Source organism: uncultured Streptococcus sp., from assembly GCF_905372115.1.
In the GTDB taxonomy this organism is placed as follows: domain Bacteria; phylum Bacillota; class Bacilli; order Lactobacillales; family Streptococcaceae; genus Streptococcus.
In genome coordinates this window covers 1-57671 of the sequence record NZ_CAJPNR010000004.1, presented here as the reverse complement: position 1 = coordinate 57671, position 57671 = coordinate 1, and the positions used below count along the sequence as shown (strand labels likewise).

Sequence of the window (57671 nt, the reverse complement as noted above, 5' to 3'; positions counted from 1 at the left end):
GTTCTCATTCAAAATTGTCACTGAGCCGCTAAAACCTTGAAGTCCACGAGCCTGCACATAGTCTGCATCCTGCTCCAGTGACTCATTGAGCGACTTCTGCGCTTCCTCCAGCCCCATCTGCTTGATGGCTTCTTTCATCTCATCATCAGTCGCAGTCAGCCTTTCAATAACCAAGCGTTTAAAATGCTCTCCCTGATAAGTTACTGTCTGACTCTGCTGGTTTCCTCGTTCATCCTTTGGAAAAACAAGCGTCCGAGTAATCACTTCCTGCTGCTTGGCATTATCAATGATAGGCAGATTATTGCTGATTTCTTTCTTGTCAGCCGCATTCGAATTCGTCTCTGTCTTTTTATGTCCACAGCCTGCTAACAGTGCCACACTCAATCCCAGTCCTACTAAAATTTTCTTCATCTTCCATCCTCCTCAGAGATATTGTATCACAGTTCTGCTCCTTGTCAATCCATCCAGTCGCCAAAGACTGCTATCAACCTGAACAAAAAGAAGAGCCGAGATTCTCTTCCCGACTCTTTCAGTTATATTCAAAGTTTAAAGAGCTGCTCGCAGACGAGCTTCTGCATTTTCAACATTGCGAACAGAACGTGGCAGAAAAGCACGGATATCATCTTCTTTGTAACCAACTTGGAGACGTTTATCATCCACTAAAATGGGACTTTTCAAAATACGTGGGGTCTCCATGATGATGTCAAGAACTTCGTTGACACTTAATTCCTCAATGTCAACACCCAAACCTTTAGCATAGCGGTTTTTTGATGAAACAATGCTCGCGATACCATTTTCTGTTTTGGTTAAAATATCCAGAAGTTCCTCTTTGGTGATGCCTTCTTTGCCTAAATTTTGTTCTTTATAAGTTAATTGATGAGCGTTTAGCCAGGTTTTTGCTTTTTTACAACTAGTACAACTTGAGACAGTATAGATTGTGATCATGTAAGTACTCCTTTCGCTACACGATACTAATATCGTAGTCTATTATATCACAAAAACCATCGGTCTTGCGACCTATTTTGCAAAATTACTCTTCAATTTCGATGGCATCGTCCAAATCCAGAGTCACTTCTTCCATCGTTTCCACAGGGCTGTCAGCCTTGTTGCCAACCGCTTCTGCCAAGTCATCGCCTTCAATCAAACCATAACGTACACGAACCTGGCGGTCAATTTCGTCAAAGACTTCTGGATGATCAGCCAAGTACTTCTTAGCATTTTCAGTTCCTTGACCAATCTTTTCATCATTGTAGGAGTACCAAGCACCAGCTTTTTTGATGATATCCAAATCAGTCGCAATCTTAATCAACTCACCTGTCTTAGAAATACCTTCCCCGTACATGATTTCTACAAAGGCTTCCTTGAATGGCGGAGCAACCTTATTTTTAACAACCTTGATCTTGGTTTCTTTACCAACATTGGTATCCTTCTCATCACCAGTTCCCTTGATTTGAGTATTACCACGGACATCTAAACGGACAGAAGCATAGAACTTCAGTGCACGGCCACCTGGTGTTGTTTCAGGATTACCAAACATTACGCCAACTTTTTCGCGCAGCTGGTTAATGAAAATTGCAATCGTCTTCGTTTTGTTGATAGAAGCAGACAGCTTGCGCATAGCCTGACTCATCATCCGAGCCTGCAAACCGACATGGCTGTCACCGATATCGCCATCGATTTCTGCACGCGGTACAAGGGCTGCAACTGAGTCCACAACCACCAAGTCCACCGCACCTGAGTCAATCAGCTTACCAGCAATTTCCAGTCCCTGTTCTCCAGAATCAGGTTGAGACAGCAGTAACTCATCAATATTGACACCCAGAGCAGCCGCGTATGACGGGTCTAAAGCATGCTCAGCATCGATAAAGGCTGCGATACCACCTTCTTTTTGCGCTTGAGCAACTGCGTGAAGAGCAACGGTTGTCTTACCAGAAGACTCTGGACCATAGATTTCAATAATCCGTCCCTTAGGATAACCCCCAGCGCCAAGGGCAATATCCAAGGCCAAAGAGCCAGAACTCATAACTTGAACCTTTTGCTCTGCCCGCTCGCCAAGACGCATAATAGCTCCCTTACCAAAGTCCTTTTCAATGTTTTTAAGAGCATTATCCAAGGCTTTTTGGCGCTCATCGCCGAATTTCTTTGAGATTTCGTCTAATTTTTTTTGTTTCTTTGCCATTTATTTCTCCTGTTTTTTCTAAAATGTCTTTTGGCCATCTTCGTCATTATACCAAAAATCAGCTATTTAATAAAGTTTTTCGTACTAGGTTGAAGGCGTGCAGAACAGCAATTTTCCGCACATCACGCCGACTGCGTCCAGCAATATTGACCTTAATAGTTTCTGTTCCAGCAGCACTAGCTAAGCCGATAAAAACGGTCCCTGCTGGATGGCCTTCCAGTGACTCTGGACCAGCCACACCTGTCAGACTGACAGCTAGGTCACTTTCGGTCAGCTTTCTAGCCTGCTCTGCCATTTTCCCTGCCGTAAAAGCTGAAACAACTCCATGCTTCTCCAAGTCTCCCAACGGAATATCCAGCATCCGGCTCTTTTCCTCCATGCTGTAGGTGACAAAGCCACCTGAAAAAATGGAAGAGGCTCCAGCAAAATCAGCCAAGGTCGCTTGAAAGAGGCCAGCTGTCAGACTCTCCGCCGCCGAAATCGTCTTCCCTTGACTCTTCAGCAACTCAAAAGCCACCTGTGCCAAGGAATTGTCATCCCCATAACCATAGAAAATCTCTGACAGCGACTGTCCGTCAAAAGTCTTGTGTCCCAAAATTTCCTTTTCCACAGCCTCAAACTTGGTATCGGCTTCTGCCTGACTCAGAGCCTTGGTGGACAGTCGCAGGGTAACTTCCCCTGTCTTTGCATAAGGAGCAATGGTGGGGTCACTCTGCTGCTCAATCATCTCTGACAAAATAGTCACTAGCTGACTCTCGCCGATACCAAAGAAGCGCAGCACCTGTGAATACAATTTCTGACCTGTGTATAAGAGGGGAACCAGCTCGTTATTGACCATGGGCTTGAGCTCACTAGGCGGGCCAGGCAGGACTACATAGGTCACTCCGTCTGCTTCTAACAATCCTCCGACAGCTAAGCCGGTCGCATTTGGTAACGGAGTTGAGCCTTCGACCAGCTGGGCCTGACGCTCATTATTGGGAGTTCGAGCATAATCTGGTCGACTAGCAAAAAAGCGATCCAGCTTTTCCACAGTCTGTGAGTCAAAAATGAGCTCACGTCCTAAGAACTTAGCCAAGGTCTGCTTGGTCAAATCATCCTCTGTTGGCCCCAAGCCTCCTGTTAGGATAATCAGATTACTACGCCCTTGAGCAATTTCCAAAACAGAGAGGAGACGATTTTCATTGTCCCCCACTGCTGTTTGAAAATAAACATCAATCCCTAGACTCGCCAGTTTTTCAGATAAAAATTGGGCATTGGTATTGACAATCTGACCTGTCAGAATCTCGGTGCCCACAGCAATAATTTCTGCTTTCATAAAACCTCCTATCTTACTATTCGGAATTGGCTTTATTTTATCACAAAAAATCTTAAAAAAGTTGATTTTCATTTCAAGAAATAAAAAGAGCTGTCAAGCTCCTTGACAAACTTGTCAACATGCTGTGAAAAACTTTTAAAAAGGACTGGTGTTATGCAGAATAACTAGATTGTTAGGGAAATGCTATTGGCAAATGGTTTCATTATTTTTATAATAAAGATGAAAAAATAAAATCATCTAAATAATTTTATTTGAAGAAAGGAGATCATCATGAAAATTTCACAAGTTCTCAAAGATATTCGTCAACAAAATCAACTCACTCAGGAGGCTTTGGCGGAAAGACTCAAGGTTTCCCGCTCCGCCATTGCCCGCTGGGAAAGCGAAAAAGGTATCCCTGATATTGGAAATCTCATCGCTATCAGTCGGGAGTTCGATATCAGTCTGGACACACTCATCAAGGAGGATGAGCGCTTGGAGAAAAAGGTCATCGAAGATAGTAAGGCTAAGAAATGGCATTATTTAGTCATTTTCTATCTCTTCTCCGTTTTGGTTGAGATTGCTATTTTTGCCTATTTGCATCATATCTTTATGGCTGGCTTCCTCATCTCCACCCTCTTTATGCTTTTCTATGAATTACGCATCTTTATCAAGGAAAAGATTTGGATGCAGAAAGGAGAGTAAGGATATAAAGAGAATAACAAAAAAACCTAGAGGTCTGGAACTTCTAGGTTTTCATTTAATTATGGTCAATAAGGAAATGAAGCAGATAATTCAGCCATTTTTGACCAATAAGCTGCAACCCTCTGCCTATAAATAGAATTGAATAGAGAGAAATAAAAATAAGCTGAAATTTTCTGGTTTTCATCATTCTACTTCCAGTCACAACCCTTTTCATGGTCATTGATAAGTCCAGCTGCTTCTAGGAATGAATAGACACAAACTGGACCGACAAACTTGAAGCCTTGCTTTTTCAGCGCCTTGGACATAGTTTCTGACAGCTCTGTCTTAGTAGGTGCTTCCTTGTAGTTCGTAATTTGATTGTCAATCGTTTTGAAACCGACAAAGGACCAGATATAGTCATTAAAAGAGCCAAACTGCTTTTGAACAGCCAAAAAAGCTTGGGCATTAGCCCTAGTTGCATAAATCTTCATCTTGTTACGGATGATGTCAGGATTGTCCAACAAACCATCCAGATCTGCATCCGTCATCTGAGCAATTTTCTGGGCATCATAGAAATGAAAAGCTTCCTGAAAAGCCTGACGTTTATTCAGAATGGTTTCCCAAGAAAGTCCAGCCTGATAGGTCTCCATGCAGAGCAATTCAAATAACTTCTGATCATCATGGAGGGGTTTGCCCCACTCCTCATCATGATAGGCCACATATAAAGGAGTGTTCATCTTTACCCAACCGCAGCGTTTAGTCATAACTTTCTCCTATTTCACCAACATCTTAAGAGCAGACTTGATATAGTTTTCTGCTGTATCCGTCGTTCCTTCAAAGAATTTCTTGATTTTCTTGAGTTCAGCAGCTTTGTAGCCCAGAGCCAGCATGGCTTCCATGGCTTCTTCCAGCTCCTGATTATCCGCAGTCTGGACGGGCGCCTTGCTTTCTGCTGGACCATCTGCCGCCACTACTTTGCCTTCCAAGTCCAGCACCATCTGCTGGGCTGTCTTCTTACCAATCTTAGGAAACTTAGTCAGGTAGGTGATGTTTTTCTGCTCAATGGCTTGTACTAAGCCAGCATTATCATCCGCCGCAATAATAGCCAGAGCAGACACTGGGCCAATACCTGAGACTGAAATCAAGCTGAGAAAGAGTTGCTTCTCCTCCTCAGTCGCAAAGCCGTAAAGGAGCTCCGCGTCTTCTCTCACCACCTGGTGTACATAGACCTTGGCTTCCTGATGAAGATGCCCTGAGTAAGCATAAGGATTGGCCACATGAAGAATATAGCCGATAGAGTTGACTTCCAACACAATGTATTTGGCTGTAATCTTGCTGATGATTCCTTTAAAATATTCGTACATAATCTTCCTTCTTTTTGTATCATTTTGCCTATCTAGTATATCATATTTTCTGTCTGGAAACTGCAAATAGAAGTGCAACCAGCGGTTGACAAAATGTACAGGAAGCTGTATTCTCAAGATAAATAAAAGCTGTTAGGATAGAGTTAGCAAAGAAAAGGAGGCTGCAATCATGAAACTCGCCGATAAATTATTTGAACTAAGAAAAGAAAAAGGCTGGTCACAAGAAAAACTGGCTGAACAAATCAATGTCTCTCGCCAAAGCATTTCCAAGTGGGAGTCTGGCCAAGCGCTGCCAGAACTCGAAAAAGTTGTAGAGCTGAGCAAGATTTTCCAGGTGACGACAGATTATCTGCTTTTAGAAGACAGTGACAAGCCTGAAATAAAACCCGTCCTCTCAGAAGACGAAAAAAATCGCTACTACAAGGAAGTAAAATCTTATGGCTTCTGGCAGGTTCTATATATTTTTGTATCAGCCCTGGCTATCTTTCTCTTTTTCGCAGGTTCTAGCTTTCCAGCAAAATTCACTGCCCTGGTCTGGCTATCCTTCTTCCTCTTAGTCGCATCCGCAATGGCTATTAGCAAGGCGCTAAAGATTAAGAAAAAGTATCTGGACAAGGTTATCGGCCTTGATGATTTTAAGAAAGAAGGTGCTAAAGATGAAACTAAAAACTGACAATCCCATACCTGTCAAAACTCGTCTGAAAGAGCTGCTTGGAGACTGGCTCTTCATCTCATTCTATCTCATTGCTCTTTTTTTACTAGCTATGGGCTGTTACAATCTGGTTCTAGGAGGCATTCCTGCATTCACTGAAGTCCAGAGCCAGCTTCTGGCTTTTTCTACCTCCGTTCTTCCTCTAACTATCATCTTTGCTTGGCTAGACTATAGAAAAGGCAGTTTTGGCAAGCGTTGGGCAGGTTTACAGTTAGTTTACAAACATAGGAGCCTTGCCCACAGCCTTTTGCGCTCTGCTATCAAGTTTTTCCCTTGGCAGTTGGGACATATGGGAGCTATTCGTAGTGCTTATCAAGCAGATGCCCTGTCAATTTTCTTGTCAACTTCAGCAGGTATTCTCTTCTTGATCTTTCTGATGATGGGACTGCTTCGCAAGGACAAACGCCATCCAGCTGATTTGCTTGCTGGAACACAAGTTCAGCTCAAACATCAAAAACAGCTCTAGTTCTATGACTAGGGCTGTTTTATCTTCTATAAAGTTTAGTATTTCCCCAACTCCCGCAGGCTAGTATGATTTTCCTGAATGCGACGGAACATTTTTTCCATATCTGACTTGGTAAAGTTGACCAAGACCGGCCGACCGTGTGGGCAATTATAGGGATTGTCACACTGGGACAGCTGAAAGAGCAAGTCACGCGCAGAGTAGTCATCCAGACTGTGATTGGCCTTGATGGAGCGTTTGCAGCTCATCATAATGGCTAGCTCTGCTCGATATTTCTTGATGGAAACTTCCTTGGTCAGGAGAAGCATATCACACATCTCATAGATGCCGGCCTCAATCTCCTCTTCCTTGAACCAAATGGGATGCTCACGGAGGATAAACTGGTTGGCTCCGTACTCTTCTAAAAAGATGCCAGCGTCTTCTAACAGCTCCATCCGCTGCTTGATTCTCAGCATATCGTCCGCTGGAAATTCAAAGATATAAGGCACCAAGAGCTGCTGCTGGCTATTGTCCACATCCCCAATCTTCTCCCGATAATACTCATACTTGACCCGCTCTTGAGCAGCATGCTGGTCAATAATGTAAAGACCGCCCTTGCCCTGAGCAAATAGATAAGTGCCATGCATCTGGCCGAAATATTCTAACTCTGGGAAGCTTGACTTCTCTTCCTGTTCCAACTTATCCACAGCCCGCTCCAGACTGGCTTGATCTAGCTCTGGATGGTCTAGTTGGTCATAGCTGGCCAGCTTTCTCTCTGCAAATTTGACTGAAGTCGGTTGCGACTCTGCTTTTTCATCGGTCGCTTCATGAATAGGCTCCGCTGATTCTTCAAAGGATAGTTGTTGCTCGGCCACCTGCGGCTTGAGGAAGAAGTCATTCTGCTCCTTATCGTAGTAGAGGCGATTTTCTTTAAGGGGAAGACTGGTCTGTTCGGGCTTAGTCGCACGCTTAACAGTTGATTTGGCTAGATTTTCCAAAGCATCAGGGATAAGGTCCTGCTCCTTGAGACTAGTCGCAATGGCTTGCGAAATCAAGGCCATGAGTTCCCGCTCTTTAGAAATCCGCACCTCTTGCTTAGTCGGATGGACATTGACATCGGCCAGATAAGGATCAATCTGAATATTGATGACCGCGAGTGGAAAGCGTCCTACCATCAGCTTGCTGCCGTAGCCGTCCAAAATAGCACGATTGAGCAGGAAATTCTTAATATAGCGACCGTTGATAAGGATCGTAATATAATTACGATTTGCACGAGTCAGCTCGGGCAGACTGACATAGCCGCTCACCTCAAAGTCCAGATCTGAAGCAGAGATTTCCACCATTTTCTTAGCTGTTGCCAGACCATAGATTCCCGCAATAGCCTGACGTAGATTGCCACTACCGGCAGTCCTTGTCATTTCGCGGCCGTCGCTGACAAGGGTGAAAGCCACCTCCGGATGGGCCAGACTGAGCCGATTAATCACATCAACGATATGGGACAGCTCAGCCTGCTGGCTCTTCATATACTTGAGCCGGGCTGGAGTATTGAAGAAGAGATCTTCTATCTTGATTTTCGTTCCCACCGGGCTGCTAGTAGGCACATGCTCTTCAATCTCACCACCTTGGGCAACCAGCAGAGTCCCGTGCTGGCCGGCTTCCGTCGCTGTCTCAATAGTAAAACGCGAGACAGAAGCAATAGAAGGAATGGCCTCGCCACGAAAACCCAGTGTCCGAATCCGAAAGAGATCCGCCTGCTTCTTGATTTTACTGGTAGCATGGCGGCGAAGGGCCAGAGGGACATCTTCGTGGTCTATTCCCTCGCCATTATCCGTCACCTGAATGCTCTTGAGTCCAGCCTCTTCGATTTCGATGGTAATCTGGCTGGCACCCGCATCAATTGAATTTTCCACTAGCTCCTTGACCACGCTGCTAGGCCGCTCAATGACTTCACCGGCCGCAATCTGATTGGCTAGAATTTCTGGAAGTTCGATAATTTTTGACATCATTTTCTCCGTATTTGTTCTGCTATCTATTATAACACATTGGGCTCTTTCTATCAGAAGGCAGCCTTTTCTTGACCATTCTGCCCGCCAGCCAAACCATATAGACACAAATAGCTGCCACATAGACAAAAGGGCTTGTTTTCGCTGCTAAGTTGCGGTTTAATAAAGGTGAAAGGAGGAAGTTATGAAAGTTAAGCTAAGAATCGATTCTCAAGTTACCGAAGACTCCGTTAGCATTGAGGCTCGCCTCATGACAGAAAGTATTCAGGAATTGGTCCACTTTGCTCAACATCTAGGCAAAGAAGACAAGATTCATGTCAAAAAAGAAGATGAAATCTATCTGCTGGATGCTAAGGAAATCCACCGAATCTATACAGAAAATCGCCAGGTTCAGGTTCGAACAGCAAAAGACGGCTATCGAGCTCAACAAGCTCTTTATCAGTTGCTGCAGGTCCTGCCGGAGTATTTCCTGCAGATTTCTCAGTCGGAGATTATCAACAGCCGACAAATCAGCCACCTCAAGCTGACTCCAAATGGTCTGATTCAAATATTTCTGAAAAACGGCGACCAGACATACTCGTCCCGCCGTTATCTCAAATCTATCAAAGAAAGGTTGCAATTATGAAAACTCGTCTTAAAGAACTCTTTTTCGGAGGGATTGGAGGGATTTTCATCGGTCTCTTCTTCTCCATGATTGTTTCTTATTTTTACAATCCAGCTTATCTACCGCTGCACCCTCGCTCCCCTATCGGTCACTTCTTTTTGAGCCAACATGTCCATGTTTCCCTCATCATGCTCTACTGCATGCTTGTCTGGTTTATCATGGGAGCTGTTTTCAGATGGAGTGGAAGCTTCTTCCAAAGAGACTGGAGCATCGTGCGCTCCATCGTCAGTCACTATAGTGTGATGATTCTGACCTTTGCACTTTTAGCTAATCTAGCTGGATTTTTCCCAAGAGAAAAAATACTCAGCCTGACACTGACTGCCGTCGGGGAATTCACCCTTATCTATCTAATCATTTCAGGCGCTATCTACTACCACACCTACCGCAACATTCAAAAGATCAATAGCGGCTTGTCTAGCAAATCGTGAGAAATAAAAAGAGCAGACTTGAGGCATTAACAAGTCTGCTCTTTGTTTTTAGAGCTTTTTCTTGAGCTCGGCTACCGCCGCCATGACTTCCAGGGGAGTCATATTGTAGATGTCCAAGTCTCGTAGTTCAGTCAGGACTGGATTTTCCGTTCCTTCTGCGAAAAGAGACATCTGCTCTGCTACTTGCGACCATGTTTGTCTGGATTCGGTAGGAAGATCTGATCCTAGTTCTGTATCCTGACTCTCCAAATGACTCAAAATGCTATCCGCCCGCTCCAGTAATTTCTCAGGAAGTCCGGCAATCTTCGCCACATGGATTCCGTAAGATTTGTCTGCCGGACCCGGCTCAATCTTATGCAGGAAAGTCACCTGTCCATCCTTCTCCAAGGTTGCCACATGGACATTTTCCAAATGCTCCAAGCTATCCTCTAAGGCTGTCAGCTCGTGATAGTGGGTGGCAAAGAGGGTTTTGGCCCCAGTATAATGATGAATATGTTCGATAATAGCCTGAGCCAGCGCCATCCCATCATAAGTAGCCGTTCCACGCCCCAGCTCATCAAAGAGAATGAGCGAACGCTCGCTGGCCTGCCGAATGGCCCGATTGGCCTCCATCATCTCCACCATAAAAGTGGACTGGCCGGACACCAGATCATCCGCTGCACCGATACGAGTGAAAATCGCATCGAATAAAGGCAGACTGGCAGACTGAGCAGGCACATAAGAACCCATCTGTGCCATAATGACAATGATAGCCAGTTGGCGCATATAAGTCGATTTCCCGCTCATATTAGGCCCGGTAATCAGCTGGATGTCCGTTTCCTGGTCCAGCAGAATACTATTTGGAATGTAGCTTTGGGCTCCCATGACCTTTTCCACAACAGCATGCCGACCTTTTTCAATCTGCAGACGGCGCTCCGAAGTAAAGACAGGGCGCACCAAATGCAGTTGTTCTGCCACCGCAGCAAAGCTCTGCAGGACATCTACAGCTGCCAGCGTTTGTGCCAAGGCCTGCAAGCGCTGGATGTATTTGCCAGCTTCCTCGCGAATCCGCATGAAAATCTCGTATTCCAAATTAGCAGATTTTTCACGCGCCTCCAACATCTCTCCCTCAATCCGGGCCAGCTCCTCCGTTCCGAAACGTTCAGAATTTTTCAGGGTCGCCTTGCGGAAGAAATGACTAGGCACATGAGCCAACTGAGAATTGGTCACATGGAAATAGTAACCATCTTTTTTATTATAATCAATCTTCAGATTGCTGATGCCGCTGTTAGCACGTTCTTTGACTTCCAGCTCCGCAATCCATCCGGTCCCATCCCTCAGCACAAGCCGATACTGATCCAAGGTTTCATCAAAACCGGTCCGAATAATATTGCCCTCAGTGATGATATGGGGTGCATCCGGCGAAATGGCCGAGCTAATCAAGCCCGCCAACTCTGGAATAGGATCCAGGCCCTCAATCAAACGAGCCAGATGCGGGCTGCCGATTCCTTGCAAGATAGCCTTAATCTGAGGCACATTGCCTAGGGTAGCTGCCAGCTGCAGCAAATCCTTGGGATTGGTCTTGCCAAAAGACACTCGACTAGCCAGCCGCTCAATATCATAGACTCCCTTGAGGCTCTCCGTCAAATCACTTCGCTCAAAGAAATGATCCAGAAAAACCTCGACGACATTCTGCCGCTGGCTAATTCGCGCTTCATCAATCAGCGGACGCTGGATCCAAGAGCGCAGCATGCGGCCTCCCATGGCCGTCTTGGTCTCGTCCATCAACCAATAAAGACTGCCGTGCTTCTTGCCCGAGCGAGCATTTTCTGTCAAATCCAGACTCGCCTTGGTGGCATAGTCCATTTGCAGGAAGTCCTTGATTTCATAATGCTGAGCCTTCTTTAAATGGCTGAGCTCCCTCATCTGGGTCCGGTGCACATACTCCAGCAATTTCCCCGCAGCCTGACGTTCCATAGGAGACAGCTCCTCGCCCAGCAGCTGAACATCATCCAAGGCTGTCTGTACATAGGACAGCAAAAGGTTCATCTGCCCAGCCAAGACCTGCTCCTCAGCTTCTGGCAAGGCATAGCCCAGCACCACTTCCCTAGCCTTCAAATTGCGGATTTCCCCGCAGACCAAGCTAAAGTCCTCTAAACTAGTCACCTGAAACTCACCGGTCACCAAGTCCATATAAGCCAGACCATAGAGGCTATCCGAGTAATCCAGAGCCACCAGAAAGTTATTAGCAGAGTCCGGCTTACTGGAGTCTACCACCGTCCCCGGTGTGATAACCTGAACGACCTCCCGCTTAACAACGCCCTTGGCTTCCTTGGGATCTTCCATCTGCTCCGCAATCGCTACCTTATAGCCTGACTCGACCAAAACATCAATATACTGCTGTGCCGAATGATAGGGAACTCCAGCCATGGGAATGGGGTTTTCAGCATTTTTATTGCGGCTGGTGAGAGAAATCTCTAAAATCTGGGCGGCATTGACCGCATCATCATAAAACAACTCATAGAAATCCCCCATCCGAAAGAGCAAGAAAGCATCTGGATAGTCCTTTTTGATATCCAAATACTGCTGCATGCCTGGCGATAACTTTTCTACTGCCATCTCTATCCTTTCTAAAAACAAACGAGGTCAGGACTTCCGTCTCAAACCTCTCCATTTTTCCTGAAAAAACTGTGACTCCTACATCACTTCCTGTATTTGCTCTTCAATCTCCTGAGCAGCTGCCTGATCCCGGCAAACCACTAAAAGAGTATTGGCACCCGCAACGGTTCCCAGAATACGGCTATCGAACGAGTTATCCACGACATTGGCTAGCACTGTTGCCTCTCCCAGGCCCGTACGAAGAACCAGACTAAACTCTGCCCTAGCTACACTCTCCACATGCTTGGCTAAAAACTCTATAAAATTAATCTCTTCAGTCTCATGCGCCAAAACATAATAAGTCAGCCCCTTCTTCTTAACTTTAGTCAGGCCGATTTCACGGAGGTCACGCGACAGGGTAGTCTGCGTCACATAAATCCCTTGCGCTTCCAGACGATCCTGAATCTCCTTTTGCGTTCCTAGCTTTTCCTCCTTAATCATCGTTTTGACTAACTGATGACGGTCATTCTTTCTCATTTTTACCTCATTATTGAATATTTAGAAGCTGCATTCATGAAGGGCACTCCATCCGATCAAAGACTGCTTCTCCATCAATCTAGGCAAAGATTTGCAGGAATACTGAGAATAAACAAAAAAACTTTAACCAAGAGTGTCAGAGAAGGAAGCATTTAGATGGAAAACTCATCTATAAATACAGGTTCTTATCTCTCTTATTATATCAGAAAAATTCCTATTAGCCCAAAAATTATTCCCAAAAAAATTGAAGATTCCTTGAAAAATGTGATAAAATAATAACAAAAGACACAAAGGAGCAAATATGGATAACAAACAGTTGATTGCCGGCGAATTGGCCAAGGTTATTGACAGCCTTGATCAAGACGCTATTTTAAATTTATTGGAGCAGCCAAAGAGCTCTGAACTTGGCGATATCGCCTTCCCAGCCTTTTCTCTGGCAAAGACTGAGCGCAAAGCTCCTCAAATCATCGCTGCTGATATCGCTGAAAAGATTGATACAGCGCATTTTGACAAAGTCGTTGCGACTGGTCCTTATGTCAACTTTTTCCTCAGCAAGGCTGAAATTTCTGGCCAAGTTATCAAAGAAGTCATCAAAGACGGAGCTGACTACGGCCAGCAGAACGAAGGAAATGGAAAAAATGTTACCATTGACCTATCCAGCCCAAACATTGCCAAGCCTTTCTCAGTCGGCCACTTGCGCTCTACTGTTATCGGTGACGCTCTTTCCAACATCTTCCGCAAGATTGGCTACAACACCATTAAAGTCAACCACTTGGGAGACTGGGGCAAACAGTTCGGCCTCCTTATGGTAGCTTATAAGAAGTGGGGAAGCCAGGAAGCTGTTGAAGCTAACCCTATTGACGAGCTCCTCAAACTCTACGTGCGTATCAATGCCGAGATTGAAAACGACCCATCTCTGGATGAAGAAGGCCGCCTTTGGTTCAAGAAGCTGGAAGACGGTGACCCAGAAGCAACTGAGCTCTGGCAATGGTTCCGCGATGAAAGTCTGACAGAATTCAACCGTATCTACGAACTCCTAGGTGTCGAATTTGACAGTCTAAACGGCGAAGCCTTCTACAACGACAAGATGGACGAAGGGATTCAAATCCTTGAAGACAAGGGTCTCCTGCAGGAATCCAAAGGAGCTAGCATTGTAGACTTGGAAGACTTCAACCTTCCGCCTGCTATGATTAAAAAATCAGACGGTGCTACCCTCTACATTACACGTGATATCGCAACAGCCATCTACCGGGCTCGCACTTACAACTTTGTCAAAAATGTCTATGTTGTAGGTCAAGAGCAGGCCAACCACTTCAGACAGCTCAAGGCCGTTCTGAAAAAGATGGGCTTTGACTGGAGCGATGACATGATTCACGTTGACTTCGGACTGGTGACTAAGAACCGTCAAAAATTGTCTACACGTAAAGGAAATATCATCCTTCTCGAACCAACTCTGCTGGAAGCTATCAGCCGGGCTAAGAGTCAGATCGAAGCTAAAAACCCAGATTTGGAAAACAAGGAAGCTGTTGCTCGCGCAGTTGGAGTCGGAGCGGTTAAGTTCTACGACCTCAAAACTGACCGCCGCAATGGTTACGACTTTGATCTGGAAGCTATGGTTTCCTTCGAGGGAGAAACAGGCCCTTACATCCAGTATGCCTATGCTCGTATCCAGTCTATCCTGCGCAAGGCGAACTTCCAGCCAGATGCAGAGGCTACATACAGCCTGAACGATCCAGAAAGCTGGGAAATTATCAAGCTGCTCCAAGACTTCGGTCGTGTTGTCAAGCGTGCTGCTGATAACTATGAGCCATCACTGATTGCCAAATATGCTATCAGCCTGGCCCAAGCCTTTAACAAATACTATGCGCACACACGGATTCTGGATGAAAGCCCTGAGCGCGACAGCCGTCTGGCTCTCAGCTACTCAACAGCTGTTGTCCTCAAAGAAGCTCTGCGTCTGCTGGGAGTAGAAGCACCAGAAAAGATGTAAGCTTGATTTAGAACATCAAAAAACGAAAATCTCACTGGTTTTCGTTTTTTTCAATATGATAGAGCTCCTCAATAATTCCTGCAACCTTCTTAATGTCTCCCAACATGCCGCGCATTTCAAAATCGGCCAAAACCGGAAATCCGAAGCGCTCTGAATATTGCTTGGCTGTCAGACAGTATTGGTTGTTAAAGTTACGATTGCCACTGCCAATGACGCCCAGGCACTTGCTGGCATTCTGACCATAGGCAATAAAGTCCCCCACATCGGTTGTCAGAATTTCTACATCGCCATTGTCCACACCATTGCCGCCCTCCAAATAAGTCGGCAGAAAAGCTACGAAAGGATTGTCCATTTCAAAAAAGGGCTGCCCTTCCTTTACCATGTCTTTGATATGAATCTTCTCCACTTCTAGGCTTGGATGCTGCTCCAGCAAATAGTCTGTCAGCCGACGGACGAAACTCTCTGTATTGCCGCTCAGGCTGATGTAAACCAAGGAAACCTTTGTCATTTTACTCTCCATTCTAAAAAATAACAGATATTGCTTCTTAAAATTGTAAGCACTTATCTGTTATTTGTCAAATCTTATTCGTTCGCAGCTAGTTCCACTTTTTCAGCCTCTTTCTGCTGCTGGACTAGCTTAAAGATGACGATGGAAAGGAAGATTAGGCTAATGACTACTGAAAGGAGGATGGAGAAATTCAACCCCGTCATCTGTGCCGAAAGAAGAGTTGAGTCCGAGAAAGAAGAAGCTATAATTCCCTTTGATACCACATAAGCATAGGCTGTCGAAATCAAACCCACAAGAACATCGGCAATGTAGATAAGATTGGCCTTAAATATATCTTTCCTAAAAAGGAAGAAAAGAGCTACTATTAAGAGAACGATGTGCCCGTAAAAAAAGAAATTATTGGCTAGCGAATTCGCCACTTCTGCACTCTTGCTAAAATAAGTGGCATACTGGGATTTTGCTGGTTCTTCTATCTGCTTAAGAATGCTTTTCACTCCAGCATCCGAAGAAGTGAACTTGCCAAAAAGTCCCCACAAGGTTCCCACGGTTGACAATCCCAGCAAAATATAAAGATAAATTGGTTTCTTTTTCATGAACGCCTCCTGTAAAGAAATATTTTCACTTATTATACACCGAAAAGAAAAAGCTGACAAGACCAAGAGGCTTTCACCTTTTCAGAACCACACACAATAACTAAATCCTTATTCATATCTTCGATTAAAAAATCAAAGCCGAAACACTGCTGTCTCGGCTTTTTTGATTCAAAGAATATTAGCTGTTCAAGTGCCATACTTCTTCTTCATATTGAGCGATAGTACGGTCAGATGAGAAGAAGCCAGCTTTGGCGATATTGACGATGACTTTGTCCATCCAAGCATCGCGGTCTTCGTAGTCAGCCAGCATGCGCTCTTTGACTTGGATATAGTCTTCCAGATCCAGCAAGGTCATGAACCAGTCCTTGCTAATCAGTTCATTGTAAAGACGTTCCAAGCGTTCAGCTTTACCGACTGCCAATACTTCATCGCTGACGATAAAGTCAACCAATGGCTTGATAGCTTCACGTGCATAGTACTCACTAGACTTATAAGCAGATTTTGCGTAGAGGTCAATAACAGTCTCAGAATCTTCACCGAAGATGTAGATGTTGTCTTCGCCGACCAGCTCTGCAATCTCAACGTTCGCTCCATCCATAGTACCAAGAGTCAAAGCACCGTTAAGCATGAACTTCATGTTACCAGTACCAGATGCTTCTTTAGAAGCTAGGGAAATCTGCTCAGAAATGTCACCAGCTGCAATCAAGAAGCTAGACGCTGTAACATTGTAGTTTTCTACCATAACTACTTGCAGGTGTGGAGCCACTTTAGGGTCATTAGCAATCACTTCTGACAAGCAAAGGATGAGGTGGATGATGTCCTGTGCAATCGTGTAAGCAGGAGCAGCCTTACCACCGAAGAAGACAGTGATTGGACGAGCAGGAATGTTGCCAGCCTTGATGTCCAGATACTTGTGGATAACGTACAGAGCGTTCATTTGTTGGCGCTTGTACTCATGAAGACGCTTGATTTGGATATCAAAGATAGATTCTGGATTGATTTCCACACCTTGGGCTTCCTTCAAGTGACGAGCCAATTTACGCTTGTTATGAGCCTTGATGCCTTCCAATTTTTCTTTAACATTTTCAGCGCCAGTGAATTCCAACAAGCCTTCGAGCTTAGTTGCGTCATGGTGCCAGTCGCGGCCCAGCAACTCATCCAGATAATGAGACAGACGTGGGTTCGCATGCATGAGCCAGCGGCGGAAAGTAATACCGTTGGTCTTGTTATTGAATTTTTCAGGGTAGATATCGTAGAAGGCCTTGAGCTCAGAGTTTTTCAGGATTTCTGTATGCAGAGCGGCAACCCCATTGACACTGTATCCGTAGTGGATATCCATGTGAGCCATGTGCACACGGTCGTCCTCATCAATGATTTGCACTGCTGGATCTGCGTATTTAGCTTTCACGCGCTTGTCAAGCTCTTTGATGATTGGCACCAGATGCGGCACTACTTCTTTCAAGAATTCCAAAGGCCATTTTTCAAGAGCTTCTGCCAAAATTGTGTGGTTCGTATAAGCAGTCATCTTCTGTACGATGGCAATTGCTTCATCCAGATCCAAACCACGCTCAGTCAAGAGACGAATCATTTCTGGGATAACCAGAGATGGGTGAGTATCATTGATTTGGATGACAGCGTAGTCTGCCAAGTCGTGCAGGTTGCTGCCTTTTTCAATCGCTTCGTCAATAATCAGCTGAGCACCATTTGAAACCATGAAGTATTGCTGGAAGATACGGAGCAGCTCACCTTGCTTGTCACTATCATCTGGATAGAGGAAGAGGGTCAAGTTGCGAGCGATATCTGTCTTATCAAAGTCAATACCGTCTGTAATGATATCTGCATCCACTGAGTCCAAATCAAAGAGACGAAGACGGTTCTTAGTTTCTGTCTTGTAACCTGGCACATCAATATCATAAAGAGTAGATGTCAGAGTGAAGTGAGCAAATGGCACTTGGTAGCTGCGGCTAGAGCGAACCAACCAGTTTTGCTCAGTCAGCCAGAAGTTAGGAATAGTCGTCTGTTCGTTGTTTTTCAAAACCTGTTGGAAAAGACCAAAGTGGTAGTTCAGTCCTACACCATCACCATTGAGACCAAGTGTCGCAATAGAGTCCAGGAAGCAGGCAGCCAAACGGCCCAAGCCTCCGTTACCCAGAGACGGCTCCAACTCAACTTCTTCTACCTCGATCAAGTCCTTGCCAGCATCTGCCAGTTCTTGCTTCACATCATCGTAAAGTCCAAGGTTGATCAAGTTGTTAGACAAAAGTTTACCAATCAGGAACTCTGCTGAAATATAGTAGAGTTTTTTCTTACCAGTATTAACTGGCTTTTGAGCGCTGGCTAATTTAGTGTAGTTCAAAAGAGCCAGATAAAGTTCTTCGTTGCTGCAATCAGCAAGATTTTTTGAATAAGTATTTTTGATATAAGTTTGTAAGTTTGACATGATTACTCCCTTCAAGTCTAATTAGCTATTCTTTATTTGTTAATTAAATCGGTATTCATACGACGGTAAGTCTTAGTCAAGCTGTAAAGCTCACCTTCGACGATTGGATTCAGCTCTTCAGCTGTCATCCGCCAAGTCCAGTTGCCACCAATTGTGGATGGATAGTTCATCCGTGCTGCACTGTCTAATTCCAGCAGGTCTTGCATGGTCGCAATGGCCATAAAGCTGACTGAAGCAAAGATTGTGCGCAGCATTGCATGAGGTACTGTTTCGTACTCCTTGCGGTTAGTGTACTGTGCCATGTACTGGCGAGTAGCGTCGTCAATCTCATCCTTGTACCAGCCCAAAACAGTATTGTTATCATGGGTTCCTGTATACATGACTGAGTTATTTGGTGCCAGATGCGGACTGTCGATGCTTTCATCATCAGGATTGAAGGCGAATTGCAAAATCTTCATTCCTGGGAAACCAGTGCGCTCGCGCAGCTCGATCACTTCATCCGTCATAAAGCCTAGGTCTTCTGCGATGATATTCAAATCACCCAAGGCTTCCTTAACTGCTGCAAAGAGTTTGTAGTCTGGACCTTTGACCCACTTACCAGTAGCAGATGTTTCTGAGTCAGCAGGAACTTCCCAGTAAGACTCAAAGCCACGGAAGTGGTCGATACGGACAATGTCGTAAATCTTGAAGCTTTCACGCAGACGCTCAATCCACCAAGCATAACCATCCTTATCCATCGCTTCCCAGTCATAGATAGGATTGCCCCAAAGCTGGCCAGTTTCTGAAAATTCATCTGGCGGACAGCCTGCCACACAGGTCGGCTTGCCAACAGCATCTGTCTTAAAGAAGTGAGGCTGTGCCCACACATCAGCACTGTCAGCTGCCACATAGATTGGCATATCACCGACAATCTCGATGTGATGTTCATTAGCATAGGCTTTTAATCTTAACCACTGCTTAAAGAAGAGATACTGGGTCACACGATGATAGGTCAGCTTGTCAGTCAGCTTCTCACGATAAGAAGCGAGGCTAGCAGCCTCACGGCGGCGGATCGCTTCATCCGGCCACTCAGTCCAAGCTAGATTACCAAAATGCTCTTTGATAGCCATGTACTCAGCGAAAACTTCCAACCAAGCTGCATTTTGCTCCACAAAGCTCTCATAGTCAGACAGATCTTCTGCTTTCAAGAAGCGAGCTACTGCTTTTTCCATGATTGGACGGCGAGCATCGAAAATCTTTGCATAATCCACTTTTCTAGGATCATCTCCAAAATCAGCTCCCTTGACATCTGCCTCGTTCAGCAAACCTTCTTCTATCAGAATATCAAAATCGATAAAGTAGGTATTTCCCGCGAAAGCAGAGAAAGACTGATAAGGAGAATCACCATAACTGGTCGTTCCCAGTGGCAAAATCTGCCAATAGCGCTGCTTGGTGCGAACCAAGAAGTCTACAAAATCATAAGCACTTTGGCCAAAAGATCCGATACCGTACTTGCCCGGAAGGGATGAAATGTGCATGAGCACGCCGCTTTGACGTTTTTTCATTTTGTCACCTCGTTATTTTTCCTCTACGCCTTTTCATTTTTACTTAATGCAAACGTTTGCGTCGACTTGATTATAACCTATTTTTTTTTTAAGTGCAAGGGGTTTTTGATATTTTTTTCAATTTACTGGTTAAAGGATATAATGCTCTTTTAGGACTCTCCTACTGCCCCAATTGTTTACCGTTTTTCTCTTCTTGCAAGCGTTCTCTTTTTGTGTTAAAATGTTCTTACAAACAGAAAACGTTTGCGTTTGCGGAGAAACTGCTTCATACTTGCTTTTTTGACCACAATAGTTAAGCAAAATCACTGGCTACGATGGCTATTTTTGGCACAGGTTTGCATGACTCTTAGAAAGCAAGTGCTTCTACTAGTAGATTTAAAATAGTTCATGTTATCGTAAGGATTTCCAGCAAATGCAGGCCTTTAGGAGGTTTTTATGCGAGTTACTATCAAAGAAGTCGCAAAACTAGCAGGCGTATCACCCTCTACCGTGACCCGCGTCGTGCAAAATAAATCAACCATCAGTGAAGAAACTAAAAAACGGGTCCGTGCTGCTATGAAGGAGCTGGACTATCATCCCAACCTCAATGCCAGAAGTCTGGTCAGCCAGTCCAGCCAGGTCATCGGCTTGGTCCTGCCGGACGACTCAGATGTCTTCTATCAAAACCCTTTTTTCCCAACTGTGTTGCGGGGGATTTCTCAGATTGCTTCTGACTATGACTATGCCATCCAGATCAGCACCGGGCAAGATGAAGAGCACCGCTTGGAAAATATGAAGCAGATGATTTTAGGAAAGCGAGTAGACGGACTGATCTTCCTTTATTCTAAGCAGGACGATCCTTTGGTCGACTTTGCAGTCAGAAACAACTTCCCCTTCCTTATCCTTGGGAAAGCTGTCTCACCTTTCATCTCTCTGGTGGACAATGACAATATCAAGGCTGGCTACGACGCGACCAGATACTTCCTTGACAAGGGCTATCGAAAAATCGCCTTTCTGGCCGGGAATAAGGAGTTGGTCGTTTCTCAAGATCGTTACACAGGCTACAAGCAAGCTCTGAATGAAGAAGACCGGCCTTTGGATGAACGTATTATCAAATTTGCCTTCGGTTTCCTTCTGGAAGACAACAGTTACAAGATTATGGAGGAGCTGCCGCTGAATGAGATTGAAGCTATCGTAACCTCTGATACCTTGGTAGCAGAAGGAGCCCTGCACTATCTCAAAGATCAGGACTACCAGATTCCCATTATCACCTTTGATTCTATCAAACCGCGCATTGATGTGGATGCCTATATCGATATCAATGCCCTCGAGCTTGGGAAAGAGTCCTTCCGGACCCTCTTCCAAATCATCAAGGACAATAAAGAAGACAAGCAAATCTGCTATCGCCAGCTGATTCCGCATAGCATCAGCACTCGCTAATCCGAGTGTTTTTGCTCATTCATCAACGATTCACATATCGGCCTTGTCCCAACCAGGGCAGAGCCCTAAACTCAAAACAATTACACGAAGAGAAACTGACAAAGAAAGAGGAAAAACATGGCCTTTCGTATTTTTCAAGCCTATTTAGATGACGAAAATATCATCACCATCGAACTGGAAAAGAGCTTTGAAGCCTACTCCATCCACTTTACACTGGAAGACAAGCACAGCTCCAGCCCTTTAACCATCAAAAACATCAACAATCAGGAAGAACGGATTATCTACACCGTGTCGGCTAATGAGCCCATTGACCTGACGCAGTCCTACAAGGTCTATGACCAAGACCGCAACCATACCGACCTGCAGTACCGCCATATCGTGAAAAAGCCTATTTTCGATGAGATTTTTGACTATGCAGGCGACGATTTAGGAGCTCAGTACAGTCCCCAAGCCACCGACTTCAGACTCTGGGCACCTATTTCTGAAAAAGTCCTCCTGCATCTGAAAGACCAGGTTCACCATCTCAAACGTCTGGATAAGGGCGTCTGGCATACACGTATTGAGGGAGATATAGGGGGAGCCTCTTATTCTTATCTCCATAAGATCAATGGCAAGTGGGTGGAAGTCCATGATCCCTACGCCCTATCCTCAGATGTCAATTCGGGAAACAGCTATGTCATCGATCTAGACAAGATTAAAAAGCCTATCAAACGAGCAAAAACACAGCTGAATCCGACAGAAGCCGTCATTTATGAAATGAGCGTCCGCGATTTTTCTATGCAGAAAGAAGCTGGTTTCTCCTATCCTGGGAAGTTTGCCTCGCTGAGCGAATCTCCAGTCGTTCACGGTCAGAAGTTTGGTCTGGACTATCTGAAAGAGCTAGGTATCAGCCACGTGCAGCTTCTGCCTGTCTACGACTTTGGCAGCGTTGATGAAAAGCATCCAGAGCTCGTCTACAACTGGGGCTACGACCCTGTCCAGTACAATGTCCCAGACGGCAGTTTTGCCAGCGACCCACGAGACCCCTATGCCCGTATCTTAGAGCTGCAGGCAGCCATTACTGCCTACCACAATGCTGATATCAGCGTCATCATGGATGTGGTCTACAATCATGTCTATGATGCCAATAGCTATGCTTTTGAAAAAATAGTGCCCGGCTATTTTTTCCGACTCAATGACATGGGCTACCGGACCAACGGAACCTTCTGTGGTAATGATGTAGCCAGTGAGAAAATCATGGTCCGCCGTTATATCAAGCAATCGGTCAAGCAATGGGTCAGTCTCTATGGCTTTGACGGTTTCCGCTTTGATCTAATGGGGATTTTAGATATCCAAACCATGCAGCAGATAGTCGACGAGCTCAAGGCACTCTATCCTAACATCTATCTCTACGGTGAAGGCTGGCAGATGGATACTGGACTGGCAAGTGAGCGGTTGGCTCATCAGTACAATGCTGCCCAGCTTCCGGATTATGGATTTTTCAGTGACCATTTCCGTGACAGTCTCAAGCAGACCATCGCCCAAGGCCGGCAAATCGAGAGCAAGACTCCTGCCAGTCAGCTTGAAAACGTCCTGACAGCCAATATCGGTCTAAAAGGCGAGCCCCACTTCACAGCGCCCCAGCAGGCCATTAATTATGTCGAGTGCCATGATAATGCAACAGTTTTTGATTACTTTGATATCGTCAATCCTGCTATCACCCTGCGGGATCGGCTGGCCAATTCGCGGCTGGCCCTCCACCTCGTACTACTGGCCCAAGGTGTGCCCTTTATCCATAGCGGTCAGGAATTTTTCCGGACTAAAAATCTGATTGACAACACCTACAATATGCCTGACGAAATCAATAAACTAGACTGGCTGCGCTCCCTACATTACACAGAGGATATTGCTTTTGTTAAACAGCTGATTGCCTTTCGCAGGGCACACCCGCTGCTGCATCTAAAGACCAGCACCGCCATCAAGCAAGCCTGTCAGGTCAACTGGCTGACAGACAGTTTATTGGAGTACAAGATTCAAGACAGCAAAGAAAGTATGACAATCGTCATCAACTTTGGCAACCAAGAGGCTGTCTACGAAAACAAAAACAAGCAGAAGCTACACCTCCAATACCCAGCCATTGATGCCCAAAAACCAATCGCACCGCTAGCTGACAGTTACAACCTAGCTGGCAAGCAGTTGATTGTGTTGAAATAGATTATAAAACATCAGCCAATGAATAAGCTGATGTTTTTGTTTTTTACAACCCCAAATAATCCTCAACCGCTGCCTGCATTTGACCTGCAGCGACCGTCGTTTTATGACGCACTGGGGCTGTTTCTAAACCATCCACAGCTGGTGGAAGGGCTACGCCAGAAAGTTCGTGCAGTTGAGTCAAAGCCTCGAAGTCACTGAGTCCTGTTTGGCCAGTCACAGCCTCAACAGCCACGACTGGGAATTTATATGGACTAGCGGTAGATGCGATAACCGTCTTGCGCTGATCGCCAGTCTCTGCAAGATATTTTTGATAGACAGCAGACGCAACGGCAGTATGAGGGTCTTCGATGTAGTCAGATGCTTGATAGACCCGCTTGATTTCAGCTGCTGTTTCTTGCTCTGTCGCATACTCAGCTGCAAATAGTTCCAAAATCTCAGCATCAAAGTCCGTCAGTTCATACTGTCCATGCTCATTCAGAGCCGCCATCAGGGCAGCTGTTTTCTCAGAGCTGTTACCAGACAGATGGAAAATCAAACGCTCCAAGTTAGAGGAGACCAAAATATCCATGGACGGACTAGACGTCACCTTGAAGCTCCGCTTCTTATCATAAACCTGAGTCTTGAAGAAGTCAGTCAGGACATTGTTTTCATTCGATGCGCAGATCAGCTTGCCAACTGGCAGACCGATTTGCTTGGCATAATAGGCCGCCAAGATATTACCAAAGTTCCCTGTCGGAACAGTAAAGTTGACCTTGTCTCCTGCTGTGATTTCTCCTGTCTTCACTAGCTGAGCATAAGCATAGACATAGTAAACAATCTGCGGCACCAAACGGCCGATATTCATAGAATTAGCTGATGAAAACTGGAGTTTGTGCTCCAAGAGACGAGCTCGTAGATCTGTGTCATTGAACATGTGCTTGACATTGGTCTGAGCATCGTCAAAGTTGCCATCAATGGCCACCACATGCGTATTGGCACCTGTCTGGGTCGTCATTTGCAGCTCTTGGACCTTGCTGACACCATCTTTCGGATAAAAGACGATAATCTCAGTCCCAGGAACATCCGCAAAGCCTGCCATAGCCGCCTTGCCTGTGTCACCAGAAGTTGCCGTCAAAATGACAATTTTGTTTTCCAAGCCATGCTTTTTGGCTGCGGTTGTCATCAAGTGAGGCAGGATGGACAAAGCCATATCCTTGAAGGCAATGGTCGCTCCGTGGAAAAGCTCTAGATTGTACTGACCATCCAGTTTGACCAAGGGAGCAATCACTGCATCATCAAACTTGCTGTCGTAGGCATGGTTGATACAGCGGTCCAGCTCCGCTTCAGAAAAATCATCCAAAAAAGCAGACAAAACCAGCTTGGCTACTTCCTGATAGGAAGCGTCTTTGAGCTTAGCAAAGTCCAAATCGACCTGCGGATAGGTAATGGGCGTAAAGAGACCGCCGTCTGTCGCCAAACCTTGCAGAATCGCCTGACTAGCTGTTACTCTATTCTTTTCGTCGCGTGTTGATTGATAAACTAAGGTCATTCTCTCTCATCCTTTATCTGTAGTTCGCTTTATTATATCAAAATTTATCAGAAAATTCTCGCTTTTTCACAGAGAATATCAGAAAAAGCCCATTTCTGGGCTTGTTTTCATCTTATTCATTCATAGATACGTGAACATGGTCGTAGTGGTTTTCAGTTACGCTGCCACGGTCTGGCATTTGGTTCCAAGTATTAGCTGGTCCATAAATGCTTTCAAATGGTGCATAGAACTGTTGCTGCCAGATAACGTAAGAGATTCCTCTTTCAGTCATGTTAGAAGTAACATCGGCTGCAACCTGGTTTCCTAATTCAGTATTCTCACCAACGATAAAGTCAGCTGCCAAGCCTTTACCATGGTCACCACTATCACCTGGGCGGTAAAGACTAAATTCTGTAATTCCATATTTAGCTGCTATCTCTTCTTTCAGAGCTGCAGTTTGTGGCTGAAGACCCTCATTAGCAGGATTGTTAGTTGTCACGCTAGCAGCGTCTGTTACAGCTGGAGCATTGTAAGTTGTTGGCTCAACAGCGGCAGTTGCTTGACTAACTTGGTCTTGGCCTAATTCAGTCACTTCTGGAGCTGCCTCTGCTGGTGCTTCTGGACTTGCAGCAACTACTGGTTGTGGAGCTGCCTCTACTGGAGCTGCTGCATTTTCTTCCGCAGCTGGCGCTGCTTCACTTGCAACTTCTGCTACTGGGGCAGGAGCTTCTTCAACAGGTGCTGGTGCTTGGTCTGCTGGAGCTGCAACAGCTTCCTCAACAGCCGGAGCTGGAGTTTCTGCTGCTTGAGCCGGTGCCGCTGGAGCGGCTTGTTCAGTACCAAAAATCTCGCTAGCCGTATAATCTTCCGTTACCAATCCTGCATTATTTCCTGCTTGGTAGCTTTGGATTTCTACAGAGGTAATTTCGTTATGTCCATTTGTTGTAATAGTCAAAACAGTACCTGGGAAAATCAAGTCAGCATTGGCAATTTGGTTGATTTTAGCCAAGTCAACAAGATCAATGTTCATCGCTTGAGCGATATTTCCCAAAGTGTCTCCATATTGAACAGTGTAAGTTTGTTGGTTTTCATTACTCGTAATATCCGCTTTAATTTGCTCAACTGTTCTGGCAGTCCAGTTTTGTGGCTGCTCCTCAGCTTTTGTTGTAAACAAAGGCAATGCTGACAAAGCAACAGTTGAAGCCAAAAGTAATTTCTTATTCATTTTCATATGCAAAATGCACCTTCCTAATCATTCATGATACGAAAACCATCTTACCATAAATCTTCTAAGAAAAAAGCCTTTTTCGACCTATTTAACAGAACTGTCTGCCCCCTGTAATATGGAGATTTGTTTGTAACATATAAATATTTGTAAAAAGAAAAAGAACCCCATTTAGAGAGGTTCTGTTTTTTCTTTTGGACTTATTTGAATTTTTTCTACTCTGGTGAACTGAACCCGACCTAAGCTCTTGGCAAAAAGATAAAATCTCCTAGAAGCCATCGCTTCTTTGTCTATTTTTGCTGTGAATATATCTATTCCGTCTAGGTTAGCCTAGCTAAATCGAGCTACGGCTAAAAACTCGGAAAAAAGAGAACTGGCTCAGATTCATCGAATCCTTCGTCCAGTTCCTATTTTTTATCAGTTTTCTTTGATTTTTTTATATTCTGCTAAATTGAACCCGACCTAAGCTCTGGACAAAAAAGATAAAATCTCCTAGAGGCTAACGCCTCTTCGTCTATTTTCCTATTTTTGCTGTGAACTCTTAACGGTCTTGGTATCTTATTTCACCTTCATCATTCGGACGAGGCTGGCCCGTTCGGCTTCTTCCAGCTTCATCTCGATGTAGTAGATGGTTTCTTTGAGGTCAGGGATGGTAGCATACTCTAGTCCATTGACCCGACGGCGTGTTTTCTCGATTTCATCCGCCATGAGCTGGCAACTTTTCTCAATTTCAGCCAGTCGCAGCAGGTCAGGAAGCAGATCGCTCATACTTTCAATGGTTTCATCCATTTGGCTGTTAGATGCCACATAGCTATACACCACGTCTCCCTCGTCATCACCGTAGGGATTGTCAATATGGGCGTGCATCTTGGGCACGCGCACACTCATGATATTCTCTGTTTCCACATGCAGATTGACTTCCCGCATGGGCACAGCAAAGATTTCCTCGACCATGAAGTCGCTCTCCAGCGCCTTGGCCATGACAAAATCCTGCAGGTGACCGACCAGAGCGGATTCGACCTTTTGGCGAAGCTGATTATTCTCACGAACAGACTCAATGAAGCGCCGCATCAGCTCATCCCGCTTGTCCTTGAGCAATTTATGCCCACGGACAGCCGTTTTGAGACGGGCTTTTAAGTTATTCAGCTCCATCCGAGTCGGCTTGACATTGAGTCGCGTCATCTTTCTTCCTCCTTGGTCTGCGGCAGGTATTGGTCAATCATATCGTCCTTGATCCGCTTAAGCTCTGTTCTTGGTAGGATGGAAAGGAGTTCCCAACCCAGATCCAAGCTTTCCTCAATGGTTCGGTTGGTCTGGAAACCTTGATTGATGTACTCCTGCTCGAAGCGGTCAGTAAAGCGAACATAGAGCTTGTCCGTCTCGGACAGGGCGGATTCTCCCAGAACGACTGCCAATTCCTTAGCCTGCTTGCCTTGGGCATAGGCGGCAAATAGCTGGTTCATGGTTGCAGCATGGTCACCTCTGGTCTTGCCCTCACCTGAACCCTTGTCCTTGAGACGAGACAGAGATGGCAGGACATTGATGGGCGGACGATAGCCACTATTGTAAAGGTCGCGTGAAAGGATAATCTGACCTTCCGTAATATAGCCCGTCAAATCCGGAATCGGATGGGTAATATCATCCTCTGGCATGGACAGGATTGGAATCTGAGTCACTGAGCCTTTCTTGCCGACCAGACGTCCAGCCCGCTCATAGAGGGTGGACAGGTTAGTATAGAGGTAACCCGGATACCCACGACGGCCCGGCACCTCACGACGAGCTGCGGAAACTTCCCGCAGGGCTTCACAGTAATTGGTCATGTCAGTCATGATAACCAGAACGTGCATATCCTTTTCATAAGCCAGGTACTCAGCTGCTGTCAGGGCAATCCGCGGCGTCGCAATCCGCTCGATAGCTGGATCATTAGCCAGATTGATAAAGAGCACCGAGCGGTCAATTGCTCCTGTCTCCCGGAGGTCATTCATGAAGAACTCGGCTTCTTCAAAGGTAATCCCCATGGCCGCAAAGACTACGGCGAAGTTTTCATCAGAGTTGAGCACCGTTGCCTGACGGGCGATTTGAGCGGCTAATTCCTTGTGGGGCAGACCAGAGCCAGAAAATACTGGCAGTTTCTGTCCCCGAACCAAGGTATTAAGGTGGTCGATGGCCGAAATTCCAGTCTGAATAAACTCATCCGGATAGTCGCGAGCTACTGGATTGATGGCTTGACCGTCAATATCCAGATATTTTTCTGGCAAGATAGCTGGGCCGCCATCAATTGGCTTGCCCATGCCATTGAAAATCCGTCCCACCATGTCTTCTGACACTGGCAGCTCTAGCGGACGGCCGGTAAAGCGGACCTTGGCTTTTTCCAGATTGATACCGCTAGATCCCTCAAAAAGCTGGACCATAGCCTTGTCTTCTTGGACTTCCAAGACCTGCCCTTGACGCTTGCTGCCGTCATGCAGCTGGATTTCTACCAATTCATTGAAATGCACGCCAGCAACTTGGTCGACAATCATCAGAGGGCCGACAACTTCACTGACGGTGCGGTATTCTTTAATGACGCTCATTGTCTAGTCCTCCTTGGGCAAGAATCTGGTGCAGAGTTTCCTCGATAGTCTGACTGAGGGCCTGGATTTTTTCCAACTGGTCTTCGTGGATAAACTTACTGCGGGCAATTCGGTCACACAGCTCCACCGTTCCTTCCATGATTTCCCGGAAATAAGCCCCCAGCTCCAAGGCACGATTGGCCTCCGCATCAAAGGTTAGGATATTGCTCAATAAAGCTACCTGTTTTTTGAAAGAAGTATAGGTGTCCACATCATCAAAGGCATTCTGCTGCAGATAGTCCTCGCGGATCATCTTGGCTGCATTCATGGTCAGCCTATCCTTTTCAGACAAGGAATCCAAGCCCACCAAACGCACGATTTCCTGCAACTCACTTTCCTTTTGCAGAATATTCATGGCCTTGGTCACCTTTTCCGCCCAAGCAATCTTCTCATGCTGGTCGATATATGCTCCCACTTCGTCTAGGTAGAGTGAGTAAGAGCTCAACCAGTTGATAGCTGGGAAATGCCGACGTTGAGCCAACTGGGCATCCAAGCCCCAGAAGACCTTGACAATCCGCAGGGTATTTTGCGTCACTGGCTCAGAAATATCTCCACCCGGAGGTGATACGGCCCCTATAGCAGTTATAGAGCCTTCGCGCGCAGTTGAACCGAGCGTCTTGACCCGGCCAGCCCGCTCGTAATACTCAGCAATCCGGCTGCCAAGATAGGCAGGATAGCCTTCGTCGCCTGGCATTTCTTCCAGACGGCCGGACATTTCCCGCAGAGCTTCTGCCCAGCGAGAGGTGGAGTCCGCCATGATGGCAACGGAATAACCCATGTCACGGAAGTATTCTGCTATCGTAATCCCTGTGTAAATCGATGCTTCCCGAGCCGCCACCGGCATATTGGAGGTGTTGGCAATCAGCACCGTCCGCTGCATGATGGACTGGCCAGTTGCTGGGTCAATTAGTTCTGGAAATTCATTAAGCACGTCGGTCATCTCATTGCCACGCTCACCGCAGCCGACATAGATAACGATGTCAACATTGGCAAACTTGGCCACCTGGTGCTGGACGACAGTCTTACCAGCCCCGAATGGTCCTGGTACGGCTGCTGCTCCGCCCTTGGTTACTGGGAAGAAGGTATCGATGACCCGCTGACCAGTCACCAAAGGCTCAACTGGAATCAGCTTCTGAGCAAAAGGACGCCCACGACGGACCGGCCATTTTTGCATGAGAGTCCCTTTAAAGACAGAACCGTCCGCCTGCTCAATCTCGTAAACAGTCTCTTCAACAGTGAAACTGCCAGCTGAAATATTGACCAAGCGTCCACTGACGCCGACCGGCACCATGATGCGGTGCTCCACCAGATTGGTCTCCTGCACCGTTCCCAGAATATCGCCAGCCTCAACTGTATCTCCGACAGACAGACCTGGAACGAAATCCCACTTAGCCTCTCGGTCTAGATTTGGCAGTTGGACACCACGGACGAGGAAGTCGCTCTCCGTGATGGTCTGGAAACGCTCCAAAGGCCGCTGAATCCCGTCAAACATCTGAGAAATCAGACCTGGACCCAGTTCAACGGACAGAGGGCTTCCAGTTGTGATGACCGGCTCTCCCGGACCCAAGCCAGAAGTTTCTTCATAAACCTGAATAGAGGCTTGGTCCCGCCGCATTTCGATAATTTCACCGATTAGCCCCAAATCGCCAACTCGGCAGATATCCTGAATATTCGCTTCCTGCATCCCTGATGCCAGCACCAGAGGACCAGAAACTTTGATAATCTTTCCTTGACTCACAATCTTCCTCCATTCTTGGGAGATTTTTGTTCCTTCTCAATGAAAATCAAAGAGCAAACTAAGTAACAGTTTGAATTCCATTTCCAAAGAGTGTTTTTTGATCCTTGCCGCGAGCTTGAAATCCTTCTTAGCTAACTCTAGGGCAAGGATTGTTTCTTTTTATTTTAAAAATCAGATAAGGCTTTTATTTGCTGACCATTTTCGTCGAAATTGTCTGGGCTTAGCCATTTTTCTAGACGGCTCTTGACGGCCGGCCAATCCTTGTCAATCATAGACAGCCAGTCCGTGTCTCGGTTGCGCCCCTTATAGACTACCGCCTGACGAAACCTGCCTTCATAGGTGAAACCAAGCCGCTCTGCTGCCCGTCTTGAAGGCTGATTGAGGGCATCGCATTTCCATTCGTAGCGGCGATACTCCAGCTCTTCAAAGACATAGCGTGCCAGCAAGTACTGAGCTTCAGTAGCCAGTCTGGTGCGTTTCAGCTTGGGCGAATAGGTCACAGCACCCACTTCGATAACGCGGTTATTTCGGTCAATCCTCATCAAGGCAAAAGTTCCCAGAGCCTTACCGCTCTCCTTGTCCAAAATGGCATAGTGGAAACGATCCTGTGCTGCCAGCATCTGTTCTAGCAACTTGGACCATTCTTCCTGACTTTGGACAGGATTTTGAAAGAGATAGGTCCACATATCTGCAGGAGAATCCGGGCCATACACTTCGTATAAATCGGCCCCATGCTCGTCCTTGGACAAACGCTCGATAATAACATACTGGCCTTCGATTCGCTCCAGTTTGGGCAAGTCCCCCGGCTGAAAATCCGGCAGAGCATCCCCAATGGATTGGCCTAGTTCATTGATTCGCATAAAAACCTCACAATATATCTTGTCCGACAGCCTTTTCGACATTTTCATGAATCCGCGAAAGAGCCAGTCCCGTGCTCCCCTTATGGGTAGGAATGAGCACAAGAGCAGGAACCTCCAGCTGGTCATAGTAGGCCAGGGTTTCTGGAATATCCGCAGCCATATCCTCCGTCAGATAGATAATGCCGAAATCTTCGCGGGCTAGCCGACGCAGGGTATTGACCGTCTCCTGAGCTTCCTTCACTGGAAAGGTCTGAAAACCAATCAGCTTAAATGGAAGAATGGTATCGCGATTCCCCACGACAGCAATCTTGTAGCTAGTCTTGTCCATAAATCGGTCGCATCCTTTCTCTGATAAGCTCTACTGGCAGCTGATTGTCCATGCCGGTCAAAATCAACCGCAGATTCTTGACTTCCAGCTCCTTGCCCAGCAGATAGCGGGCCAGAGGGAGCGGTCCATCTGTCTCAAACTGACCAGCCGCCAGCAACTTAGCCTGCAAGAGGTCCGCTAGATATTCTAACTCTACTGTCGTCAAGGTCTGGTTCCGCATTTTTTCCTCATTGGAGCGCAGTTCCAAATCGTAACCACAGGGATTGATCTGGCTAAACCAAGTCAAGAAATCCCCCTGCTCTGCCATGGCAATCCAGTTGGCAGCAGAAAGACTTCCCTCATCAGACAAGAGCTGCCTCATAAAGCTGCGCGGTTTGTCCAAGACAACAGCCCGCTTGACGGTGATGGCATTGTAAAAATCAATAGTCAGATTCACCAGCTGCAGCAGGCTCTCATCTTCCAACTCCTGTGTCAGGCGCTTGAGATGCTGGAAATAAGCCATATCCATGCCAATCTCCAGCACGCGCACATCCTGATAATCCTGATATTCCTGCCAGGTCGCAAGCACCTCGTCCAGCATGAAATCTGGACAATACTCAGCCGAAAAGGCCATGACCAAGTGCTCCAAAACCTCCAGCGAATAGGTCCCCACCGGCATCAGCAAATGCTCCAAGGACTGACCTGTCGCCCGACCCTTGAGAAAGACTTTGAGATTGTGGTAGGTATAGCGGAGCGTGAAAATCTCCACCAGCTCTTTACTAGGACTAATCTCAAGCGCCCAATTATAAACGGAATACAAATGCTTCATCAGTACTTGCTCAATGGCATTGAGATCCTTGATTGCTTCAGCATCCATGGCGTAAACCGTCCCCTGCAGAAGAGCCGAACGACTGGCAGGATCGTCAGCCTGCAGCAACTGATCATATTGCTGGGGCGTCAAAAAGGAAGCCTCCTGCACACTAATGGCTGTATTGACTTGAGAGAAGCTTGTTTCACTCATGGTCCGCCTCCTATTCTGCCTGGTCTTTGAAAATATCCTGAGCCAGACGGTAGCTTTCCTCCTGCCAGACAGAGTCCAGCAAGTCACGATAGAGATAGCTGTCATCCACCCGTCCCTGGCTTAGTACAAAACCTGCCTGGCCGACTATGGACTGGTCTGAAAAAGACACTTTTGGAAAGGCTTTTTTCAAGCCTTCTAACTGGCTGAAGCTGAATTTCTCAGCAGACAGAGCACCGAAAACCAGCGTCAACTCTTCCTCTGGATATTTAGCCAGGACACTCTTTAGAAAATGTTCCTCTTCATCTGATGACCAAGCCGCCATCTGAGCATAAGCCTCTTCAAAAAGTTCTCTGAGAACCCGCTGCTTGATAACCAAAGTAGACTGGCGCTTTTGATTTTCCAACTGCTGAATATCGCGCTGACTGCGCCGGCTGATTTCTTTCAGCTGCTGCTCCCGCTGTCCAAGCTTTTGCCGAACCAGCTTGGCCTCACGTTCCTTGGCTTCCTGCTCTATTTTCTCAGTAGCCTCAGCCAAAAGCAGACGCCCCTTCTCGTGAGCCTGCTCCAAGACAGAAGCTTTGAGATCTGATATGTCAGACATAAAAGCCTCCTTACTTCACATTCAGAACCATGATGAAGGATACAACGAAGGCCAAGATGGCGTAGGTTTCAACCATGGCCGCTAGGATAACCCCTTTCATGACCTCTTCCGGACGCTTGGCCAAAATCTGAATACCAGCTGTCGCCACTCGTCCTTGATGCTTGGCTGAAAAGTATCCTACGATGGCAACTGGCAGAGCTGCTAGGAAATAAGCTACGCCTGATTGCAGAGCCAATTCTGGCTTGATATTAAAGAAGACGGTAATCCCGATAACAAAGCCATAGAGACCTTGAGTACCTGGCAAAAGCTGCAAGATTAGAGCTTGAGCGAATTTTTCCGGTTGCTCTTTCAAGAGGGCTGCCGCTGCCTGACCGGTACTTCCAACACCTAGAGCAGAGCCCATTCCGCTGAGAAAGACCGCCAAAGCTACTCCCAGACCTGCAAAAAAGGCGCCACCGTAAGTTCCAAAATATGATGCTAAATGTTCCATGATTTACTCCTATGAAAATGCTGTAATCGTCGTAAAACCAACAGCTAGTTGAATGAATGTTGCTTGTTTTGATGTTGTAGAAACTGTATTTCTTAAGATGGGCTTCTCATCTCTTACCATAGTTTCTAATCTTTATTTCTTGCTTTGCTGAACGTATTTCTGACTAGGCTTGAGCGGAGTGAAAGGCTTGCCGCCACCATCGTAAAATTTCCCGAAGAATTCCACGAAAATCAAACGCGCTCCGTGCACATAACCGGACAGAAAAGATAGAAACATATTGACCAAATGCAGGGCAATAAAGAGCAGAATGCCAATGCTAAAGCGAGCGACAGGTGGAAAGAGGCTGACAATCAAGTTAAAAGCCGAGCCAATGCTGGCTCCCGAAAGCCCCAGAGCCATCAGCCGCGTAAAGCTGACAAGGTCTCCTACATAGCTGCTGACATTGTAGAGATTAAAGAGACCTGACCCTAATCCTGCCAAGCTCTTAGCACTGACAATGGATACTGCCAGTATACCCAGAGCATTGATGATGGCCAGCCACTGACCAATCGTTGCCGCAAAAGCCAAGGATGGGAAGAAATTCCCCAAGGCCAAGAGCAGCAGTCCTAGCAAAATCAACACCCAAGCAAAGCCTGCATTGTATGCTTCTGCATAATCCTTGAGGCGGATATTTTTCAAACCACTGAGGAAGAGGCCAGCCAGCACTGTAACAAAGCCAAAGACGACCGAAATAACCAGAATCGTCATGGCGTCGGAACTGGTGCTAATGAGAGCGAAAGGCAGTTCAAAGCCAAAGAAAGAACCATAAACCAGTCCCCAGATGATGACTGCCACACCCAGCAGGCGGAAGAATCGCAGATTCTTAGCCAGTCCCGGCTTGACATGCAAGAAGTGCAGCGCCAGGCTAGTGCCCACAAAGAGTAAGAGGCCGTAGCCAATGTCGGCAACCATCATGCCAAAGAATACAAAATAAAATAGGGAAACGACGGGGGTTGGATCCTTATCACCATACTTAGGCAAGGAATACATCTCCGTCACTAGCTCGAAGGGCTCCACCAAGACATTGTTTTTAAGTTTGGTCGGAACCTTATCTTCCTCGTCCTGTCGAATTTCTCTGGTCTGGATGAGAATGCTCTGACCAAACTGCTCCTTCAAGCAAGCCTCAAGAGCTTGAACCTGATTGCTTTCGATCCAGCCTTCCAAGGCTGCCAGATTTTGCGTGCTGGCTAACTGATTTTTACTTTCTTGGCGAGAGGAGAGATTGCAGAGATAGTCCAGCTGAACCTTGAGTTGATCCAGTTCATTCTTGGAAGCTGCCAGACTCTTGGTCATAACATCTGCCACCGCCTCCTGCTGTCGAATATTGGCCTTGAGCTGGGCTACCCGCTCAGCAGGTAGCTCCTCACGGTCATACTCAAAAGGCTTAAAGCCATACTCTTTCAAGATTTTGCGTACTTCTTCCAGAGAGCCTGTCTTGTAAAAAATAAGAACCCCATGCTCCGTATCATCGGTAAAGACTTCCTGAAACTTCAGGTCAGGATGTGCTCCCAGAGCCAAGCGCAGAGCATCGTCGTCGGTATTAGGAATCGTCCCAATCAAAGCTCCCAGATGGCTGAAAGTCGCAGCTGCTTGCGGTGTTAGCTCCAGTGGCTCCCACTTCTCCAGCGCAGCCACTTCTAAGCGATCAGCTTCTATCTGACCCTTGGCCTCTTGCAAGACCTTGAGCTGCTTGCTGATTCCTTCCAGCAGTGCCTCCTCATCTCGGGCCTTCCCTGCCTGCTCCAAAGCAGCAAAGGACAGCTCCAAAGGCTCTTCTTTTAAGGATTCCAGCAGTTTCTTTTTGGGCATAAAAGACTCTAGCTCTGCAATTAGCCTCTCGAGCTTTTCCTGACGACTGAGCAAATCCTGCTGAGATAGCTGCTGATCCGGTCGGCCGACTAAAGTCTGCTCAAAGGCTGCCTGCCAGTCCTCTTCCTGCCGCAAGTCATGAATCTGAACCGACTCTAAACCCTGTAGGTAAAAGAGAAGCTGATCCAGCAGTTCCTTGGGCAGAAGCAGAGACAACTGCCGCATTTGACTAATGGCCATAGGCTTCTACCACCTTCTCTACAATGACTCGCGCCAAGTCTGCTTTCTTATCTGTCAGCGCAGCCGCAACCTTGTCCTCATTCTGCTGGGTTGTCTGCTCCAAGTCTTGCTGCAGGTGCACCAACTTTTGCTGAGAAGTCGCGGTTAATTCCTCAGCCAGCTTCTGCGTTTCATCGTCATAAGTCAGACCTAGCTGTCTGAGATTTTCATCTACCTGCTGTCGCAGCTCCTGAGCCTGTGTCCTGTAGCCCATCAAAACTTCTTCTGCAGCAGTTTCAATTTCCTGCATTTTTTCAAGTGTTTCATTGGCCATCTATTCACCCCCTCGTTTTCAAAAACCTTCGAAAACGGATTTTAAAATCTGCATTCCTGGCTGACTGTCCAACCATCTGGCAAACTCATCTTCTGGAATACAGCTTCGTACTTGCATAAATTATAACATATTTTCAGAAAAACAGTCAGAGATTGCTAAACATCTATCTCAAACTGATAGGAAAAGCCCATATAGATTTGATTCATTTCAATACTTACAAATCAGTCTCAGCTGTACACTCTTGATAAGTTTCAGTCTTGCAAACGGTTTATTTGTCTATAACTATGTTATAATATAAACAAATTCTAAGACAAATATAGAATGGCAGAATAGTAAAAGTGGCTTCAAATGTACCTTCCAGCCAGAACAGCCCTAAACTTTTAATAAACATTATCCCATGAAGAAAGTGATTTTATGAGTCAGCAAAATATCTTGGCTATCATTGAGAGCCATCTTGACAAGATGACCGACTTGGAACAGAGGATTGGTCACTATTTTTTGAATCCAAATAGTATTCAAGAGGATTTACCCTCTTTGCAAGTCGCTCAAACCTTGCACATTTCTCAAGCAGCCTTGACCCGTTTCGCCAAAAAATGTGGCTTTAAAGGTTATCGGGAATTTAGCTTTCAATATTTACAGGACCTACAAAAGTCGCAAATCGAGGCGGATAATATGCAAAGCAGCTTATCCCGTCATGTCTTGTACAACTACAATCAAATCCACCAGCAGACAAAAGAACTGATAGATGAGGAAAAGCTGAAGCGAGTGGCTCAAATCATAGAAGAGGCCGACCGTGTTTATTTCTTTGGAACAGGGAGCTCAGGCTTAGTAGCACGTGATATGAAGCTGCGCTTCATGAGACTGGGAGTCGTTTGTGAAGCCCTAACCGACCAAGATGGCTTCGCTTGGACAACTAGTATTCTGGACAAGAACTGCCTCGTTATCGGATTTTCTCTATCCGGACAGACCCAGTCCATCATTGACAGCTTGATTGACGCTAAAAATATGGGAGCAAAAACCATCTTGGTGACTGGACAACCTGAAAAGATTCAAGAAGACTTCACTGAAGTCGTTCCTGTTGCCCTTCAAAGCAAGCCTGAGTTTATCCTACGGATTTCCGCACAATTCCCCATGCTTCTCATGATTGACCTCATCTATGCCTTTTTCCTCGAGATTAACCGCGAGAAGAAAGAAAGAATCTTTAACAGCTTTTGGGAGAATCAGAAATTGAATGGTTATTATCGGAGAAGATAACAAGAAAATAAATATTGAAATAATTTTACAAATTATATTATTGTCCTACTTGTTATGTTATACTCTAACTAAAAGGTTAAAAGGAGCTTATTATGAAAAAATTAGGAATTTATCTTTCTTGCGGTTTATTATTAACTTCATTACAAACTGCTTATGTTGTCAACGCGAATTCTACGGATTCCATTAAGGTAACTATTTCCAGTAAAGAAGCTAAATATCAAGAATATCAAAACGTTATCAAAAAGTTAAACGATGCAGGTTTTACTAATATAAAAACCAATGAAATTAAGGATTTACCACTCGGAGTTTTTACTAAAGAAGGGGACATTGAAAATGGTGATGTTGAAGAAGTTAAAATTGACGGAAAAACAAAATTCAACAGTAGTGATAAATTTCGAAAGGATTCCTTAATTACTATCTCATATCACTCTTTTGCTTCCAACGAAGCGGATGAGAATTTAATTAGTCTCCCCTTTTCTTCTAAAGAAATTTCAAAACAAAATTATAAAGATATTGTTAAAAAACTGAAAAAAGCTGGATTCACTAACATAAAAACTGAAAAAATTGATGATTTGGTATTTGGGTGGTTAAAAAAAGATGGAACAATTGATCAAGTTAAAGTAGATGGAATAACAGATTTCAAGAAAAATGAAAAAATTAATAAAGATACTGAAATAATTGTTTCTTACCACACTTTTCCTGAACAGACAACTGAAGAAAAATCACCTGTGAGTGATGTTGAAAATTCCAGTGCAGCCGCTTCAACTGAAAAGAACATACAAAACTCTAGTTCTTCTACTCAAGAAGTAATAACTACCGAAAACAATGCCGAATTTGCATCCATTCTACAAACTGATGAAGAGGGAAAAATAAAAGAATTTACAAAGAAATATTCTGGGAAAGTTGTTGAATTTGATGGATATATCGCGGACATCCAACGCCTTACGAATACAAAATATAATGCTGATGTACTGATTTATGCAGGCGATACAGGAGCACTCACAGGTCCAGCTTTCCAACTTCATAGAGTTAGTCTTACCAATCTATCTAAACAAGGAGTCACTGGAATAAATCAAAATGTCCATATTAAAGCTACAATTGTTCCTAGAGATAATTATTTATTTGGCCTTGACCCTATTGAAGTGAAACCCCGATAGACTTCAACCTACTACCGCCGCAATACCCACAAACGATAAAAACGAATCAGGATTTTCTGACTCGTTTTCTTTTTTGGTCTAAATTTTTCCTCTTTCTTTCACAAGGGGAGGATTGGCCCATAGATTTCTAATTGGGGCTGAACTTTTTCCATATGAAAGGCATCGTAGGCACGCCACTTTTGATAAGTAGGCTGATCCAGTTTGAGGCTACTAAGACCAATTAAAAAACTAGCACTTTTATGGAAGCTTTCAAGAGCAATGAGAAGACGGTTATCCAGGGCCTTGGTTTTCTCCAAGCTCCTTAAAACTTCTGCTAAGCACTCGTAAAAGCGGATTTCATCTCTTGACCGAATTGCCTTCTTTTGAAAATCTTCCATCAAAGAACCTAGAAGCTGAGCAGCTTCCTGAATGAAACTTCTTTCTGCCATTTGATTTTCCTCTTAAAAGACAAGGAACCTGAGAAAAATCTCAGGTTAAACTTGTCTATTTTTGAAATGATAGTAGGCTCCAAACATACCCGCAGTATTTTGATGATGAGCAAAGGCCAGTTTGGTTTTGTCAGCAATGCTTGGAACCAAAGCATCCTGCAAAGCCGCCTGAATACGCGGTCTAAGGATAGCTTCTTGTCCCATGATGCCTCCGCCTAGAATAACAACTTCTGGATTAACGACATAGCAGATATTGGCAATTCCTTGACCCAGATAGCCAACCATGCGATCGATGCCTTCGATACAGAGTTTATTGCCCTCAGTTGCTTCTTTGAAAATCCGACGGCCATTCCAATACTCTGCGTCTTCTCCATGTAGCTCAGCCACATAATTGACCAGAGCTGTTGTAGATGCCACATCTTGGAAAGCTCCGTCTGGTAGATGCAGGTATCCGACCTCACAAGCAGAGTTACTAAAGCCATGGAAGACCTGACCATCTACGACCAGACAGCCTCCAATACCTGTACCGATTGTCAAACAAAGGGCAATCTTCGCTCCCTTGCCACTACCCGACATAGCCTCCGCCAGACCAGCACAGTTGACATCATTTTCAATCTCACAAGGCAGGGAGAATGTTTCTTCCAGCACTTTTTTGAACTGGGTCCCAGCGTAATTAGGAATCTGTGGCCCAGCATAGAAAATTTCACCCTTGTCTGGATCCACCATACCAGCCGAAGAAATACAAATCCCAGCCAGAGGTCCTTTTTCTAAATAGGCTGCAACAATCGCTTCAACCTTTTGCATAATTCCCGGACCACCTTTGTGGGCCTCTGTCGGCATTTCATGTGCTTCCACCAAGGTCTCAGCCTCGTTGATCAAGCCATACTTGATATTGGTACCGCCAATATCAATGGCAACATAGTGTTTCATAGCACACCTTCTCTCTAGTGTTTATCCTGTTGCTTATAAAAATTGCTCCTTGGTTTGTCTAATCAATTGAGCAGCTTCTTCCACAATTGGCCGATCACTTTCGTGTAGCGGTGTTAGAGGAGAACGGACAGATCCGATGGTCAAGCCTTCATTAATTTCCAAAACACCCTTTATAACAGCGTACATATTGCCGCGGGCACTGGTTAATTTTCCGATGATTGCATTTATCGCATATTGCAATTCTTTAGCCCGTTCCAATTCCTTGTCAGCAATCAATTGATTGAGTTTGAGAAAGAGCTCTGGCATAGCCCCGTATGTACCACCGATACCGGCTGCAGCACCCATAAGACGGCCACCTAAGAATTGCTCATCTGGACCATTAAAGACCACATGATCTTCTCCCCCAAGAGCTACAAAGGTCTGAATATCCTGCACTGGCATTGAAGAGTTCTTCACACCAATCACGCGCTCATTCTTGAGCATTTCCTTGTAAAGGCTAGGAGTTAAGGCTACACCAGCCAGCTGAGGGATATTATAAATCACGAAATCAGTATTAGGCGCCGCCGCACTGATGTCATTCCAATATTGGGCAACCGAATACTCTGGCAAACGGAAATAAATCGGCGGAATAGCTGCAATAGCATCGACTCCCAAACTTTCCGCATGACGAGCCAGCTCCACGCTGTCTTTAGTATTGTTGCAAGCCACATGGGCAATGATAGTCAGACGCCCCTTAGCAACTTTCATCACTTCTTCTAGAACCCGTTTTCGGTCTTCTACACTCAGATAGATACACTCGCCCGAAGAACCGTTGACATAAAGACCTTGTACGCTCTTGGCGATGAAATATTCCACTAAAGCGCGAGTCCGCTCCGGGCTGATTTCACCTTCCTCGTCATAGCAAGCGTAGAAAGCAGGAATGACACCTTGGTATTTGGTCATATTTTTCATTTTCTTTTATCTCCAAATCTAGAATTTCTATAAATTAAGGCTTTTCGTATTTGGCAAAAATCTTCTCTAAAACAGTAATCTGCGTGAAGGCCAATCCAGCAAAACCGATTAAAACAAAGAGCGATAGCCCTAGTAAAAGTAAAAGTCCTGAACTAAGAAGCACTGTCAAAATAGCTACTAGAATAGCTATCATCAGGAAAAACCAAGGAAAGTTAAGACTGAGCAAAACTAGACTAGTCTGTAACCCACCTATAAGAGACTGCTCAAATCGGCCAGCCAGTGGATAAACACACAGAAAAAGCGCTGTTGTAAAGATAAGAAGAGCAAAGCAGGCAACTTTCAGTATTTGAAAAGGTAGAGCCTCCTGACCCCAGATAAGAAGAAGGTCAAAAATACTGATAGCAGACAGCATCAGCTCCAGCAGGCCCAACTTGAAGCCCAACTGCCAATTTTCTCGGAAGGCCTTGATATAGACAGCCGTTACTTTTACACGACGACCGCCTTTGATCTCAAAAAGAGTTTGATAGAGGCTTAGCTTCGCAATACCGATGGTTAGAAGAGGCAGAGATGTCAGCAGAAAAAGCAAGTTTACTGTCGCTAAATCAAGGATTTTCTCACAAATCTGCATAAAGAAATTATCCGTATCAAAAATAGTCTCTATCAATCGAGCACCTCTTTTATCCATTGCTAGCCTCCTTTTCAAATATTAATCCAACAAAACTTTAAATACACACTTTTTAACTGTCTCTTCTCTGCCAGCAAATTGATTAGGCTGGTGGGCTTCTTCTGGCAAAAAAGCAGCAAAATTGAAACCGTCTAACAAGAGCGGATAAGTCTGTTTGCAAACAACAAAACCAATATCTCGCCCTTCATCATAGGCTTCCTGAACTTCTCTAATCTGACAGCCATATTGGATCAGTTCATGCCCTTCCAAAAGAAAGTGCAGGTCCAAGTATCTCTGGTGAAATTCAAAGCTTTCCTCTTGCTGCTGACTGAGAGTATTTTCCTGCAAAAAGAAGAAGACCCTATCACCATCTACTTCATAGCGCCCTGAGTTTAGATTAGATACATCGTGACTCAGGAGATAATCAATGGCTGTATCGATATTTTCGTGAATCCCTCGATAGCGAACAAGATTCTCTAATTGATCAAAAATCATATTTCTATCCCTTAACAGCTCCCATCGTGATTCCTTGTGTGAAGGATTTTTGGAAGATGAGGAAGACTGCCACAATTGGCACTGCAGCCAAAGCTGCTCCAGCCATAATGAGGCCATAGTTGGTTGCCATTTCAGCCTGCATAGTCGCAACCCCGAGCGAGATTGTCAGATTCTGACGAGATGTCAACATAACCAGCTGCATAAAGTAGTCGTTCCAGGTATTGATAAAGGTGAAAATAGCTAGAGCCGCAAAGCCCGGTTTGACAATCGGGAAAGCAACACTCCAGAAAGTCCGAATTTCGCCACAACCGTCGATCTTTGCAGACTCAAGAAGCTCTGTCGGGATATTTTCACTGAACTGCTTCATTAGAAAAACTCCGAAAGGCCAGCCAACCAACGGTAAGATTACTGCAGCCAAGGTATCGTGAATTCCCATGAAATTAACAATACGCACTAATGGTACCAGTACTACTTGCTTAGGCAAAGCCATGGCCGCAATGAAGATGGCAAAAAGAATCCGTTGACCATAGAACCGCTTCTTGGCCAAAACATATCCTGCCAAAGAAGAAGTAGCACAGACCAGAAACATGGTCGCAAGCGAAATGAAAACACTATTCCACATCCATTGCATGGCTGGATTTTGCACCATCAATTGCTGGAAGTTTTCAACCGTTGGCATTTTTGGCCACCATTCTGGCGGAATGACAATCGTTGCTGGTTGAGACTTGAAAGCTCCTGTCAAAATCCAATAGAAAGGAAAGACAAAGAGGATGGTTAATATGGCCAAAACAAAGCCTGATACCACCTTAAAAACGTTCATTTTTTTAGTTTGCATCTTCTTTCTCCTTTCTCTAGTATTCTACATCGTTTCCAAGAATCTTGAATTGGGCAAAGCTGATGATGGCAATCATGACTGCTAAAAAGACTCCCATGGTATTAGCATAGCCGTATTCAGATAACTTGAAGGCTTTTTCATACAGATAGTACATGAGCGTACTGGTTGAATAATTAGGTCCGCCTGATGTCAAGAGCTGAATCAAGGCAAAACACTGGAATGAGTTAATTGTAGTAATGATAGCAATGTAAAGGGTTGTTGGAAGCAGGCTAGGCCATTTGATCTTCCAGAAGACTTGCATTTCTGTTGCACCATCCACTCGTGCAGCCTCAACTAGAGAATTATCAATATTTCCCATTGCTGCGATATAGAGAATGATAGGCTGGCCCACAGAAGTTGTTAAGAGAATAATGATAATCGCTAGCAATGCCCAATGTTTATCCCCAAGCCAAGAAATATTTTGATTGATGACATGGCCTGACTTCAAAACAAAGTTCAAAATACCAGACAGCGGATCGTAGATCCATTTCCATACGACCGTCACAGCTACGCTCCCTGTAACAACTGGCAGGAAGAATACAAAACGGTAAAAGGAACGAGAGACAGCATTCATCTCATAAGTCTGCGAAGCCACAAACAAAGAGAAGAGAACTACAATCGGCACAGAGCCGACCACGATAATGACCGTATTAATCAGCGATTTCATAAAGACCGGATCTTTAAACATCCGAATATAATTATCAAATCCGACAAAAGTAAAGGAGGTCATCGTATAGTTAAAAAAACTAGTAACAAAACCCATAATCATAGGTGCCAAGACAAATACCGTGAAAAATATCAGTATTGGAGCTAAAAACGCGTATGATACTAGGGTTTCTTTCATTCTGATTTTATTGACTTTCACAATGAGGTACCCCTCTTTCAAGATTTTCTAACAAAATCCCCCTTTTTCTACTTCTAGAAACCGTCAACAGAAAAAGGGGAGGATTTCACATTTGCTTATTTTTTAGTAATAGTTTCGTTTGCTTTTTCTGTAAATGTCTTCAAAGCAGGTTCAACCTTTTCATCACCATTGGATACAGATTGGAGCATTGGGAACCAAAGGGTTCTCATTTCCGCAAAGCCATCAATCGTGTTGTAATATGGTGAATAGTACTGAGTCCAGCCACTGATGGTTTCCATACGTTTATCATCATAGAGTTTTCCAAATGAAGTACGAACTGGGAAAGCACCTGTACGAACTACATTCTTAGGTCCCCACTCTTTGTCATCAGCGATAAATTGGACGAATTTCTTAGAAGCTGCTACTTTCTTTTCATCTTTATTGTTAAAGACTGCAAATCCGTTTACAAGATATTCAAGAGCTGGTTTGCCAGATTCTGATGGGAACGGTACTTCCACCACATCGACTTTGCTGGCTTCTAAAAGTTGTGCTTGAATACCATTTTGAGAAGGAGCCCAAAGAAGAGTGTAGGATGTTTGGCCGTTAGCAAAGTTTTGAATATCTGCTCCACCATCATATTGAGAGCCGTTCATCATCAAACCGTCGTTAATCCAGCCAACTGCTTTTTCCAGTCCTTTGACAAACTTAGGATCATCAGTTGTGTATTTGGTAACTTTTTCGTCTGTAATAGATCCGCCGTAAAGATTAGCGATGAAGGCACGAGTTCCTTGGTCACCACCTTGACCATTACTAAAGAGGGAACCTGGAGTGTAGCCTTTATCTTTCAGAGCTTTCAGCACTTTTTCAAAATCAGATGTTGTCCAGCCTTCCTTGACAAGATTTGCTACACCAGCATCTTCCAACATTTTCTTATTGAAAGCCATATAGAATGGAGCAGAGCTGATAGGATACATGTAAGCCTTGTCTCCTGCCTTGCTGGCTTGGATAATGTTATCATTATTGACATCTTTGACAAAGTCATCAGTAAAGAGATCATTCAAATCAGCTAATTTACCATTTTTTCCATACTGGATAATCCGACCTGGTGCATCAAACAAAACATCCGGTGCTGTGCCTGCTTCGATAGCGGTCGTAATCTTTTCAGGACCAGATTTAAAGTCAATAGTTTCTAGATTGACGTGAATATCTGGGTTCGCTTTTTCAAAAGCCTCGATAATTGATTTTTCATAAGTTCCAACACCATCGTTGGCATTTTCCTGTGTGAAGACTGGGAAAGCCCACCAAGTAATCTCTGTTTTGCCAGAATTACTGCCCGAGCTAGCTGTTTTATCTGATCCGCCACTGTTTCCACAAGCTGCTAAAGAAACAATTGCAGCACCTGTCAATAACGATGCGAATAATTTTCCGAATTTCATATTCTTTTCTCCTTAAAAATGAATTTCTCTTAAATCTAGTCCTTTTCTTTACAAAAACTGAGAGACTTATTTGTCTTTGTTTTTCCAGTTTCAAGTAAGGATTGGACCTGGTGACAGACATGGACCTGTTAGTCCTTCTTGTTTTACTGCTTCTTCAGAACAGTAAATAAGTATTTTTAGAACCTTAACTCGATAAATTCACTCCCTTTTAATAATTCTCTTTTTATAGATAGCGTTTTCATTTTTGTTTAAAATTCTTAGATTTTGATTCGCTCCTGACTATCAAAATCAAATATATGAGCCTTAGGCATCTTAAAGGTAAAGCGAATCTTAGAGCCAGGCTCCAAATAGTTAGAAGCTTCCACCTTGGCTGAAAATTCTTGTACGCCAGCCTTACAATAGAGAACAGACTCGCTGCCTAGCAACTCAGAAACGGTGACTTCAGCATCTACAGTGCTATCTGGAAAAGTGTCTTCCACTATCAACTCAGCCGAGATATCCTCTGGTCGAATGCCCAGTATCACTTTCTTTCCTTGATAGCCTTTTTCTTCTAGGATTTTACGCTGACCATCTGGAAGTCCAACAGCAAAACCTTGTCCGTCTGTAAGCTGATTGCCCTCTAAGTTCACTTCAAAGAAATTCATGGCTGGACTGCCGATAAAACCTGCCACAAATTTATTAGCTGGCTCGTTATAAAGTTCCTGAGGTGTACCGATTTGCTCAATTCGGCCGATAGTACCTGTTCCTGCTTCGTTCTTAGTAGCTGACATGATAACGATGCGGTCAGCCAAGGTCATGGCCTCGGTCTGATCGTGGGTTACATAGATTGTCGTCGCTCCGATACGGCGGTGAATTTTTGCGATTTCTGCCCGCATGGACACGCGCAGCTTAGCATCCAAGTTAGATAAAGGCTCATCCATAAGGAAGACCTTGGCATCACGGACAATCGCCCGCCCCATAGCTACCCGCTGACGCTGACCACCAGATAGGTCGGCTGGTTTACGATCCAGCAGTTCTTTCAGCCCAAGGATTTCCGCCGCTTCCTGAACTCTTTTGTCAATATCAGCCTTGTCATACTTGCGAAGCTTGAGTCCGAATGCCATATTGTCATAAACAGTCATGTGAGGATAAAGGGCATAATTTTGGAAAACCATGGCGATATCCCGATCTTTAGGAGCAATGTCATTGACAAGATTTTGATCAATATAGAGCTCCCCTTCTGTGATATCCTCAAGTCCTGCAATCATCCGCAAGGTTGTTGATTTCCCGCAACCGGAAGGTCCTACAAAAACGATAAACTCCTTATCCTTAATATCCAAATCAAAATTTTCAACAGAGTAAAAATCACTATTAGGATATTTTTTATATAGTTTATTTAGTGTTAAGGTTGTCATTCATCTACCTCACTTATTTTAATCCTGCAACAAAGCGCTCTGTAATTTCTTTAGGCCGAGTAATGGCTCCGCCGACAACGATGCCTCTTACACCCAAATCATGTATCTGCTTGGCTTGACTTGGATAATGAATCTTTCCTTCAGCGATGACGTCAAAGCCTGCTTGGCACAAGCGGCGGATGAGCTCAATGTCCGGTCCGTCAACCTTAGGGCTGTAGGAAGTGTAGCCCGACAAGGTCGTGCCGACAAAGTCTACACCAGCTTCTACAGCAGCAGCGGCTTCCTCATAGGTGCTGATATCTGCCATCAATAGCTGATGGGGATACTTGGCCTTGACCTGCTTGATGAAATCCGCAATTGTCAGGCCATCATGGCGCTCCCGCTTGGTACAGTCCAGAGCAATGACTTCAATATCCAGAGCAGCCAACTCATCCACTTCCCGCATGGTAGCCGTGATAAAAGGCTCTTGTGGCGGATAGTCGCGTTTGATAATTCCGATGATAGGCAGAGAAGTTACTTCCTTAATCTCCCGAATATCGCGAACGCTATTAGCTCGAATACCTACAGCACCGCCCTGCTCAGCTGCCTTGACCAAGAGAGGAATGACTCCTCCAGCTTCCGTATAAAGCGGCTCCTGGGGCAAGGCTTGACAGGAAACAATGATGCCGTCTTTAATCTTGGCTATCAAGTCATCTTTTAAAATCTGTGACATGAATATACAATCTCCTTTCGTAAGACGTCGGTCTGATCAGATAGTCTAACAACTACCTAGGACCTCAGGTGGAGCAGAGAAGAAGGCCGCAAACAAATATTTTTACTTCCTTATCCTGGACTCCGTTTTTTAACTCGAGTATTTCATAATGTTATTATAAATAATTTTTAAAGCGCTTTCAATATTGTTTGAAATTTAGATTTTAGTTTCCGAATTTTCCAGAAAAGCAGAAATTTCTGAAAGTACTTTCAGAAATCCGTTTTGTAGAAAAGTCAATGAAAGAGCAAGCAAACTTCTAAAAAGATTCTCACTTTCTATACTCCCTCAGGCAAGTAAAAAGGGCTAGGCCTTTACCTAGCCCCAAAGGGGGGACGAATATTATCTCTCGGATTTCAAGTCCGAAACGAGAGAAAGTCTTTTTATTTTGGTTCCGCAGAGCCAGTTAAAGACAGTATCGCTGACACGGACATTCATAGCCTCATGCCCATACTCAGGCAGGAGATGATACTCTTTTTCTCCAGCCAAGCTGTTATAGATGGCAAACTGCGTGATAGGATAGCAAACATCATCCTCTAGGCCAATAATCATCTGCACTGGACAGCTAATACGATGGGCCAGATTTTTCACGTCAATATAAGCAAGTGTCCGCAACAACTGCTCTTCTGTCTCATGAAAAGGATCATGGAATTTGAAATAACGAAAGAGCTCATCATAGGCTTCACTGGTATTGCCAATCTCCAAAACCCGTCTAAAGTCAGCAAGGAAGGGATAGATGGCTACAGTCTGCTTGATCCGAGAATTTAATGCAGCTGCTACCAAAGCCAAGGCTCCGCCCTGTGAGCCTCCAAAACTAGACAAACGGTTTTCATCCACGAAGTCCAAACCAGCCACTAGCTCGACCAAGGTGTAAACATCCAGATAGACATCCTTGAAAAAGAGCTGATCCGGTCCATCTAGAGCCCCGCGGATAATATGTCCTTTAACAGTATTGCCGCGGACTTCTCTATCACCATCCAGTGAATATCCTGACTGACCACGAACATCCATCGACACCACACCCCAGCCCGCTGCCGTATAGGCCAGCATATCAGACCAATCCCATCCCTGCCCCATATAACCATGAAAATGAAACAATACCGGAACTTTTTCTGATAACTTAGGCACAACTAGCTTAGCGTAGATTTGTCCACCGTTTCCAGACTTGAAGGTTAGCTCATAGCAAGTCGCATATGCAATTTGAAAATCTTTTTCCAGCAACTGGTAGTCCTGAGGCACTTCCAACTCCGCCACTTGTTTATTCCAAAAGGTATCAAAATCGTCGGGCATTTCATCTCTTCCGCGATAATGTAAACATTCTTTAAGTAAAGTAGGGTTTTTCATGTCTTATCCTCCCAACGATTCTTGAAACCTCTTTCATCATACCACAGAAATAGAAATTTTTCAATAGGTTAACATATAGATTTTCTGTTTTTTCTGAAATTTAACCGATTCACTGCCTAAGAACCTATATGAAGCAGGAGCAGTAAATAGAACAAACTAAATCCTATATTTAGGCCAGCTCCGTTAAGGTAGGGACGTCCGATTCTCAGCTTTTCTACTAGTAAGATAGTTAACAGACTGAGCGGTAAAGGGGTCAGCAGCCCCAGATAAGCAGGCAATATTGTCTGACCGGCAACTATTAGCAGTGAGTAAATGAGCCAACCTAGACCTGTCAGAGCGATAGCTGTCCGCCAGGTTATATCTAGAAAGAGCACTGCTTCATTGATAAGCTCGCTGTCTTCGTCTGAGCAGACCTGTCCGTTGCTTCGTTTATAAGCCTTTTTGCTGATGATCCCAACGTAGTAAAAAGCCACATGTGCCACTGGCGATAGGGCAAATCCAATTCCTAACAAGGCTATTGACAGGTAGGCCCACAAGCCCTTATTTGTCAAACCAAAGAGAGCATAAAGCGAGACTAACATAAGAGGAATTGAGAAGTTAGCCACCAGAGCACCCAGACGCAGCCGATTGACAGAACCAGACAGCATCAGCATAGCCAGATTCTTATTGCCAATCCGACTCTGCTCCGTAAAGTAGGCATAACTTTCCTTATCTACCTCAAAGCCAACCAGCAGAATATCCCCCAATAACCAGCAAAGACCACTCAACAGCCCAGCCCATAAAGATAAAAAAATCACATTACTCTCCTTTTTTCATTCTCCTCTTATCTTAGCACAAAAGCTCACTTAATCACAAGTAATCAGAAGGTTTACGTCTTTTTACCCCAGCAAGCTCCTTTCGTTAAGAGACCTAGAGCTCACGTCGCTACGCTCCTCAGCATCCATGTCTCTAAGCTTGGCTTCGACCAATGGTCTTGCCTCGCTAAGACACATAGAAAAATCCCCCACCAAAGGGCAGGGGATGACCGACAAACTGTCTTATTTTTAATTGAGGAAGCTGCTCGCTTATTTGCGGCGTCCTGGGCGTTCCTTGTAGCCATAGTATGCGTCTTCGATGATTTCCTGCATGTGGTCAACCATTGGAAGGCGTGGGTTGGCTGGAGAGCATTGATCTTCATAAGCAAGGAAGGCCAATTCGCGTGAATGTTCTTTCCATTCTTTTTCGTCAATACCTTGAGCCTTGAAGTTCATTTCGATACCGACACGTTCTCCCAGTTCATAAACAGCTTTTGCGTAAGATTCCACACCTTCTTCTGGAGTAGAAGCTGGCAAGCCAAGCATGCGAGCAATGTCTTGGTATTTCTCATCCGCACGGTAGTAGTTGTACTTAGGCCATGTCGCTGTCTTAGCTGGACGTGTACCGTTGTAGCGGATTACATATGGCAGCAAGATCGCATTGGTACGACCGTGGATCGTATGGAACTGAGCACCAATCTTATGGGCCATAGAGTGGGAAATTCCCAGGAAGGCATTGGCAAAGGCCATACCAGCGATAGTAGAGGCATTGTGCATCTTTTCGCGAGAGTGGAAGTCTGCGTTCTTAACAGAGCTTTCCAGGTTTTCAAAGACTAGTTTGATTGCTTGGAGAGCCAAACCATCCGTAAAGTCGCTTGCCATCTGAGATACATAAGCTTCTGTTGCGTGAGTCAGCACGTCCATACCAGTGTCTGCTGCAACAAATCCTGGAACAGTCAGTACCAGAGCTGGGTCTACGATGGCTACAGTTGGAGTCAGAGAGTAGTCAGCGATTGGGTACTTACGGTTGTTAGCCTTGTCAGAGATAACGGCAAATGGTGTCACTTCTGAACCTGTACCAGATGTTGTAGGAATTGCGATAAACTTAGTCTTCTTACCAAGCAACGGGAATTTGAAGGCACGTTTACGGATATCCATGAATTTTTGCACAAGGTCACGGAAGTCCACTTCTGGTTGCTCATAGAAGAGCCACATGACTTTAGCTGCGTCCATTGGTGAACCACCACCAAGCGCGATGATTGTATCAGGTTTGAAGGTACGCATAATCTCTGTACCACGTTCAACTGTAGTAATATCTGGATCTGGTTCTACGTCTGCAAAGATTTGGTAAACAACCTTATTACGACGAAGATCGAGTTGTTCGATGATACGATCTAGGAAACCAAGCTCTACCATCGCATGGTCTGTTACGATCATGACACGTTCCACATCACGACACTTTTGCAGATATTGGATAGAGTCACGCTCGAAGTAAGTTTTTGAAGGGAGTTTCATCCATTGCATATTATTTCTACGTCTTCCTACTTTTTTGATGTTCAAGAGATTCACAGCACTAACGTTATCACCTACTGAGTTGCGGCCATAAGATCCACAGCCAAGAGTCAGTGATGGCAGGAAGGCATTATAAACATCCCCGATACCGCCGAAAGTAGAAGGTGAGTTGCAAATAACACGGATGGCACGAACAGCCTTACCAAATTCCTTAGTCAATTCTTCGTCCGCTGTATGGATAGCAGCTGAGTGACCAAGACCATGGAATTCTACCATTTGACGGGCCTTTTCAACACCGTCTTCACGGGATTCAGACTTGAGAACAGCGATGACAGGTGACAGTTTTTCACGTGTCAATGGCTCTTTTTCACCAACTTCTTTACACTCTGCAGCCAAGATATTCGTATCTTCTGGCACGCTGAAGCCTGCTTGCTCTGCAATCCAAGTAGCTGGCTTACCAACGATATCCGGATTGAGCTTAGCACCAGCACAGTTTTTGCTATTAGCCTTAGCACCGAAGCAGAATTCTTCCAACAGAGCTTTTTCTTTCTTATTTACAAAGTAAGTATGATAAGATTTGAACTCTTCTACAAATTCATCATAAACTTCCTTATCAATGATAACAGCTTGCTCAGAAGCACAGACCATACCATTGTCAAAGGATTTAGACATAACGATATCGTGCGCTGCTTGACGGATATTAGCTGATTTTTCTACGTAAGCTGGTACGTTTCCGGCACCAACCCCAAGAGCTGGCTTACCACATGAGTAAGCTGCCTTCACCATTGCGTTACCACCTGTCGCAAGGATTGTTGCAATCCCTTCGTGGTTCATAAGTGCAGAAGTTGCTTCCATAGATGGTTGTGTAATCCATTGCACACAGTTTTCAGGCGCACCTGCTGCAATCGCTGCATCACGCACGATTTGTGCTGCATGAGCAGAAGATTCTTGAGCTGATGGGTGGAAAGCAAAGATAATCGGATTACGCGTTTTTAAGGAAATCAAAGCCTTAAAAATAGCTGTTGAAGTTGGGTTAGTTGTTGGAGTAATTCCGCAGACAACACCCACTGGCTCCGCAATCAAGGTTAAACCAGTCACATCATCTTCTTCAATAACGCCGACAGTTTTCGTATGGCGCATATTATTCACAACGTGCTCACAGGCGAAAAGGTTTTTAGTTGCCTTATCTTCAAAAACTCCGCGACCCGTTTCTTCATAAGCATGCAGAGCCAACTCACCATGGGCATCCAAAGCTGCTACAGAGGCCTTGGCTACGATGTAGTCCACCTGTTCCTGATTCAGCTTTCTCATTTCCTCGAGTGCAACCAGACCTTTTTGCACCAATTCGTCGACATGCTTTTGCGCTGCCAAAGCCTTGTCTTCTTGTTCTACCGTTTTCTTCTTTTCAGCCATTCTATTCCTCCAATGGTTTTGCCTTAGGTTAGACGAAGAACTCCAACCTTTGTTAAATATTTCACAATTCAATTATAACTTATTTAACGATTTTTGTAAACACTTTCACTTAACATTCACAAACTTTTCTCTATTGATTTGTGAAATAAGTAACAAATCTACTGATTTTACAGCCTATTCTTTTAGTTTTTGTGAAAAAATTTTTTATTTTTTAGAGATTTCACATACTTTTACTTTCACATAAAATTTGAAAGCGCTTTCTTATCTTAGATATAAAAAGCTCGGACGAACCGAGCTGATTATTTATGGTTTCACATTACCAGAATTTGCTTCATCTATGGCTTGCTTAATGGTATTGGCATAGAGAGTTCCCCCTTCAATGATGGACTCTGAGTTTGAGCCAAAGTGGACATAGTCTGTCCCTTCCCAAATCTGCGGATTTTCGATAGCAGTTTGATGCCAGTCGGCCACAAAGACATAGTCATACTTCTTGGCTAATTCTAGCTCATACTCCCGCTGCTGGGCCAAGACGCCGCCCTCTGAGCGACCGTCATAAGGGGTCACGAGGATCAGTTGATGACCCTTAGGCAGGCTGGAAACATACTCATCCAAAAGTTCATTCGAATAACCAGACGAATTGGTTCCAAGAGCCAGGACAACCTGCTTCTTCAGCACTCTATTAGCAATATCTGTCTTGTAGACCTCCAAGCCTGTACTCAGACTGCGACTAACGACAGTGTCTAGCTCGATTCCTGGCAAGATCTGCTGCAATTGTTCGCTTGAGCGTAGGGCAACGGAGTCACCAATCATGGTAATCCCGTCCGCCACATTGTACTCTGTCGCCTTGGACTGATCAACCTGACTTCGAGTTGTCTGCATCTTAGTGTCAGCTTGATTCAGAGCATTGACAATCAAACTTTCCTCAAAAGCTCCGACCTTTGGTGCTGTCACCGAGATAAAGAACATAATCAAAGTCAGCGGAATCATGCTGTAAAAGATTGGTCTGGTAAGAGACGATAGATCCATCTTGGTTCCCATGATAACCGGCTGACGACCAGCCAGAGTTGGCTCCAAAATATAGAAAGATAAGGCTGCAAAAGTAAGAGACAGCAGCGTGGTCAAGAGAACAGCCAAACCATTACCCATTAGCTGGGTGAAGATAATATAGAAAGGCCAGTGGAAAAGATAAACACCATAGCTGGTATCTGCGATAAAGTTGATAAGGCTAGGTTCCTTCACATCAGGGAGTTTATCATGCAGCATCCTAGCAGCAAAAATCATCAGACAGGCCAAAATAGTCGAAGTCAAGAACCCTACCAGATAGGTCCAAAGATTGTCAAACTTGAGTAGGAAGCTGAGCAAAAGCAAAACAGCTGCACTGCCCCCCATAATTCCTAGCACTTGCTTGAGAGCCAGCTTTTCTTCCAGCAGCTTAAAGCGACTGCTGACATGGCCGACACCAGACAAGGTAGCCAGAATGCTTCCTGCAAAGAAAGGAAAGACATGGGTCAAACTTGAGAAATAAATATCAGAGTAATTCTTAGTAGTCAAAGCGCCAGCAAACATTGATACAAAGCTGACCAAAAAGAGACCTGCAGAAACCAGCGCAATCATACCGCGATAGCGGGCTGTTGACTTGGCAACCTTGCCCAAGCCCCAAGCAGCCAAGCCCCAAAGAACATAATAGTGCACTTCTAAAGCCAGACTCCAAGTATGGATCAAGATGTGCGGCACAAACTGACTCTCATAACTGCCGCCTGAGAGCATTTCATAAAAGTTGGTCACAAAGCCCAAAGCAGCCGCAATCTGCGTCCCAATCCCAGCCACAAAATCCTTACGAATCAAGAGGGTAAAGGGCATAACGACCAAAATCATAAAGACCAGAGGTGGTACAATCCGATAAAAACGTCGTTTAAAAAAGCCTTGGATATCGATTTCTTTCTTCTTAGCAAACTCGTCAATAAGCAGAGCGGTAATCAAGAAGCCAGAAAAGGTAAAGAAGATATCCACGCCAATAAAACCGCCAGGGAAAACGCCCTGGAAGTAATGATAAAGCAGAACTAGAAGCAGCCCCGTGATTCTGACGAGCGAAAACCATTTAATGCGCATTTTGATAAATTCCTTGTTTAAACGTTCCTTCATAAACGACATTGCCTTCTGTCGTTAGCTTTCCTTGTCCATCAGCCTGACCCTTGCTGAAGTCCCCTTCATATTTCCAACCAGCTTGCGAGGTAAAGGTTCCTTTGCCGTCAAAGATGCCATTGCGAAATTGACCGCTATAACTGTCCCCATTTTGAAAAGTCATAGTCCCCTGACCGTTCATCTTCCCGCGAATCAAGGTTCCGTCATACTTGATTTTGCCCTGATCCAGCGTTAAAACGCCCTTACCAGGAATCCCCGAAGTAAAGACCAGAATAGCTGACAGTACAATGACCGTGACAGCCAAGAGTTCTAAATTCTGCCGGGTCAGATAGACCTTGTATTTATCGTAAAATTCTTTTACCTTATCCATATTCCTATCCATCCAAACGCTCTAGCCACTTCTTGCAGCCAGCCAAGACCAAATCATAGGTTTGGTCAAAATCTCCTGTGTACCAAGGATCTGGCACACTTTCTTCTTCAAACTGATAAATTTTATGCTGAAAATCCGCAGGCGCCATCCGCTTCAAATCTCGGACATTGCTTTCATCCATACCGATGACATAGTCAAAATCCGCAAAATCTGCTGCCGAAATCTGTTGAGAAGTCTTGTTCCTATCATAAGCAATCGCATATTCCTTAAAAATAGCCTGTGTCCCCCGATGAATGGGATTGCCGTGCTCCCAGCTTGAGGTTGCCCGGCTCTCGATTTTCAGATGGTCTGTTAAACTCTTCATGACAAACTCTGCCATCGGACTGCGGCAGATATTGCCCAAACATACAAATACAATTTTCTTCATAGAATACCTCGCTATCTATTATAACAAAATAATGGCAAAAACTAGCTCTGAATCGTTTACAGTTTCCTGATTCTCGTTGAAAACTGGCAAGCCTTGCCCCTCTCATGTCTGAAAATAGCAAAAAACCACCGTTTGGTGGCTTTTTGTAGGGAGATTATTTTTTAAAAAGAAAAAAGTTTTAGGAGTTAAGTTAATTTCTTAACTTGGCTATAGTATAATATCCATTCCTTAAAACTTCCTTAAAATAACTTAAACATTTTACTCTTAATTTTTACTTATTTATTAGGATAGTGGTATTCCAACTGCGGCCAGCGTTTCTGCCAATTCTTCTTAGCCAAGCGCTCAGCATACACACGCTGGCGCTCCTTATTTTCAAGAAAATGAGGAGTCGGTCTGACCTGAAAGTTTAAGATATCCTCCAAATCATAGGGAGCAAAAAGTTCCAGTTTGTCATTTGCCAGCAAGCGCAGTCCGATAGCCGTGCAGCGCTCAGGATACTTACTCATGGCTTCGCAAGCATTTTTATAAGGTGCCGTTCCAGGACTATGGCGGTGCATATAGGCTTGATTTCTCAGTTCCCATTGATACCGTGGCCAGTCTGCCTTGAGCTTGACTTCCAGCTCTATCGTCTCTGCCTCAGCATAAGTCGGATCAAAGAATATGACATCTACATCCGTCTCTGAGTCAAAACCTGGTCGCTCTGACAGCATATTCCAGATAAAATTCCTCACACATCCGGCCGCTAGCCAAGAATCCTTGAGCTCCAGACTGCGAATAATTTCCAAAATCGCTCGGATGTCTGAATCTTGACCTAGTCGGTCTAAAATCTCCTTTTCTGTCATCATTCCTTCATATACTCATATCCTAGATGCTCATAAGCTTTACGGGTAGCCACGCGCCCAGTCCGAGTTCGCATGACAAAGCCTTTCTGAATCAGGTAAGGCTCATACATATCCTCCACTGTTTCGCGCTCCTCAGCAATATTGACCGAGAGAGTCCCCAGCCCTACCGGACCGCCACCGTAGACCTCAATCATGGTCTTCAAAATCTTCTGGTCCACATAGTCCAGACCTTCCTGATCCACATCCAGCATGGAGAGAGCCTGGTCGGTTATCTTATCATCAATCAGGCCATTGCCCATAATCTGCGCGTAGTCCCGCACCCGCTTGAGCAAACGATTGGCAATCCGCGGCGTGCCTCGGCTACGCAAAGCAAGCTCCTTCGCAGCCTCGTGGGTAATAGCCATCTCAAAAATCTCTGCCGTCCGCTCGACAATTTCTGTCAGGTCGTCCGCTTCATAATACTCCATGTGACCAGTAATCCCAAAGCGAGCCCGCAGAGGATTGGACAGCATGCCTGCCCGAGTGGTCGCCCCAATCAGAGTGAAAGGCGGCAAATCCAGATGGACGCTGCGACTGGTCTCACCTGAGCCAATCATAATGTCGATGTAAAAGTCTTCCATAGCGCTGTACAGCACTTCCTCTACCGCCATTGGCAAGCGGTGAATCTCATCTATAAAGAGGACATCGCCCGGCTCAAGGTCATTTAAGATCGCAACCAAATCACCGGACTTTTCAATCACCGGACCTGAAGTTTGCTTGAGATTTACGCCTAGTTCATTGGCAATGACAAAGGCCATGGTCGTCTTCCCCAGACCCGGAGGGCCAAAAAGCAGGGTGTGATCCAGCGCCTCATCCCTTAGCTTAGCCGCTTCAATAAAAATCTTCAGCTGGTTCTTGACCTTATCCTGACCGATATACTCCTGTAAATACTGGGGACGCAAGGTGCGCTCCACCAATTCCTCATCACCCATTAATTCATTGTCTAAAATTCTACTCATAGAACTATTATAGCAGAAAATAAGGCAGAGGAAGCAAATCTAATTCGCGTCTGAACACAAAAAAAGACCACCGGATTGGGTGGCCTTTATGGGAGATTATTATGAAAAAGTTTAGGATTTCTATCAAATAAAGTTAGGAGGTCTTCATTTGATACTCATAGTATACTGCCCCTAACTTAAAGAAACCTTAACTTTGTATAACGTATCCTTTAAAATTTAACATTTGAGTTACAATCCGATAAACTTCCTGTCTTATTCTAAAATTTGAGCAAAAAAAGACCACCGGATTGGGTGGCCTTTATGGGAGATTATTATGAAAAAGTT

At 45.0% G+C, this 57671-nt stretch carries 54 protein-coding genes and 1 pseudogene (1 of these 55 running past the window's edge); 10 read left to right on the top strand and 45 right to left on the bottom strand.

Annotated features, from left to right (window positions below):
- The 4 genes from QZ169_RS02525 to QZ169_RS02510 all read right to left on the bottom strand — a co-directional run.
- Positions 1 to 411, bottom strand: the 5' portion of a protein-coding gene (locus QZ169_RS02525) for an SP0191 family lipoprotein (RefSeq protein WP_009660169.1). Its footprint begins 162 nt before the window's first position; only the first 411 of its 573 coding nucleotides appear in the window; it begins with the start codon at positions 409 to 411; its stop codon lies beyond the left edge, outside the window.
- Between the two features lie 135 nt (positions 412 to 546).
- Positions 547 to 945 carry a transcriptional regulator Spx gene (gene spx / locus QZ169_RS02520; protein ID WP_002894078.1) on the bottom strand — a complete coding sequence of 133 codons (399 nt, stop codon included), beginning with the start codon at positions 943 to 945 and terminating at the stop codon, positions 547 to 549.
- 85 nt (positions 946 to 1030) lie between these two features.
- Positions 1031 to 2179: a recombinase RecA gene (recA, locus tag QZ169_RS02515; RefSeq protein WP_295504708.1), complete on the bottom strand. Its 1149-nt coding sequence runs from the start codon at positions 2177 to 2179 to the stop codon at positions 1031 to 1033.
- Positions 2180 to 2237: 58 nt separating this feature from the next.
- Positions 2238 to 3494, bottom strand: a complete 1257-nt coding sequence (locus QZ169_RS02510) for a competence/damage-inducible protein A (RefSeq protein WP_295504706.1) — start codon at positions 3492 to 3494, stop codon at positions 2238 to 2240.
- Between the two features lie 270 nt (positions 3495 to 3764).
- Between QZ169_RS02510 and QZ169_RS02505 the strand changes: the two genes are divergently transcribed.
- Complete coding sequence (locus QZ169_RS02505) at positions 3765 to 4175, top strand: helix-turn-helix domain-containing protein (RefSeq protein ID WP_002928327.1); 411 nt, start codon at positions 3765 to 3767, stop codon at positions 4173 to 4175.
- Positions 4176 to 4363: 188 nt separating this feature from the next.
- On the opposite strand, the gene QZ169_RS02500 is transcribed toward QZ169_RS02505, so the two are convergent.
- Both QZ169_RS02500 and ruvA read right to left on the bottom strand, forming a co-directional pair.
- Positions 4364 to 4918: a DNA-3-methyladenine glycosylase I gene (locus QZ169_RS02500; protein ID WP_295504704.1), complete on the bottom strand. Its 555-nt coding sequence runs from the start codon at positions 4916 to 4918 to the stop codon at positions 4364 to 4366.
- A 9-nt stretch (positions 4919 to 4927) separates the two neighbouring features.
- Complete coding sequence (ruvA, locus tag QZ169_RS02495; protein ID WP_268726553.1) at positions 4928 to 5518, bottom strand: Holliday junction branch migration protein RuvA; 591 nt, start codon at positions 5516 to 5518, stop codon at positions 4928 to 4930.
- A 169-nt stretch (positions 5519 to 5687) separates the two neighbouring features.
- Here ruvA and QZ169_RS02490 point away from each other — a divergent pair, with 169 nt between their 5' ends.
- Both QZ169_RS02490 and QZ169_RS02485 read left to right on the top strand, forming a co-directional pair.
- A complete protein-coding gene (locus QZ169_RS02490) occupies positions 5688 to 6191 on the top strand; it encodes a helix-turn-helix domain-containing protein (protein ID WP_295504699.1) in 504 nt (167 codons plus the stop codon).
- On the top strand, positions 6175 to 6696 hold the full coding sequence (locus tag QZ169_RS02485; protein WP_295504696.1) for an RDD family protein: 522 nt from the start codon (positions 6175 to 6177) through the stop codon (positions 6694 to 6696). Before QZ169_RS02490 ends, QZ169_RS02485 begins: the two co-directional genes overlap by 17 nt.
- A gap of 35 nt (positions 6697 to 6731) precedes the next feature.
- Here QZ169_RS02485 and mutL read toward each other — a convergent pair whose 3' ends face one another.
- Positions 6732 to 8675, bottom strand: coding sequence for a DNA mismatch repair endonuclease MutL (gene mutL / locus QZ169_RS02480; RefSeq protein WP_295504694.1), 1944 nt, complete (start codon positions 8673 to 8675; stop codon positions 6732 to 6734).
- A 184-nt stretch (positions 8676 to 8859) separates the two neighbouring features.
- On the opposite strand from mutL, the gene QZ169_RS02475 reads away from it, so the two are divergent.
- Positions 8860 to 9300 (top strand): LytTR family DNA-binding domain-containing protein, encoded by a 441-nt coding sequence (locus QZ169_RS02475; protein ID WP_125373081.1) that lies wholly within the window; start codon positions 8860 to 8862, stop codon positions 9298 to 9300.
- On the top strand, positions 9297 to 9767 hold the full coding sequence (locus QZ169_RS02470) for a DUF3021 family protein (RefSeq protein ID WP_295504690.1): 471 nt from the start codon (positions 9297 to 9299) through the stop codon (positions 9765 to 9767). Before QZ169_RS02475 ends, QZ169_RS02470 begins: the two co-directional genes overlap by 4 nt.
- Before the next feature lie 48 nt (positions 9768 to 9815).
- Here the strand turns inward: QZ169_RS02470 and mutS are convergent, their stop codons facing one another.
- Both mutS and argR read right to left on the bottom strand, forming a co-directional pair.
- On the bottom strand, positions 9816 to 12365 hold the full coding sequence (gene mutS / locus QZ169_RS02465; protein ID WP_295504688.1) for a DNA mismatch repair protein MutS: 2550 nt from the start codon (positions 12363 to 12365) through the stop codon (positions 9816 to 9818).
- 78 nt (positions 12366 to 12443) lie between these two features.
- Entirely contained in the window at positions 12444 to 12881 is a 438-nt protein-coding gene (gene argR, locus QZ169_RS02460) for an arginine repressor (protein WP_295504686.1), read from the bottom strand.
- 301 nt (positions 12882 to 13182) lie between these two features.
- Here argR and argS point away from each other — a divergent pair, with 301 nt between their 5' ends.
- Positions 13183 to 14871: an arginine--tRNA ligase gene (argS, locus tag QZ169_RS02455; protein ID WP_295504684.1), complete on the top strand. Its 1689-nt coding sequence runs from the start codon at positions 13183 to 13185 to the stop codon at positions 14869 to 14871.
- A 31-nt stretch (positions 14872 to 14902) separates the two neighbouring features.
- On the opposite strand, the gene nrdI is transcribed toward argS, so the two are convergent.
- The 5 genes from nrdI to malQ all read right to left on the bottom strand — a co-directional run bounded on the left by nrdI (position 14903) and on the right by malQ (position 19956).
- Positions 14903 to 15391 carry a class Ib ribonucleoside-diphosphate reductase assembly flavoprotein NrdI gene (gene nrdI, locus QZ169_RS02450; RefSeq protein ID WP_002899301.1) on the bottom strand — a complete coding sequence of 163 codons (489 nt, stop codon included), beginning with the start codon at positions 15389 to 15391 and terminating at the stop codon, positions 14903 to 14905.
- Positions 15392 to 15453: 62 nt separating this feature from the next.
- On the bottom strand, positions 15454 to 15972 hold the full coding sequence (locus tag QZ169_RS02445; RefSeq protein WP_295504682.1) for a lantibiotic ABC transporter permease: 519 nt from the start codon (positions 15970 to 15972) through the stop codon (positions 15454 to 15456).
- Positions 15973 to 16004: 32 nt separating this feature from the next.
- Complete coding sequence (locus QZ169_RS02440; RefSeq protein ID WP_185756487.1) at positions 16005 to 16169, bottom strand: hypothetical protein; 165 nt, start codon at positions 16167 to 16169, stop codon at positions 16005 to 16007.
- On the bottom strand, positions 16151 to 18412 hold the full coding sequence (gene glgP / locus QZ169_RS02435; protein WP_295504679.1) for a glycogen/starch/alpha-glucan family phosphorylase: 2262 nt from the start codon (positions 18410 to 18412) through the stop codon (positions 16151 to 16153). Before glgP ends, QZ169_RS02440 begins: the two co-directional genes overlap by 19 nt.
- 32 nt (positions 18413 to 18444) lie before the next feature.
- Positions 18445 to 19956, bottom strand: a complete 1512-nt coding sequence (gene malQ / locus QZ169_RS02430) for a 4-alpha-glucanotransferase (protein WP_295504677.1) — start codon at positions 19954 to 19956, stop codon at positions 18445 to 18447.
- A 435-nt stretch (positions 19957 to 20391) separates the two neighbouring features.
- On the opposite strand from malQ, the gene QZ169_RS02425 reads away from it, so the two are divergent.
- Together QZ169_RS02425 and pulA are read left to right on the top strand one after the other, a co-directional pair.
- On the top strand, positions 20392 to 21375 hold the full coding sequence (locus tag QZ169_RS02425) for a LacI family DNA-binding transcriptional regulator (protein WP_002899307.1): 984 nt from the start codon (positions 20392 to 20394) through the stop codon (positions 21373 to 21375).
- A 117-nt stretch (positions 21376 to 21492) separates the two neighbouring features.
- Positions 21493 to 23568: a type I pullulanase gene (pulA, locus tag QZ169_RS02420; RefSeq protein ID WP_295504675.1), complete on the top strand. Its 2076-nt coding sequence runs from the start codon at positions 21493 to 21495 to the stop codon at positions 23566 to 23568.
- A gap of 43 nt (positions 23569 to 23611) precedes the next feature.
- On the opposite strand, the gene thrC is transcribed toward pulA, so the two are convergent.
- The 12 genes from thrC to QZ169_RS02360 all read right to left on the bottom strand — a co-directional run bounded on the left by thrC (position 23612) and on the right by QZ169_RS02360 (position 36330).
- On the bottom strand, positions 23612 to 25096 hold the full coding sequence (gene thrC, locus QZ169_RS02415) for a threonine synthase (protein ID WP_295504673.1): 1485 nt from the start codon (positions 25094 to 25096) through the stop codon (positions 23612 to 23614).
- Between the two features lie 112 nt (positions 25097 to 25208).
- Complete coding sequence (locus QZ169_RS02410; RefSeq protein ID WP_295504670.1) at positions 25209 to 26306, bottom strand: LysM domain-containing protein; 1098 nt, start codon at positions 26304 to 26306, stop codon at positions 25209 to 25211.
- 552 nt (positions 26307 to 26858) lie between these two features.
- On the bottom strand, positions 26859 to 27482 hold the full coding sequence (locus QZ169_RS02405; RefSeq protein ID WP_295504668.1) for a V-type ATP synthase subunit D: 624 nt from the start codon (positions 27480 to 27482) through the stop codon (positions 26859 to 26861).
- On the bottom strand, positions 27479 to 28873 hold the full coding sequence (locus QZ169_RS02400) for a V-type ATP synthase subunit B (RefSeq protein WP_002902006.1): 1395 nt from the start codon (positions 28871 to 28873) through the stop codon (positions 27479 to 27481). The genes QZ169_RS02405 and QZ169_RS02400 overlap by 4 nt, the downstream gene beginning before the upstream one ends.
- Complete coding sequence (locus QZ169_RS02395) at positions 28860 to 30650, bottom strand: V-type ATP synthase subunit A (protein ID WP_295504666.1); 1791 nt, start codon at positions 30648 to 30650, stop codon at positions 28860 to 28862. Before QZ169_RS02395 ends, QZ169_RS02400 begins: the two co-directional genes overlap by 14 nt.
- A 164-nt stretch (positions 30651 to 30814) precedes the next feature.
- Entirely contained in the window at positions 30815 to 31510 is a 696-nt protein-coding gene (locus tag QZ169_RS02390; protein WP_295504665.1) for a GNAT family N-acetyltransferase, read from the bottom strand.
- Positions 31511 to 31517: 7 nt separating this feature from the next.
- Complete coding sequence (locus QZ169_RS02385; RefSeq protein ID WP_295504660.1) at positions 31518 to 31838, bottom strand: V-type ATP synthase subunit F; 321 nt, start codon at positions 31836 to 31838, stop codon at positions 31518 to 31520.
- Positions 31825 to 32838, bottom strand: a complete 1014-nt coding sequence (locus tag QZ169_RS02380) for a V-type ATPase subunit (protein WP_295504657.1) — start codon at positions 32836 to 32838, stop codon at positions 31825 to 31827. The genes QZ169_RS02385 and QZ169_RS02380 overlap by 14 nt, the downstream gene beginning before the upstream one ends.
- 10 nt (positions 32839 to 32848) lie before the next feature.
- Positions 32849 to 33439: a hypothetical protein gene (locus QZ169_RS02375; RefSeq protein WP_295504655.1), complete on the bottom strand. Its 591-nt coding sequence runs from the start codon at positions 33437 to 33439 to the stop codon at positions 32849 to 32851.
- Positions 33440 to 33449: 10 nt separating this feature from the next.
- Positions 33450 to 33929 carry a V-type ATP synthase subunit K gene (locus QZ169_RS02370; RefSeq protein WP_002898768.1) on the bottom strand — a complete coding sequence of 160 codons (480 nt, stop codon included), beginning with the start codon at positions 33927 to 33929 and terminating at the stop codon, positions 33450 to 33452.
- 132 nt (positions 33930 to 34061) lie between these two features.
- On the bottom strand, positions 34062 to 36017 hold the full coding sequence (locus tag QZ169_RS02365; protein WP_295504653.1) for a V-type ATP synthase subunit I: 1956 nt from the start codon (positions 36015 to 36017) through the stop codon (positions 34062 to 34064).
- A complete protein-coding gene (locus tag QZ169_RS02360; RefSeq protein ID WP_002922723.1) occupies positions 36007 to 36330 on the bottom strand; it encodes a hypothetical protein in 324 nt (107 codons plus the stop codon). Before QZ169_RS02360 ends, QZ169_RS02365 begins: the two co-directional genes overlap by 11 nt.
- A 414-nt stretch (positions 36331 to 36744) precedes the next feature.
- On the opposite strand from QZ169_RS02360, the gene QZ169_RS02355 reads away from it, so the two are divergent.
- Positions 36745 to 37584 carry a MurR/RpiR family transcriptional regulator gene (locus QZ169_RS02355; protein WP_002922724.1) on the top strand — a complete coding sequence of 280 codons (840 nt, stop codon included), beginning with the start codon at positions 36745 to 36747 and terminating at the stop codon, positions 37582 to 37584.
- 92 nt (positions 37585 to 37676) lie between these two features.
- A complete protein-coding gene (locus QZ169_RS02350) occupies positions 37677 to 38741 on the top strand; it encodes a DUF4839 domain-containing protein (protein WP_002922725.1) in 1065 nt (354 codons plus the stop codon).
- Between the two features lie 98 nt (positions 38742 to 38839).
- Here QZ169_RS02350 and QZ169_RS02345 read toward each other — a convergent pair whose 3' ends face one another.
- The 19 genes and pseudogenes from QZ169_RS02345 to ruvB form a co-directional block, all read right to left on the bottom strand.
- Positions 38840 to 39169 carry a hypothetical protein gene (locus QZ169_RS02345; RefSeq protein WP_002922726.1) on the bottom strand — a complete coding sequence of 110 codons (330 nt, stop codon included), beginning with the start codon at positions 39167 to 39169 and terminating at the stop codon, positions 38840 to 38842.
- Positions 39170 to 39214: 45 nt separating this feature from the next.
- Positions 39215 to 40099 (bottom strand): ROK family protein, encoded by an 885-nt coding sequence (locus QZ169_RS02340; protein ID WP_002922727.1) that lies wholly within the window; start codon positions 40097 to 40099, stop codon positions 39215 to 39217.
- Positions 40100 to 40132: 33 nt separating this feature from the next.
- Positions 40133 to 41050: an N-acetylneuraminate lyase gene (locus QZ169_RS02335; RefSeq protein WP_002922729.1), complete on the bottom strand. Its 918-nt coding sequence runs from the start codon at positions 41048 to 41050 to the stop codon at positions 40133 to 40135.
- Positions 41051 to 41084: 34 nt separating this feature from the next.
- Complete coding sequence (locus QZ169_RS02330; RefSeq protein ID WP_002922731.1) at positions 41085 to 41735, bottom strand: DUF624 domain-containing protein; 651 nt, start codon at positions 41733 to 41735, stop codon at positions 41085 to 41087.
- A 21-nt stretch (positions 41736 to 41756) separates the two neighbouring features.
- Positions 41757 to 42209: a YhcH/YjgK/YiaL family protein gene (locus tag QZ169_RS02325; protein ID WP_002922732.1), complete on the bottom strand. Its 453-nt coding sequence runs from the start codon at positions 42207 to 42209 to the stop codon at positions 41757 to 41759.
- A gap of 4 nt (positions 42210 to 42213) precedes the next feature.
- The gene (locus QZ169_RS02320; RefSeq protein WP_002905745.1) at positions 42214 to 43044 is read right to left on the bottom strand and encodes a carbohydrate ABC transporter permease; all 831 of its coding nucleotides are present in this window, start codon (positions 43042 to 43044) and stop codon (positions 42214 to 42216) included.
- Positions 43045 to 43060: 16 nt separating this feature from the next.
- A complete protein-coding gene (locus QZ169_RS02315) occupies positions 43061 to 43948 on the bottom strand; it encodes a carbohydrate ABC transporter permease (protein ID WP_032906291.1) in 888 nt (295 codons plus the stop codon).
- A gap of 95 nt (positions 43949 to 44043) precedes the next feature.
- A complete protein-coding gene (locus tag QZ169_RS02310) occupies positions 44044 to 45363 on the bottom strand; it encodes an ABC transporter substrate-binding protein (RefSeq protein WP_002926440.1) in 1320 nt (439 codons plus the stop codon).
- A 257-nt stretch (positions 45364 to 45620) separates the two neighbouring features.
- Entirely contained in the window at positions 45621 to 46757 is a 1137-nt protein-coding gene (locus QZ169_RS02305; RefSeq protein ID WP_002931787.1) for an ABC transporter ATP-binding protein, read from the bottom strand.
- Positions 46758 to 46770: 13 nt separating this feature from the next.
- Positions 46771 to 47469, bottom strand: a complete 699-nt coding sequence (locus tag QZ169_RS02300; protein WP_048773683.1) for an N-acetylmannosamine-6-phosphate 2-epimerase — start codon at positions 47467 to 47469, stop codon at positions 46771 to 46773.
- 378 nt (positions 47470 to 47847) lie between these two features.
- Complete coding sequence (locus QZ169_RS02295) at positions 47848 to 48849, bottom strand: acetylxylan esterase (protein ID WP_295504642.1); 1002 nt, start codon at positions 48847 to 48849, stop codon at positions 47848 to 47850.
- Positions 48850 to 48965: 116 nt separating this feature from the next.
- A complete protein-coding gene (locus QZ169_RS02290; RefSeq protein WP_002901985.1) occupies positions 48966 to 49646 on the bottom strand; it encodes a DUF6796 family protein in 681 nt (226 codons plus the stop codon).
- 81 nt (positions 49647 to 49727) lie between these two features.
- A pseudogene (locus tag QZ169_RS02285) lies at positions 49728 to 49832 on the bottom strand (shikimate dehydrogenase); the annotation flags it as partial.
- A gap of 81 nt (positions 49833 to 49913) precedes the next feature.
- Complete coding sequence (adhE, locus tag QZ169_RS02280) at positions 49914 to 52568, bottom strand: bifunctional acetaldehyde-CoA/alcohol dehydrogenase (RefSeq protein ID WP_227965189.1); 2655 nt, start codon at positions 52566 to 52568, stop codon at positions 49914 to 49916.
- A gap of 303 nt (positions 52569 to 52871) precedes the next feature.
- Positions 52872 to 54677 carry an acyltransferase family protein gene (locus tag QZ169_RS02275; protein ID WP_295504788.1) on the bottom strand — a complete coding sequence of 602 codons (1806 nt, stop codon included), beginning with the start codon at positions 54675 to 54677 and terminating at the stop codon, positions 52872 to 52874.
- Complete coding sequence (locus tag QZ169_RS02270; RefSeq protein ID WP_295504638.1) at positions 54667 to 55092, bottom strand: MORN repeat-containing protein; 426 nt, start codon at positions 55090 to 55092, stop codon at positions 54667 to 54669. The genes QZ169_RS02275 and QZ169_RS02270 overlap by 11 nt, the downstream gene beginning before the upstream one ends.
- Complete coding sequence (locus QZ169_RS02265; RefSeq protein WP_295504636.1) at positions 55085 to 55507, bottom strand: low molecular weight protein-tyrosine-phosphatase; 423 nt, start codon at positions 55505 to 55507, stop codon at positions 55085 to 55087. Before QZ169_RS02265 ends, QZ169_RS02270 begins: the two co-directional genes overlap by 8 nt.
- Positions 55508 to 55782: 275 nt before the next feature.
- Positions 55783 to 56352: a nucleotidyltransferase family protein gene (locus tag QZ169_RS02260; RefSeq protein ID WP_295504634.1), complete on the bottom strand. Its 570-nt coding sequence runs from the start codon at positions 56350 to 56352 to the stop codon at positions 55783 to 55785.
- Positions 56349 to 57347 carry a Holliday junction branch migration DNA helicase RuvB gene (gene ruvB / locus QZ169_RS02255; protein ID WP_295504632.1) on the bottom strand — a complete coding sequence of 333 codons (999 nt, stop codon included), beginning with the start codon at positions 57345 to 57347 and terminating at the stop codon, positions 56349 to 56351. Before ruvB ends, QZ169_RS02260 begins: the two co-directional genes overlap by 4 nt.
- Positions 57348 to 57671 lie beyond the last annotated feature (324 nt).

Coding starts and splice junctions, on each gene's coding strand:
- spx (WP_002894078.1), bottom strand. CDS start 945: ATGATCACAATCTATACTGTCTCAAGTTGTACTAGTTGTAAAAAAGCA.
- recA (WP_295504708.1), bottom strand. CDS start 2,179: ATGGCAAAGAAACAAAAAAAATTAGACGAAATCTCAAAGAAATTCGGC.
- QZ169_RS02510 (WP_295504706.1), bottom strand. CDS start 3,494: ATGAAAGCAGAAATTATTGCTGTGGGCACCGAGATTCTGACAGGTCAG.
- QZ169_RS02505 (WP_002928327.1), top strand. CDS start 3,765: ATGAAAATTTCACAAGTTCTCAAAGATATTCGTCAACAAAATCAACTC.
- QZ169_RS02500 (WP_295504704.1), bottom strand. CDS start 4,918: ATGACTAAACGCTGCGGTTGGGTAAAGATGAACACTCCTTTATATGTG.
- ruvA (WP_268726553.1), bottom strand. CDS start 5,518: ATGTACGAATATTTTAAAGGAATCATCAGCAAGATTACAGCCAAATAC.
- QZ169_RS02490 (WP_295504699.1), top strand. CDS start 5,688: ATGAAACTCGCCGATAAATTATTTGAACTAAGAAAAGAAAAAGGCTGG.
- QZ169_RS02485 (WP_295504696.1), top strand. CDS start 6,175: ATGAAACTAAAAACTGACAATCCCATACCTGTCAAAACTCGTCTGAAA.
- mutL (WP_295504694.1), bottom strand. CDS start 8,675: ATGTCAAAAATTATCGAACTTCCAGAAATTCTAGCCAATCAGATTGCG.
- QZ169_RS02475 (WP_125373081.1), top strand. CDS start 8,860: ATGAAAGTTAAGCTAAGAATCGATTCTCAAGTTACCGAAGACTCCGTT.
- QZ169_RS02470 (WP_295504690.1), top strand. CDS start 9,297: ATGAAAACTCGTCTTAAAGAACTCTTTTTCGGAGGGATTGGAGGGATT.
- mutS (WP_295504688.1), bottom strand. CDS start 12,365: ATGGCAGTAGAAAAGTTATCGCCAGGCATGCAGCAGTATTTGGATATC.
- argR (WP_295504686.1), bottom strand. CDS start 12,881: ATGAGAAAGAATGACCGTCATCAGTTAGTCAAAACGATGATTAAGGAG.
- argS (WP_295504684.1), top strand. CDS start 13,183: ATGGATAACAAACAGTTGATTGCCGGCGAATTGGCCAAGGTTATTGAC.
- nrdI (WP_002899301.1), bottom strand. CDS start 15,391: ATGGAGAGTAAAATGACAAAGGTTTCCTTGGTTTACATCAGCCTGAGC.
- QZ169_RS02445 (WP_295504682.1), bottom strand. CDS start 15,972: ATGAAAAAGAAACCAATTTATCTTTATATTTTGCTGGGATTGTCAACC.
- QZ169_RS02440 (WP_185756487.1), bottom strand. CDS start 16,169: ATGGCACTTGAACAGCTAATATTCTTTGAATCAAAAAAGCCGAGACAG.
- glgP (WP_295504679.1), bottom strand. CDS start 18,412: ATGTCAAACTTACAAACTTATATCAAAAATACTTATTCAAAAAATCTT.
- malQ (WP_295504677.1), bottom strand. CDS start 19,956: ATGAAAAAACGTCAAAGCGGCGTGCTCATGCACATTTCATCCCTTCCG.
- QZ169_RS02425 (WP_002899307.1), top strand. CDS start 20,392: ATGCGAGTTACTATCAAAGAAGTCGCAAAACTAGCAGGCGTATCACCC.
- pulA (WP_295504675.1), top strand. CDS start 21,493: ATGGCCTTTCGTATTTTTCAAGCCTATTTAGATGACGAAAATATCATC.
- thrC (WP_295504673.1), bottom strand. CDS start 25,096: ATGACCTTAGTTTATCAATCAACACGCGACGAAAAGAATAGAGTAACA.
- QZ169_RS02410 (WP_295504670.1), bottom strand. CDS start 26,306: ATGAAAATGAATAAGAAATTACTTTTGGCTTCAACTGTTGCTTTGTCA.
- QZ169_RS02405 (WP_295504668.1), bottom strand. CDS start 27,482: ATGACGCGACTCAATGTCAAGCCGACTCGGATGGAGCTGAATAACTTA.
- QZ169_RS02400 (WP_002902006.1), bottom strand. CDS start 28,873: ATGAGCGTCATTAAAGAATACCGCACCGTCAGTGAAGTTGTCGGCCCT.
- QZ169_RS02390 (WP_295504665.1), bottom strand. CDS start 31,510: ATGCGAATCAATGAACTAGGCCAATCCATTGGGGATGCTCTGCCGGAT.
- QZ169_RS02385 (WP_295504660.1), bottom strand. CDS start 31,838: ATGGACAAGACTAGCTACAAGATTGCTGTCGTGGGGAATCGCGATACC.
- QZ169_RS02380 (WP_295504657.1), bottom strand. CDS start 32,838: ATGAGTGAAACAAGCTTCTCTCAAGTCAATACAGCCATTAGTGTGCAG.
- QZ169_RS02375 (WP_295504655.1), bottom strand. CDS start 33,439: ATGTCTGACATATCAGATCTCAAAGCTTCTGTCTTGGAGCAGGCTCAC.
- QZ169_RS02370 (WP_002898768.1), bottom strand. CDS start 33,929: ATGGAACATTTAGCATCATATTTTGGAACTTACGGTGGCGCCTTTTTT.
- QZ169_RS02365 (WP_295504653.1), bottom strand. CDS start 36,017: ATGGCCATTAGTCAAATGCGGCAGTTGTCTCTGCTTCTGCCCAAGGAA.
- QZ169_RS02360 (WP_002922723.1), bottom strand. CDS start 36,330: ATGGCCAATGAAACACTTGAAAAAATGCAGGAAATTGAAACTGCTGCA.
- QZ169_RS02355 (WP_002922724.1), top strand. CDS start 36,745: ATGAGTCAGCAAAATATCTTGGCTATCATTGAGAGCCATCTTGACAAG.
- QZ169_RS02350 (WP_002922725.1), top strand. CDS start 37,677: ATGAAAAAATTAGGAATTTATCTTTCTTGCGGTTTATTATTAACTTCA.
- QZ169_RS02345 (WP_002922726.1), bottom strand. CDS start 39,169: ATGGCAGAAAGAAGTTTCATTCAGGAAGCTGCTCAGCTTCTAGGTTCT.
- QZ169_RS02340 (WP_002922727.1), bottom strand. CDS start 40,099: ATGAAACACTATGTTGCCATTGATATTGGCGGTACCAATATCAAGTAT.
- QZ169_RS02335 (WP_002922729.1), bottom strand. CDS start 41,050: ATGAAAAATATGACCAAATACCAAGGTGTCATTCCTGCTTTCTACGCT.
- QZ169_RS02330 (WP_002922731.1), bottom strand. CDS start 41,735: ATGGATAAAAGAGGTGCTCGATTGATAGAGACTATTTTTGATACGGAT.
- QZ169_RS02325 (WP_002922732.1), bottom strand. CDS start 42,209: ATGATTTTTGATCAATTAGAGAATCTTGTTCGCTATCGAGGGATTCAC.
- QZ169_RS02320 (WP_002905745.1), bottom strand. CDS start 43,044: ATGCAAACTAAAAAAATGAACGTTTTTAAGGTGGTATCAGGCTTTGTT.
- QZ169_RS02310 (WP_002926440.1), bottom strand. CDS start 45,363: ATGAAATTCGGAAAATTATTCGCATCGTTATTGACAGGTGCTGCAATT.
- QZ169_RS02305 (WP_002931787.1), bottom strand. CDS start 46,757: ATGACAACCTTAACACTAAATAAACTATATAAAAAATATCCTAATAGT.
- QZ169_RS02300 (WP_048773683.1), bottom strand. CDS start 47,469: ATGTCACAGATTTTAAAAGATGACTTGATAGCCAAGATTAAAGACGGC.
- QZ169_RS02295 (WP_295504642.1), bottom strand. CDS start 48,849: ATGAAAAACCCTACTTTACTTAAAGAATGTTTACATTATCGCGGAAGA.
- adhE (WP_227965189.1), bottom strand. CDS start 52,568: ATGGCTGAAAAGAAGAAAACGGTAGAACAAGAAGACAAGGCTTTGGCA.
- QZ169_RS02275 (WP_295504788.1), bottom strand. CDS start 54,677: ATGCGCATTAAATGGTTTTCGCTCGTCAGAATCACGGGGCTGCTTCTA.
- QZ169_RS02270 (WP_295504638.1), bottom strand. CDS start 55,092: ATGGATAGGAATATGGATAAGGTAAAAGAATTTTACGATAAATACAAG.
- QZ169_RS02265 (WP_295504636.1), bottom strand. CDS start 55,507: ATGAAGAAAATTGTATTTGTATGTTTGGGCAATATCTGCCGCAGTCCG.
- QZ169_RS02260 (WP_295504634.1), bottom strand. CDS start 56,352: ATGATGACAGAAAAGGAGATTTTAGACCGACTAGGTCAAGATTCAGAC.
- ruvB (WP_295504632.1), bottom strand. CDS start 57,347: ATGAGTAGAATTTTAGACAATGAATTAATGGGTGATGAGGAATTGGTG.